The organism is Kitasatospora sp. NPDC093550, from assembly GCF_044764985.1.
Lineage (GTDB): Bacteria > Actinomycetota > Actinomycetes > Streptomycetales > Streptomycetaceae > Kitasatospora.
Map to the genome: position 1 here is coordinate 1 of NZ_JBIWJF010000034.1, position 56,637 is coordinate 56,637.

The 56,637-nt window shown below is 73.1% G+C and carries 48 protein-coding genes, 5 tRNA genes and 1 pseudogene (1 of these 54 only partly in view); 41 read left to right on the top strand and 13 right to left on the bottom strand.

Annotated features, from left to right (window positions below):
• The 4 genes and pseudogenes from ACIRD3_RS34775 to ACIRD3_RS34790 form a co-directional block, all read right to left on the bottom strand.
• Positions 1-155: pseudogene (locus tag ACIRD3_RS34775) on the bottom strand (ATP-binding protein); the annotation flags it as partial.
• Positions 136-561 (bottom strand): DUF742 domain-containing protein, encoded by a 426-nt coding sequence (locus ACIRD3_RS34780; RefSeq protein ID WP_045706034.1) that lies wholly within the window; start codon positions 559-561, stop codon positions 136-138. The pseudogene ACIRD3_RS34775 and the gene ACIRD3_RS34780, both read right to left, overlap by 20 nt.
• Positions 562-725: 164 nt before the next feature.
• Positions 726-1,139 (bottom strand): roadblock/LC7 domain-containing protein, encoded by a 414-nt coding sequence (locus tag ACIRD3_RS34785; RefSeq protein WP_030291361.1) that lies wholly within the window; start codon positions 1,137-1,139, stop codon positions 726-728.
• Between the two features lie 10 nt (positions 1,140-1,149).
• Positions 1,150-4,887, bottom strand: coding sequence for a nitrate- and nitrite sensing domain-containing protein (locus tag ACIRD3_RS34790; RefSeq protein ID WP_402224614.1), 3,738 nt, complete (start codon positions 4,885-4,887; stop codon positions 1,150-1,152).
• Between the two features lie 639 nt (positions 4,888-5,526).
• On the opposite strand from ACIRD3_RS34790, the gene ACIRD3_RS34795 reads away from it, so the two are divergent.
• The 8 genes from ACIRD3_RS34795 to ACIRD3_RS34830 all read left to right on the top strand — a co-directional run bounded on the left by ACIRD3_RS34795 (position 5,527) and on the right by ACIRD3_RS34830 (position 8,997).
• On the top strand, positions 5,527-5,745 hold the full coding sequence (locus ACIRD3_RS34795; RefSeq protein WP_402224616.1) for a hypothetical protein: 219 nt from the start codon (positions 5,527-5,529) through the stop codon (positions 5,743-5,745).
• Positions 5,746-5,961: 216 nt separating this feature from the next.
• Positions 5,962-6,762, top strand: coding sequence for a fumarylacetoacetate hydrolase family protein (locus tag ACIRD3_RS34800; protein ID WP_402224620.1), 801 nt, complete (start codon positions 5,962-5,964; stop codon positions 6,760-6,762).
• Positions 6,755-8,254 (top strand): glutamate--tRNA ligase, encoded by a 1,500-nt coding sequence (gene gltX / locus ACIRD3_RS34805; RefSeq protein WP_402224623.1) that lies wholly within the window; start codon positions 6,755-6,757, stop codon positions 8,252-8,254. The genes ACIRD3_RS34800 and gltX overlap by 8 nt, the downstream gene beginning before the upstream one ends.
• A 239-nt stretch (positions 8,255-8,493) precedes the next feature.
• Positions 8,494-8,565: transfer RNA gene (locus tag ACIRD3_RS34810), tRNA-Gln, on the top strand.
• 36 nt (positions 8,566-8,601) lie between these two features.
• Positions 8,602-8,674 (top strand) — tRNA-Glu (locus ACIRD3_RS34815).
• 27 nt (positions 8,675-8,701) lie between these two features.
• A tRNA-Glu gene (locus tag ACIRD3_RS34820) sits at positions 8,702-8,774 on the top strand.
• A gap of 26 nt (positions 8,775-8,800) precedes the next feature.
• Positions 8,801-8,873 (top strand) — tRNA-Glu (locus tag ACIRD3_RS34825).
• A gap of 49 nt (positions 8,874-8,922) precedes the next feature.
• Positions 8,923-8,997: transfer RNA gene (locus ACIRD3_RS34830), tRNA-Gln, on the top strand.
• Positions 8,998-9,153: 156 nt separating this feature from the next.
• On the opposite strand, the gene ACIRD3_RS34835 is transcribed toward ACIRD3_RS34830, so the two are convergent.
• Positions 9,154-9,867, bottom strand: a complete 714-nt coding sequence (locus ACIRD3_RS34835; protein WP_030246527.1) for an IclR family transcriptional regulator — start codon at positions 9,865-9,867, stop codon at positions 9,154-9,156.
• A gap of 236 nt (positions 9,868-10,103) precedes the next feature.
• On the opposite strand from ACIRD3_RS34835, the gene leuC reads away from it, so the two are divergent.
• From leuC to ACIRD3_RS34855, 4 genes are all read left to right on the top strand, one after another.
• A complete protein-coding gene (gene leuC / locus ACIRD3_RS34840) occupies positions 10,104-11,543 on the top strand; it encodes a 3-isopropylmalate dehydratase large subunit (protein WP_402224626.1) in 1,440 nt (479 codons plus the stop codon).
• 3 nt (positions 11,544-11,546) lie between these two features.
• On the top strand, positions 11,547-12,143 hold the full coding sequence (gene leuD, locus ACIRD3_RS34845; RefSeq protein ID WP_402224629.1) for a 3-isopropylmalate dehydratase small subunit: 597 nt from the start codon (positions 11,547-11,549) through the stop codon (positions 12,141-12,143).
• 182 nt (positions 12,144-12,325) lie between these two features.
• Positions 12,326-12,673, top strand: coding sequence for a hypothetical protein (locus tag ACIRD3_RS34850; protein WP_263455706.1), 348 nt, complete (start codon positions 12,326-12,328; stop codon positions 12,671-12,673).
• Between the two features lie 133 nt (positions 12,674-12,806).
• Positions 12,807-13,541 (top strand): HU family DNA-binding protein, encoded by a 735-nt coding sequence (locus tag ACIRD3_RS34855; protein ID WP_402224633.1) that lies wholly within the window; start codon positions 12,807-12,809, stop codon positions 13,539-13,541.
• 386 nt (positions 13,542-13,927) lie between these two features.
• Here the strand turns inward: ACIRD3_RS34855 and ACIRD3_RS34860 are convergent, their stop codons facing one another.
• Both ACIRD3_RS34860 and cofC read right to left on the bottom strand, forming a co-directional pair.
• Positions 13,928-14,149, bottom strand: coding sequence for a hypothetical protein (locus ACIRD3_RS34860; protein ID WP_030257846.1), 222 nt, complete (start codon positions 14,147-14,149; stop codon positions 13,928-13,930).
• A 110-nt stretch (positions 14,150-14,259) separates the two neighbouring features.
• Complete coding sequence (gene cofC / locus ACIRD3_RS34865) at positions 14,260-14,943, bottom strand: 2-phospho-L-lactate guanylyltransferase (protein ID WP_402224635.1); 684 nt, start codon at positions 14,941-14,943, stop codon at positions 14,260-14,262.
• 231 nt (positions 14,944-15,174) lie between these two features.
• Here cofC and ACIRD3_RS34870 point away from each other — a divergent pair, with 231 nt between their 5' ends.
• The 3 genes from ACIRD3_RS34870 to ACIRD3_RS34880 all read left to right on the top strand — a co-directional run bounded on the left by ACIRD3_RS34870 (position 15,175) and on the right by ACIRD3_RS34880 (position 18,242).
• Entirely contained in the window at positions 15,175-16,008 is an 834-nt protein-coding gene (locus ACIRD3_RS34870; RefSeq protein WP_402224638.1) for a lysophospholipid acyltransferase family protein, read from the top strand.
• Positions 16,005-17,009 carry an NAD(P)H-dependent glycerol-3-phosphate dehydrogenase gene (locus ACIRD3_RS34875; RefSeq protein ID WP_402224640.1) on the top strand — a complete coding sequence of 335 codons (1,005 nt, stop codon included), beginning with the start codon at positions 16,005-16,007 and terminating at the stop codon, positions 17,007-17,009. Before ACIRD3_RS34870 ends, ACIRD3_RS34875 begins: the two co-directional genes overlap by 4 nt.
• A gap of 87 nt (positions 17,010-17,096) precedes the next feature.
• Entirely contained in the window at positions 17,097-18,242 is a 1,146-nt protein-coding gene (locus ACIRD3_RS34880) for a D-alanine--D-alanine ligase family protein (RefSeq protein ID WP_402224642.1), read from the top strand.
• A 99-nt stretch (positions 18,243-18,341) separates the two neighbouring features.
• On the opposite strand, the gene ACIRD3_RS34885 is transcribed toward ACIRD3_RS34880, so the two are convergent.
• Together ACIRD3_RS34885 and ACIRD3_RS34890 are read right to left on the bottom strand one after the other, a co-directional pair.
• The gene (locus tag ACIRD3_RS34885; protein ID WP_402224645.1) at positions 18,342-18,860 is read right to left on the bottom strand and encodes a DUF3515 domain-containing protein; all 519 of its coding nucleotides are present in this window, start codon (positions 18,858-18,860) and stop codon (positions 18,342-18,344) included.
• 78 nt (positions 18,861-18,938) lie between these two features.
• Entirely contained in the window at positions 18,939-19,172 is a 234-nt protein-coding gene (locus ACIRD3_RS34890; RefSeq protein WP_402224647.1) for an Lrp/AsnC family transcriptional regulator, read from the bottom strand.
• A 224-nt stretch (positions 19,173-19,396) separates the two neighbouring features.
• Here ACIRD3_RS34890 and ACIRD3_RS34895 point away from each other — a divergent pair, with 224 nt between their 5' ends.
• From ACIRD3_RS34895 to thiD, 3 genes are all read left to right on the top strand, one after another.
• Positions 19,397-20,362: a thiamine-phosphate kinase gene (locus ACIRD3_RS34895; protein ID WP_350634183.1), complete on the top strand. Its 966-nt coding sequence runs from the start codon at positions 19,397-19,399 to the stop codon at positions 20,360-20,362.
• Between the two features lie 242 nt (positions 20,363-20,604).
• Positions 20,605-21,630: an ATP-dependent 6-phosphofructokinase gene (locus ACIRD3_RS34900; RefSeq protein ID WP_402224650.1), complete on the top strand. Its 1,026-nt coding sequence runs from the start codon at positions 20,605-20,607 to the stop codon at positions 21,628-21,630.
• Between the two features lie 24 nt (positions 21,631-21,654).
• A complete protein-coding gene (thiD, locus tag ACIRD3_RS34905; protein WP_402224653.1) occupies positions 21,655-22,467 on the top strand; it encodes a bifunctional hydroxymethylpyrimidine kinase/phosphomethylpyrimidine kinase in 813 nt (270 codons plus the stop codon).
• A 172-nt stretch (positions 22,468-22,639) separates the two neighbouring features.
• Here the strand turns inward: thiD and rpmB are convergent, their stop codons facing one another.
• Positions 22,640-22,825 (bottom strand): 50S ribosomal protein L28, encoded by a 186-nt coding sequence (gene rpmB, locus ACIRD3_RS34910; RefSeq protein ID WP_014138233.1) that lies wholly within the window; start codon positions 22,823-22,825, stop codon positions 22,640-22,642.
• A gap of 299 nt (positions 22,826-23,124) precedes the next feature.
• Here rpmB and ACIRD3_RS34915 point away from each other — a divergent pair, with 299 nt between their 5' ends.
• The 10 genes from ACIRD3_RS34915 to mutM all read left to right on the top strand — a co-directional run bounded on the left by ACIRD3_RS34915 (position 23,125) and on the right by mutM (position 33,394).
• Positions 23,125-24,756 (top strand): DAK2 domain-containing protein, encoded by a 1,632-nt coding sequence (locus ACIRD3_RS34915; RefSeq protein ID WP_402224656.1) that lies wholly within the window; start codon positions 23,125-23,127, stop codon positions 24,754-24,756.
• 118 nt (positions 24,757-24,874) lie between these two features.
• Positions 24,875-27,100 (top strand): ATP-dependent DNA helicase RecG, encoded by a 2,226-nt coding sequence (gene recG, locus ACIRD3_RS34920; protein WP_402224659.1) that lies wholly within the window; start codon positions 24,875-24,877, stop codon positions 27,098-27,100.
• 105 nt (positions 27,101-27,205) lie between these two features.
• Positions 27,206-27,739, top strand: coding sequence for a hypothetical protein (locus ACIRD3_RS34925; protein ID WP_355674667.1), 534 nt, complete (start codon positions 27,206-27,208; stop codon positions 27,737-27,739).
• 399 nt (positions 27,740-28,138) lie between these two features.
• Positions 28,139-28,723, top strand: coding sequence for a 16S rRNA (guanine(966)-N(2))-methyltransferase RsmD (gene rsmD / locus ACIRD3_RS34930; protein WP_402224661.1), 585 nt, complete (start codon positions 28,139-28,141; stop codon positions 28,721-28,723).
• Between the two features lie 49 nt (positions 28,724-28,772).
• Positions 28,773-29,264: a pantetheine-phosphate adenylyltransferase gene (coaD, locus tag ACIRD3_RS34935; protein WP_350524607.1), complete on the top strand. Its 492-nt coding sequence runs from the start codon at positions 28,773-28,775 to the stop codon at positions 29,262-29,264.
• 208 nt (positions 29,265-29,472) lie between these two features.
• Complete coding sequence (locus ACIRD3_RS34940; RefSeq protein WP_402224665.1) at positions 29,473-30,666, top strand: ATP synthase F0 subunit B; 1,194 nt, start codon at positions 29,473-29,475, stop codon at positions 30,664-30,666.
• A gap of 162 nt (positions 30,667-30,828) precedes the next feature.
• Positions 30,829-31,473, top strand: a complete 645-nt coding sequence (locus ACIRD3_RS34945) for a YceD family protein (protein WP_402224667.1) — start codon at positions 30,829-30,831, stop codon at positions 31,471-31,473.
• Positions 31,474-31,475: 2 nt separating this feature from the next.
• Positions 31,476-31,649 carry a 50S ribosomal protein L32 gene (gene rpmF / locus ACIRD3_RS34950; RefSeq protein WP_030056747.1) on the top strand — a complete coding sequence of 58 codons (174 nt, stop codon included), beginning with the start codon at positions 31,476-31,478 and terminating at the stop codon, positions 31,647-31,649.
• Positions 31,650-31,669: 20 nt separating this feature from the next.
• The gene (rnc, locus tag ACIRD3_RS34955) at positions 31,670-32,461 is read left to right on the top strand and encodes a ribonuclease III (protein WP_402224670.1); all 792 of its coding nucleotides are present in this window, start codon (positions 31,670-31,672) and stop codon (positions 32,459-32,461) included.
• Positions 32,462-32,515: 54 nt separating this feature from the next.
• Positions 32,516-33,394: a bifunctional DNA-formamidopyrimidine glycosylase/DNA-(apurinic or apyrimidinic site) lyase gene (gene mutM, locus ACIRD3_RS34960; RefSeq protein ID WP_402224673.1), complete on the top strand. Its 879-nt coding sequence runs from the start codon at positions 32,516-32,518 to the stop codon at positions 33,392-33,394.
• A 9-nt stretch (positions 33,395-33,403) separates the two neighbouring features.
• Here the strand turns inward: mutM and ACIRD3_RS34965 are convergent, their stop codons facing one another.
• On the bottom strand, positions 33,404-34,327 hold the full coding sequence (locus tag ACIRD3_RS34965; RefSeq protein ID WP_402224676.1) for a hypothetical protein: 924 nt from the start codon (positions 34,325-34,327) through the stop codon (positions 33,404-33,406).
• Positions 34,328-34,646: 319 nt separating this feature from the next.
• On the opposite strand from ACIRD3_RS34965, the gene ACIRD3_RS34970 reads away from it, so the two are divergent.
• From ACIRD3_RS34970 to ftsY, 5 genes are all read left to right on the top strand, one after another.
• A complete protein-coding gene (locus ACIRD3_RS34970; protein WP_402224678.1) occupies positions 34,647-35,999 on the top strand; it encodes a hypothetical protein in 1,353 nt (450 codons plus the stop codon).
• A gap of 116 nt (positions 36,000-36,115) precedes the next feature.
• The gene (locus ACIRD3_RS34975; RefSeq protein WP_402224681.1) at positions 36,116-36,415 is read left to right on the top strand and encodes an acylphosphatase; all 300 of its coding nucleotides are present in this window, start codon (positions 36,116-36,118) and stop codon (positions 36,413-36,415) included.
• 414 nt (positions 36,416-36,829) lie between these two features.
• Positions 36,830-37,033, top strand: a complete 204-nt coding sequence (locus ACIRD3_RS34980) for a hypothetical protein (RefSeq protein WP_045702518.1) — start codon at positions 36,830-36,832, stop codon at positions 37,031-37,033.
• Between the two features lie 160 nt (positions 37,034-37,193).
• Positions 37,194-40,829, top strand: a complete 3,636-nt coding sequence (gene smc, locus ACIRD3_RS34985) for a chromosome segregation protein SMC (RefSeq protein WP_402224684.1) — start codon at positions 37,194-37,196, stop codon at positions 40,827-40,829.
• Between the two features lie 47 nt (positions 40,830-40,876).
• Entirely contained in the window at positions 40,877-42,094 is a 1,218-nt protein-coding gene (gene ftsY, locus ACIRD3_RS34990) for a signal recognition particle-docking protein FtsY (RefSeq protein WP_402224686.1), read from the top strand.
• 232 nt (positions 42,095-42,326) lie between these two features.
• On the opposite strand, the gene ACIRD3_RS34995 is transcribed toward ftsY, so the two are convergent.
• Positions 42,327-43,019, bottom strand: coding sequence for a bifunctional DNA primase/polymerase (locus tag ACIRD3_RS34995; protein WP_402224688.1), 693 nt, complete (start codon positions 43,017-43,019; stop codon positions 42,327-42,329).
• A gap of 616 nt (positions 43,020-43,635) precedes the next feature.
• Between ACIRD3_RS34995 and ACIRD3_RS35000 the strand changes: the two genes are divergently transcribed.
• The 7 genes from ACIRD3_RS35000 (at position 43,636) to ftsH (ending at position 54,235) form a co-directional block, all read left to right on the top strand.
• Positions 43,636-45,090 carry a hypothetical protein gene (locus ACIRD3_RS35000; RefSeq protein WP_402224691.1) on the top strand — a complete coding sequence of 485 codons (1,455 nt, stop codon included), beginning with the start codon at positions 43,636-43,638 and terminating at the stop codon, positions 45,088-45,090.
• A 288-nt stretch (positions 45,091-45,378) separates the two neighbouring features.
• The gene (locus ACIRD3_RS35005) at positions 45,379-46,800 is read left to right on the top strand and encodes an ammonium transporter (RefSeq protein ID WP_402224693.1); all 1,422 of its coding nucleotides are present in this window, start codon (positions 45,379-45,381) and stop codon (positions 46,798-46,800) included.
• A complete protein-coding gene (locus ACIRD3_RS35010) occupies positions 46,800-47,138 on the top strand; it encodes a P-II family nitrogen regulator (protein WP_350524594.1) in 339 nt (112 codons plus the stop codon). Before ACIRD3_RS35005 ends, ACIRD3_RS35010 begins: the two co-directional genes overlap by 1 nt.
• Before the next feature lie 140 nt (positions 47,139-47,278).
• The gene (locus tag ACIRD3_RS35015) at positions 47,279-49,735 is read left to right on the top strand and encodes a [protein-PII] uridylyltransferase (protein ID WP_402224694.1); all 2,457 of its coding nucleotides are present in this window, start codon (positions 47,279-47,281) and stop codon (positions 49,733-49,735) included.
• Between the two features lie 124 nt (positions 49,736-49,859).
• Positions 49,860-51,425, top strand: a complete 1,566-nt coding sequence (gene ffh / locus ACIRD3_RS35020) for a signal recognition particle protein (RefSeq protein ID WP_402224758.1) — start codon at positions 49,860-49,862, stop codon at positions 51,423-51,425.
• A gap of 172 nt (positions 51,426-51,597) precedes the next feature.
• Positions 51,598-52,122 (top strand): GNAT family N-acetyltransferase, encoded by a 525-nt coding sequence (locus tag ACIRD3_RS35025; protein WP_402224696.1) that lies wholly within the window; start codon positions 51,598-51,600, stop codon positions 52,120-52,122.
• Between the two features lie 94 nt (positions 52,123-52,216).
• Complete coding sequence (gene ftsH / locus ACIRD3_RS35030) at positions 52,217-54,235, top strand: ATP-dependent zinc metalloprotease FtsH (RefSeq protein WP_402224699.1); 2,019 nt, start codon at positions 52,217-52,219, stop codon at positions 54,233-54,235.
• A 52-nt stretch (positions 54,236-54,287) separates the two neighbouring features.
• Here the strand turns inward: ftsH and ACIRD3_RS35035 are convergent, their stop codons facing one another.
• Positions 54,288-55,112: a class I SAM-dependent methyltransferase gene (locus ACIRD3_RS35035; protein WP_402224702.1), complete on the bottom strand. Its 825-nt coding sequence runs from the start codon at positions 55,110-55,112 to the stop codon at positions 54,288-54,290.
• Positions 55,113-55,421: 309 nt separating this feature from the next.
• Here ACIRD3_RS35035 and proS point away from each other — a divergent pair, with 309 nt between their 5' ends.
• On the top strand, positions 55,422-56,637 hold the 5' portion of the coding sequence (gene proS / locus ACIRD3_RS35040) for a proline--tRNA ligase (protein ID WP_402224705.1). 197 nt of this gene lie beyond the right edge of the window; only the first 1,216 of its 1,413 coding nucleotides appear in the window; the start codon lies at positions 55,422-55,424; its stop codon lies beyond the right edge, outside the window.

Consider the following 56,637-nt stretch of genomic DNA (forward strand, 5'->3'; position numbering starts at 1 on the left):
GCGGAGGCCGAGGTCATGACGGCTTCGGTGCGCAGGGGGTTGATCTCGGAGACGGCGCCGACGAGCGTGGTCTTGCCGACACCGAAGCCGCCCGCCACGACGATCTTGGCCGACGTCGTGGCACGGGCGGGTCCGTTAGAGCTTGCGAAGTCCACTGAGGACCCTTTCGAGCAGCGTGACATCGGGCGTTCCGCCCGACTCGCCCGCGGCGGCGGGCTGGTGGATGGCGACGAGACCGGCTTCGGCGAGGTCGGCGACGAGGATGCGGGCGACCCCGAGCGGCACACCGGCCAGCGCGGAGATCTCCGCGATGGACTTGACCTCACGGCAGAGGTTGACGATCCGGGCGTGCTCGGGCAGCAGCCCGCCGGTGCGCTCGGCGGAGCCGGTGGTGGAGATCAGGGCCTCGATGGCGAGCTGGTAGCGGGGACGGGTCCGGCCACCGGTCATCGCGTACGGGCGGACCAGCGGCTGCTGCTCGTAGCCGTCGGACTGCTGCCCGCCGTAGCCGCTGCCGTACCCGTTGCCGTACGGGCCGGCGGGTGTCGAGGGCGGGGTCATGGGTCCTCCTTGTGCTGCAGCCTTGAGCAGCCGGTTCCAGCTGGGGCGGTGCCAGCTGAGGCGGGATCAGCTGCCTGAGGGTAGCTGAGGGTGAGACGCCGGGACCGGTCGGGTCGGACCCGGCGGGGAGGTGGGACGGGTGGGTGGATCCGTGCGGACCCAGGTCAGTGCAGGAGACTGCCCTGGAGTTCCGCGCGAAGTGCGGGGGTGAGGACGGCGCCGGCGCGGTCGACGAGCAGGGCCATCTCGTAGCCGACCAGGCCGATGTCGGAGTCGGGGGCGGCCAGGACGGCGAGGGCGGAGCCGTCGCTGATGGCCATGAGGAACAGGAAGCCCCGCTCCATCTCGACGACGGTCTGGTTGACCTCGCCGCCCTCGAAGATCCGGCTGGCGCCGGAGGTGAGGGAGGTGAGGCCGGAGGCGACGGCGGCGAGCTGGTCGGCGCGGTCGCGCGGGAAGCCCTCGGACATGCACAGGAGGAGGCCGTCCGCGGAGACCACCACGGTGTGGGACACCCCGGGGGTGTTGTCCACGAAGTTGGTGATCAGCCAGTTCAGGTTCTGTGCGGCCTGGCTCATCTGGTTCAACTCAACGCTCCTGGTGTTCTGCGCCGTTGCCGTCGCTCCGGCCACCGAAACTATCGAATCCGGGCTGCTGGGCACCATGCTGGAAGCCCGGCTGGTTGGTGGCCTGCTCGGCCCCGGCCCGGCGGCCCTGCTGGATGCCGCGGCGCAGGTTGGTCAGCCGGCCGCGGACCTCCTCGGGAGCCCGGGAGACCTGGGGACCGGTCAGCGGGGAGGCCTCGGCGGTGCCGGAGACCAGGTTCGCCTGCGGGGTCCGCCGGGGCAGGCCCGACATGGTGACACCGCTGGTCGAGGGCTCGCGCACCTGCTCGGCGCGGCGCCAGCGCTCGTCGTTCGCGGAGGGGCGCCAGGGCGCCTCGCCGCCCGGCTGCGGCTGCTGCTGGTACTGCTGCGGGGCCTGCGGCTGCTGCTGGTGCTGCTGCGGGGCCTGCTGGTGCGGGGCCTGCGGGGCCTGGCCCTGCTGGAACTCCGGCGCGGAGGTGCCCGGTCGGCGCGGCTGGTACGACTGCGGCTGCGCCTGCTGCCGCCCGTCGGCCTGCGGGTGCCAGGCCTGCTGGTCGGCGGCCGCGGACGGGCCGATCGGCAGCGCCATCGGCTCCTGGTGCGGCAGCGGCTGCGGCTGCTGCGGGGCCTGCTCCTGGCGCACCGGCTCCGGACGCGCCGGGTTCGGCACGTTCGGCAGCACCGGCTCGACCAGGCCGAGGCCCAGCGGGTCGCGCGGGTCGATCTGGCTGGCCTCGAAGCGCGGGCGGGCGAACTGCTGGGTGCTCTCCACCGGCGCCGGCTCGGCCGACGGCAGCGGCTGCGGCTGGGGCTGGGGCTGGGCGTGCTGCTGGGCCTGCTGCGGCGGCAGCTGCGGCTGGCGGTCGCGCTGCGGCGCGTCCGGGCCGGGACGCTGCGGACGGCGCTGGCCCTGGCCGGCCGGGCGGCCGGGAGCACCCGGGCCACCCGGGGCGCCGGGGCCCTGGCGGCCGGGGGCGCGCTGCGGCAGGCCGTCCTGCGGACGGTTGCCCGGACGGGCACCCTGCTGCGGGGCGCCCGGACCACCGGGACGGCCGTGCTGGGGCTGCTCGCCGGTCCGGGGGCCCGGACCGCCGTCGAACTCGCCACCGGGGCGCGGCCGCTCCTGGCCGGGCTGACCGGGCTGCTGCTGACCGGGCCGGGGCTGGCCGGGCTGCTGCTGCGGGCCCTGCTGGCGGCCGCGGCGGGGCAGGCCGTTCGGGCCGCCCTGCGGCGGTCCGGCCTGCGGCGGGCCCTGGCGGCCGGGCGTGCGCTGCGGCAGGCCGCCCTGCGGGGCCTGCTGCGGAGCCTGCTGCTGGGGGGTCTGCTGCTGCGGAGCCTGCGGCTGGCGCTGCTGGGCCTGCTGCGGCTGAGCGGGCTGCCGGCCCTGGCCCTGGCCCTGCGGGGCCGGGTTCTCCTGGAGCGACCTGCCGACCTGGCGGGTCGGCAGACCGCCGGCGCGGCCGCCGGGAGCCCCCGGACCGGCCTGCGCGCCCGGGCCGCCCTGGCCCAGCTGCGGGCGGCCGCCCTGCGGGGCGCCGCCGGCCGGGCCCTGGCCGAGCGCGGCCGGACCGGCCTGGCGGCCGGGCGCCACCTGGCGCTGCTGACGCGGCGTCGGGGCGGCCCCGCGCTGCTGCTTGGCCTGGGCCGGGCCGGGGCGGCCGGCGCCGCGGCGGTCGCCGGAGTTGGTGACGTCCACCGGGAGCATGACCAGCGCGGTGGTGCCGCCGGAGTCGCTGGGGCGCAGCTGGATGCGGATGCCGTGGCGCAGCGACAGACGACCGACCACGAAGAGGCCCATGCGGCGGGAGACCGAGACGTCCACCGTCGGCGGGTTCGCGAGGCGCTCGTTGATCTCGGAAAGGTCGTCGGGGCTCAGGCCGATGCCGGTGTCGTGGATCTCGACCAGCACGCGGCCGTCCGGCAGCGCGTGGCCGGTGACCCGGACGCGGGTCTGCGGGCTGGAGAACGAGGTCGCGTTCTCCAGCAGCTCGGCGAGCAGGTGGACGAGGTCGTTGACGACGCGGCCGGCGACCTCGGCCGACGGCACGGCGGCGAGCTCGATGCGCTCGTACTGCTCCACCTCGGAGGCGGCGGCGCGGAGCACGTCGACCAGCGGGACGGGCCTGGTCCAGCGGCGGCCCGGGTCCTCACCGGCGAGGACGAGGAGGTTTTCGCCGTTGCGGCGCATGCGGGTCGCGAGGTGGTCCAGCTTGAAGAGGTTGGCCAGCTGGTCCGGGTCCGCCTCGCGGCTCTCCAGCTCGGAGATGAGCGACAGCTGGCGCTGGATGAGGCCCTGGCTGCGGCGCGAGAGGTTGGTGAACATCGCGTTGATGTTGCCTCGCAGGAGGGCCTGCTCGGCGGCGAGGCGGACGGCCTCGCTGTGCACCATGTCGAAGGCGTGCGCCACGTGGCCGATCTCGTCGGCGGAGTCGACGGCGACCGGCTCGACCGTGGTGTCGACGTCGTGCGGGTCGCTCTCGGAGAGGGTCTTGACCAGCTCGGGCAGACGGCGCTCGGCGACGTCCTCGGCCGCGGCCTGCAGACGGGTCAGCGAGCGCACCATCGAGCGGGCGATCAGACCGGCGCCACCGAGGGCGACGAGCAGCACCAGGGCGACCGCGACACCGATGATCAGGGCGTCCGTGTCGGCCTGGGACTGCAGGTCCTGGGCCTTGCCGTCGAGGTTCTCGATCAGCTTGGACTCGATGCGCTTCTCGGCGCTGATCTTGGCGCTGGCCTTCTCGTACCAGTCCTTGTAGCTGACCGGCTCGGTCTGGTGGATGCCGCCCTGGGTGAGGATCGTCTGCGCGTAGCGGTCGGCGTCGGCGACCACGCCGTTGTAGCTCAGCTGGCTGCGCAGGTTGTCCAGGTCGTGCGCGGTGTAGATGTTGTTGAAGCTGGCGATCGCGTTGTCGTACGACAGGCGCAGGCGGATACCGAAGGACTCGTCGCTCAGGCTGAGGTCGGGGGCCTTGGGGTTGGCGAGCGCGGCGCTGATCAGGGCCCGCTGCTGCGAGGTCGCGTTCTTGGCGAGCGAGAACTGCTGCAGCGCGCGGGTGGAGACGACCAGGTCCTTGTTGTTCGAGGCGAGCGCGATGTCCTGGGTGATGGACAGCAGGTCGCGGATGATCACGTCGTAGGCGGTGATCGTCGACTGGATGTTCTGGTTGTTCTGGTACGGCGCGCCGCGGGTGTCCGCGACCGAGTTCAGGTCGCGGCGGATCTGCAGCAGCAGCGCCTTCCCGCCGGACAGTTCGAGGTTCTCGAACTTGTCGGAGGACGCGGTGAAGGTGCGGCTGAGGTCGTCCGTGGCCTTGCGGGCGGCGACGATGTCGTCGTCCAGCTGGGCGTTCGGCTCGTGGGTGATCGGGCCGGCGCTGATGTCGCGCTCGGTCTGCAGCGCGTCGGCGAGGTTGGTCGCCTTCTTGGCCAGGTCGGACAGGTTGGCCATCTGCGCGAGTTGCTGCGAGTTCTCCATCGAGGTCTGGATGCGCAGGCCACCGAGGACCAGCGAGACCAGGACGGGGAGGGCGAGCAGGGCGATCAGACGGGTGCGGATGCGCCAGTTGCGCATCGCGAGCCGGTTCAGACCGGTGGCCCGGCGCCGGGTCAGGGAGGTCCGGAGCTTGTCCCGGGCGGACTTCCGCTCCTGGCCGTCCTCCTCCGGTCGGCCGACGGCCTCGGGCGTCACCGGCTCGGCCGGGCCGCCGGGCGTCGCCGCCTGCTGGGGGGCTGCCACAGGCTCGCGCGACTCCGGGTTACCCGCGGCGCCGCTACCCCTTTTGAAACGTCCCTGCACTGGCGTCGCAACCTCTGGACCGGGCGTCCCGCCGCGTCGCCACGGCCTGGACGGTGTCGAGTTTCCATCCGCTCCCCGGCCGGTCCGGGAGAGCGGGTCACCGGGGTGGACCACTCCCTACCCACGGTCCGTCGCATTCCAGCACAGCGGGGGAATCCCAACAAGGGCCGCAGGATGCGGGCGCCCGGCGCTACCGACCGCTTGCGGGATATCACTGACTGTGCGGTAACCGGACCGGAATACCGCCTTTTTCGGACACTCGCCGGATACATGCCAACCGGACCGTAGATCGAAAAGAGTCACAGACCTTCCGGAATGCCCGATACCGGCTGAATGTCGGAAAATTCCGATGCGGCGATATGTCGGATATCTGAGTTTTGCTCCGGATTTTGTGAGCAAACTCACAGACTAATGTGTAGCTTTGGTCACGGTCTCTGTGGAAAGAGATCTCGTAATCTGGCTGTCTCCGGAGCACGGCCGCGATCAGCCTGCCCAGAACCCCTCCGAATCAATCGGAACCACTCAGGCCGGTGCCGATCCGCCGCGGATCCGCCCGGCCACGACCACGAGGTGCTCTCGATGTCCCAGGCGAAGAAGGCCGACAAGTCCACGCTGTCCTGCCGCCCGACGGCGAACCCGCGCCGGACGACGCTGGCCTCGGTCGAGGACTTCAGCAAGATCCCCGGCGCCCGCAAGCCCGAGGACGTCGTGACCTACGGCACCGAGCTGCCGGCCGTCACGGCCAACCCGCGCCGCACCCAGCTGATGGTCGCCCCGGTCGTCGTGGTGCAGGACTGACCCCAGCGCGTTCCCGTCGAGGGCGCCGTCGTCACCCGGTGGCGGCGGCGCCCTCGCGTTTCCGTCCCGACCGCGCTGAACAGGGGCAAAGCGGTCAGCCGGGGCCCCACGCGATAGCCTGGAGGCCGATTGACGGGGCCGCGCCCACCGGTGGCGGGGGCCCACCAGCGCCCGGGCGCGCCCCGGGCGGCCGACGAAGCGAGGGGTAGCCCAGCCGTGCGCATTGCCAGGTTTTCCGTCCGGGAAGGGAGCCCTGCCGCCGGCAGCGTCTCCTTCGGCGTGGTGGAGGGCGACCCTTCCCAGCCCGACTCGCTGGTCGTCCACGCGCTGGCCGGCCACCCGTTCGGCCAGCCCCAGCCCACCGGCGAGAGCTACCGGTTCCAGGACGTCCGGCTGCTCAGCCCGATGCTCCCGAACAAGATCGTGGCGGTCGGCCGCAACTACGCGGCGCACGCGCAGGAGCTGGGCAACGAGGTCCCGGACGTCCCGCTGACCTTCTTCAAGCCGTCCACCGCGGTGATCGGCCCGACCGAGAACATCGCGTACCCCCCGTTCTCCTCGGACGTCCAGCACGAGGCCGAACTGGCCGTGGTGATCGGCCGGATGTGCCGCGAGGTGCCGCTGGACCGGGTGCCCGAGGTGATCCTCGGCTACACCTGCGCCAACGACGTCACCGCGCGGGACGTCCAGCAGCGCGAGGGCCAGTGGGCCCGGGCCAAGGGTTTCGACACCTCCTGCCCGATCGGCCCGTGGATCGAGACCGACCTCGACCCGAGCGACCTCGCCGTCACCTGCACGGTCAACGGCGAGCTCCGCCAGACCGGCCGCACCTCCCTGATGGTCCGCTCGGTCGCCGAGCTGATCGTCCACATCTCCGAGGCCATGACGCTGCTGCCCGGCGACGTCATCCTCACCGGCACGCCCGCAGGGGTGGGCCCCCTCAACGTCGGCGACGAGGTCGCCGTCTCCATCGAAGGCATCGGCACTCTCACCAACAAGGTGATCAAGCGTGGCTAACACTGACCCGGCCGTCCGGGTTCGCTTCTGTCCGTCCCCGACCGGCAACCCCCACGTGGGCCTGGTCCGCACCGCCCTCTTCAACTGGGCCTTCGCCCGCCACAACGGCGGCACGCTGGTCTTCCGGATCGAGGACACCGACTCCGCCCGCGACTCCGAGGAGTCGTACGGCCAGCTGCTCGACGCCATGCGCTGGCTCGGCTTCGACTGGGACGAGGGCCCGGAGGTCGGCGGCCCGCACGCGCCGTACCGCCAGTCGCAGCGGATGGACATCTACGCCGACGTCGCCCGCCGCCTGCACGAGGCCGGCCACGCCTACCACTGCTACTGCAGCACCGAGGAGCTGGACGCCCGCCGCGAGGCCGCCCGCGCGGCCGGCAAGCCCTCCGGCTACGACGGCCACTGCCGCGAGCTGACCGAGGACCAGGTCGCCGTCTACAAGCTGGAGAGGCGCGAGCCGATCCTGCGCTTCCGGATGCCCGACAAGACGATCTCCTTCGACGACCTGGTGCGCGGCACGCTCACCTTCGAGCCGGAGAACGTGCCGGACTACGGCATCGTCCGGGCCAACGGCGCCCCGCTGTACACCCTGGTCAACCCGGTGGACGACGCCCTGATGGGCATCACCCACGTGCTGCGCGGCGAGGACCTGCTGTCCTCCACCCCGCGGCAGATCGCGCTGTACGCCGCGCTCGCCGAGATCGGCGTCGGCGACGGCACCACCCCGCGCTTCGGCCACCTGCCGTACGTGATGGGCGAGGGCAACAAGAAGCTCTCCAAGCGCGACCCGCAGTCCTCGCTCAACCTGTACCGCGAGCGCGGCTTCATCCCCGAGGGCCTGCTCAACTACCTGTCCCTGCTGGGCTGGTCGCTGGCCGAGGACCGCGACATCTTCGGCATCGACGAGATGGTCGCCGCCTTCGACATCGCCAAGGTGAACGCCAACCCGGCCCGCTTCGACCTGAAGAAGTGCGAGGCGATCAACGCCGAGCACGTCCGCAAGCTGGCCCCGGAGGACTTCGCCCGCCGCCTGGTGCCGTTCCTGCAGGCCGCCGAGCTGCTGCCGGCCGAGCCGACCGCCGAGCAGCTGGACGTGCTCGCCAAGGTCGCGCCGCTCACCCAGGAGCGGATGGTCGTGCTGAGCGAGATCGTCAACATGGCCGGCTTCCTGTTCGTGGCGCCGGAGAAGTTCGCCGTCGACCCGGACGACGCCGCCAAGGTGCTGACCGCAGACGCCCGTCCGGTGCTGGAGGCCAGCATCAAGGCGCTGGAGGAGCTCGCGGACTTCACCCCGGAGCCGATCCAGGCCGCGCTGCGCGAGGCGCTGGTGGACGGTCTGGGCATCAAGCCCAAGTTCGCCTTCACGCCGCTGCGGGTGGCCGTCACCGGCCGCCGGGTCTCGCCGCCGCTGTTCGAGTCCATGGAGCTGCTGGGCCGCCCGGAGACGCTGCGTCGCCTGCGGGCCGCCCTGGACGCGCTGCCGGCCGCCTGAGCGGGTCGTCGAGCAGGCCGCGGGCCCGGCTCCGTGCCGGGCCCGCGGCGTACCCGGAGGTCATCCGCCGGCCCCCCGGGCGCTGCCTGGGGTTATCGATTTTGGAGCCGGGGCCGACGTCGGGTAATGTTCTTTCTGCGCCGCCCGGGAGGGAACGGACGAGGGAGCGAAAGCCCCCCGAACCGGGACCGACCGAGAGGCGCAACGCCTGAGAAGGCCCCGCAGGGGTTCAACTCTGGTGGGGTATGGTGTAATTGGCAGCACGACTGATTCTGGTTCAGTTAGTCTAGGTTCGAGTCCTGGTACCCCAGCGCAGTACGCGAGTACGGCACACAAAAGAAGATCAAGCCCCCGTTGTGTAGCGGCCTAGCACGCTGCCCTCTCACGGCAGTAGCGCCGGTTCGAATCCGGTCGGGGGTACTGATCCCGCAAGGGATCACCTGGAAAGCCCCCGTTGTGTAGCGGCCTAGCACGCTGCCCTCTCACGGCAGTAGCGCCGGTTCGAATCCGGTCGGGGGTACTGATCCCGCAAGGGATTGCCAGGAAGCCCCCGTTGTGTAGCGGCCTAGCACGCTGCCCTCTCACGGCAGTAGCGCCGGTTCGAATCCGGTCGGGGGTACTTCAGAGCAGGAAGCCGATGGGCTCGCCCATCGGCCCTTGCTTTGTGTTGGGGTATGGTGTAATTGGCAGCACGAGTGATTCTGGTTCATTTAGTCTAGGTTCGAGTCCTGGTACCCCAGCCAGAAAAGGAAGGCCCCGGTTCCCGGGGTCTTTTTCGTTTTCCCGGCCGGTATCCGCTCACCGGAACCCCGAAGGGCCCCGCTCGATTCCGAGCGGGGCCCTTCCGGTTCGTCGGTGGGGGAGGGGTGGGTGGGGGATTTCGCCGGGGCGGTGGGGGTTCAGCTCCGGCGGAGGGCCTCGGTGAGCCGGTTCGCGGCCTCGATGATGGCCTGGGCGTGCAGGCGGCCGGGGTGGCGGGTCAGGCGCTCGATCGGGCCGGACACCGACACGGCGGCCACCACGCGGTTGGAGGGGCCGCGGACGGGCGCGGAGACGGACGCGACGCCCGGCTCGCGCTCGCCGATCGACTGGGCCCAGCCGCGCCGCCGGACGCCGCTCAGCGCGGTGGCGGTGAAGCGGGCGCCCTGCAGGCCGCGGTGGAGCCGCTCGGGCTCCTCCCAGGCCAGCAGGACCTGGGCGGCCGAGCCGGCCTTCATCGGCAGGGTGCTGCCGACCGGGACGGTGTCCCGCAGGCCGGAGAGCCGCTCGGCGGCGGCTACGCAGATCCGCATCTCGCCCTGGCGGCGGTAGAGCTGTGCGCTCTCGCCGGTGACGTCGCGCAGGTGGGTCAGGACCGGGCCCGCGGTGGCGAGCAGCCGGTCCTCGCCCGCCGCGGCGGAGAGTTCGGACAGGCGGGGGCCGAGGATGAAGCGTCCCTGCATGTCTCTGGTGACCAGACGGTGGTGTTCGAGTGCGACGGCGAGTCTGTGGGCCGTGGGGCGCGCCAGACCGGTGGCGGCGACCAGCCCCGCCAACGTGGCGGGGCCCGACTCCAGTGCGCTGAGCACCAGAGCGGCCTTGTCGAGAACGCCGACGCCGCTAGTGTTGTCCATGCCCTAAGACTGCAGTCTCATTCCGCGAGACGCAAGTTCAATCTTCCGGGAAAAGCGCCACTCTGGATGCAGCAGCCCGGGAGACATCCAGGATGTGACCTCGTCCGAGTGTCCGCATCGTGGACAGCGATCCGGTGTGCAGGTCGCGCGGACGCGCCCCGCCCGCAGGGGCGGCGCACGTTTTTGACCTCGACGACACGAGAAGGCCGGCAACGCGGCCGGCTGGAGGGAATCCGATGGGACGGACACTCGCAGAGAAGGTCTGGGACGACCACGTCGTGCGGCGCGCGGAGGGCGAGCCCGACCTCCTGTTCATCGACCTGCACCTGCTCCACGAGGTCACCAGCCCGCAGGCCTTCGACGGGCTGCGACTGGCCGGCCGCCCGGTCCGCCGCACCGATCTGACGATCGCCACCGAGGACCACAACACCCCCACCCTGGACATCGACAAGCCGATCGCCGACCCGGTCTCCAAGGTGCAGCTGGAGACCCTGCGCAAGAACGCCGCCGAGTTCGGCGTCCGGATCCACTCGCTCGGTGACGTCGAGCAGGGCGTCGTGCACGTCGTCGGCCCGCAGCTCGGGCTGACCCAGCCCGGCATGACCGTGGTCTGCGGCGACTCCCACACCTCCACCCACGGCGCCTTCGGCGCGCTGGCGTTCGGCATCGGCACCAGCCAGGTCGAGCACGTGCTGGCCACCCAGACCCTGCCGCTGGCCCCGTTCCGGACCATGGCGGTCACCGTCGAGGGCGAACTGCCCGAGGGCGTCACCGCCAAGGACCTGATCCTGGCCGTCATCGCCAGGATCGGCACCGGCGGCGGCCAGGGCTACGTCCTGGAGTACCGCGGTTCGGCGATCCGGAGCCTGTCCATGGAGGCCCGGATGACCATCTGCAACATGTCGATCGAGGCCGGTGCCCGGGCCGGCATGATCGCCCCGGACGAGACCACCTTCGAGTACCTCAAGGGCCGCCCGCACGCCCCGCAGGGCGAGGACTGGGACGCCGCCGTCGCGTACTGGAGCACCCTGGGCACCGACGAGGACGCGGTCTTCGACCACGAGATCTTCATCGACGCGAGCGAGCTGAGCCCGTTCGTCACCTGGGGCACCAACCCCGGCCAGGGCGCCCCGCTGGGCTCGAACGTGCCGGACCCGGCCTCCTTCGCCGACCCGCAGGAGCGCCTGGCCGCCGAGAACGCCCTGGCGTACATGGGCCTGGAGGCCGGCACCCCGCTGCGCGAGGTGAAGGTCGACGCCGTCTTCGTCGGCTCCTGCACCAACGGCCGGATCGAGGACCTGCGGGCCGCCGCCGCCCTGCTGGAGGGCCGCCGGATCGCCGACGGCGTACGGATGCTGGTGGTGCCCGGCTCCGTCCGGGTCGCCCTGCAGGCCGTCGAGGAGGGCCTGGACAAGGTGTTCACCGCGGCCGGCGCCGAGTGGCGCCACGCGGGCTGCTCGATGTGCCTGGGCATGAACCCCGACCAGCTGGCCCCCGGCGAGCGCTGCGCCTCCACCTCGAACCGCAACTTCGAGGGGCGGCAGGGCAAGGGCGGCCGCACCCACCTGGTCTCGCCGCAGGTGGCCGCCGCGACCGCCGTGCTGGGCCGCCTCGCCGCCCCGGCCGACCTGAACCCCGCCGACCTGGCGGACACCGACGTTGCCGTGGAGGCCTGAGCCATGGAGAAGTTCACCACCCACACCGGCCGGGCCGTCCCGCTGCGCCGCAGCAACGTGGACACCGACCAGATCATCCCGGCCCACTGGCTCAAGAAGGTCACCCGATCCGGTTTCGAGGACGGTCTGTTCGAGGCCTGGCGCAAGGACGAGTCGTTCATCCTCAACCGGCCCGAGCGGCAGGGCGCCACCGTCCTGGTGGCCGGCCCCGAGTTCGGCACCGGCTCCTCCCGTGAGCACGCCGTCTGGGCGCTGCAGAACTACGGCTTCCACGCGGTCATCTCGTCCCGCTTCGCCGACATCTTCCGGGGCAACTCGCTGAAGAACGGACTGCTGACGGTCGTCCTGCCGCAGGAGACCGTGGAGCGGCTCTGGGCGCTCACCGAGAGTGACCCCACGGCCGAGATCACCGTTGACCTGGAGGCGCGCGAAGTGCGGGCCGAAGGGGTCACGGCGGCCTTCGAACTGGACGACAACGTGCGGTGGCGCCTGCTCAACGGCCTGGACGACATCAGCATCACGCTGCAGAACGAGGCGGACATCGCCGCCTTCGAGGCGACCCGCCCGGCGTTCAAGCCCCGCACTCTGCCGGTCGCCTGAGTTCCCCTCAGAACAAGCATTCTGACGATCCGCCGGATGGCCCGCGCCCCCCTCGGGGGGGCCGGGCCATCCGTCGTTCCGGAGCACGAGTTAGCGCCGCGGCCCGCCCCGGATTGCCCATTTGGCTTTGCGGAAGAGGGCCCCGCGCAAGTACAACTGCGGGTAGATGGCACAATCAGTACATGCACCGGCACCATGAACCTCCGTACGCGGGCGGCGAACCCGCGGCTGAGGACTCCGTGGGCCGGCCATCCGAACGCCGAATTGACGATCGGCCGGACGTCACCTCCGCGCCAGCTGAGGGGCCGGACGACCAGGAAGTCGCAGCGCTCTACGCGCTCGTGGCCGAGCGGTTGAAGCAAGCTCACGCCCGCGTGCATGCGCTGAACGTGTCTGCCGATGCAAAGACCGCTCTCACCCGTCAACTCCTCATCGTCACCGAGACCGCCAAGCGCGATCTTCCGGAGGCGGCAAGGCGGTTGAGTCGCTTTGTACATGACCTCGACGAGGGGCCCCCGCCGCTCGACTGAGGTCGCCGACGCGCAAATCCATTGCGACACTAGGGTGATTCGCGCGTTTGGTAATTGAAAGTCCGCAGATACATACCTAACGTGCGAAAAGAACGGATGGAATCATCCGGCGCCCGTTTCCGAAGGGGAAGACGTGAACAAGGCTCAGCTTGTCGAAGCGGTGGCCGAGCAGCTGGGCGGTCGCAAGGCTGCCGCAGAGGCCGTCGACGCAGTGCTCGACACCATGGTCCGTGCCGTCGTGGCCGGTGACCGGGTTTCGGTCACCGGTTTCGGCACCTTCGAGAAGGTGGAGCGCTCCGCGCGCTTCGCCCGCAACCCGCAGACCGGCGAGCGGGTCAAGGTCAAGAAGACCTCGGTGCCCCGCTTCCGCCCGGGCCAGGGCTTCAAGGACCTGGTCAGCGGCAGCAAGAAGCTGCCGAAGGAAGGCCCCTCGGTGAAGAAGGCCCCCAAGGGCTCCCTCACCCCGGGCAAGAGCGGCGTGGCCGCCACCCCGGCCGCCAAGCGCGCCGCCACCAAGCGTGCCGCCACCGCCGCTGCCGCCGCCGCTCCGGCCACCAAGAAGGCCGCCGCCAAGAAGACGGCCACCACGGCTGCCGCCAAGAAGACCACGGCCACCCCCGCCAAGAAGGCCACGGCCACCGCGAAGAAGTCCGCGGCGAAGACCACCGCCGCGAAGACCACCGCCGCCAAGAAGACCACGGCGGCCGCGACCAAGAAGACGGCCGCCGCGAAGAAGGCGACCACCACGGCTGCCGCCAAGAAGACCACGGCGACCGCCAAGAAGGCGACCGCCACGGCCAAGAAGACGGCGCCGGCGAAGAAGACCGCCACCCGCAAGACCACCGCGCGCAAGACCACTGCCAAGTAGGTCCCGCGCGACCGTCCCCGGACGGCCTTCGGCGAAGAGCCGCGGCACCCCTCCCGCGAATTGCGGAGACCGGTCGCCGCGGCTCTTCCGATTTCCGGGCGCTTAGTCAGGATTCGGAGGCAGTAACTCGCCCGCTCGCCTCCGGGGCGCTCTGGCCCGGTGCCGACGGTCGGCGCTCCAAGGCCCCTCGTACCTCAGGGCCTCCTCGCTTCTCCCTTTCGGCACCGGCGCGCCCCTTCGGCTCGGGGCGGGGTCGCCCGCTCGGCGATCCGAGACTGCTCGGGGCGGGGTCGCCCGCTCGCCGATCCGAGACTGTTCGGGGCGGGTCGCCCGCTCGGCTGGGGGCGGTGGGGCGGTCGGTCCGTGGGCGGAGGAGCTCTGCGGGGTCAGCCCTCGGCGGGGTCGGGGAAGGTCTGCAGCGTCACGAAGACCACCCGGCGGGCCTCGCCGGTGCCCTCGGTGCGGATCCGTACCCGCTGGCCGGGCCGCAGCAGCCGCAGGCCGCCGGCGTCGAAGGCGGCCGCGTCGAACGGCACCGGGGTCCCGTCGTCGAGCAGCACGGAGCCGGCCCGGGTGGCGGGGTCGAAGGTGAACGCGGTGGCCTGCATGTCAGCAGCATAGCGAGCGGGCCGGTGCGGGCCCGGGCCGCGGTCGGCCCGTGGACCGGTCCGCCACCGGACCGCCACCCGGCCGCGGCCGGACCGCCGTCAGGACGGGCTCAGGACGGGCTCAGGCGGGCGAACAGCGTGCTGGTGTGCGGGCCGAGGCCGAGCGCCGCGGCCGCGCCGAGGTCCGTACCGGTGTCGACGTCCCGGCGCACCGACTCGACGTCCGCGAGGCGCAGTTCGAGCGCCCCGCCGGCGGCGTGCCGGGCCCGGGAGCCGTCCCCGAAGGCGGGGGAGAGCGGACGGCCGGGGGTGCAGGCGAGCAGGGTGGTGCCGAGGCCGGGGGAGTCCGGCAGGAAGGCCCGGCCGTTCGGCGGCACCGCGCCCAGCACCCGGGCGAGTTCGGCCGGACGCAGGGCGGGGAGGTCCGCCGAGAGGACGGCCAGGGGAGCCCGCGGGGCCAGCGTCCGGGCGGTCGAGGCGCCGTGCGCCAACGCCGGGTTGAGGCCGCCGCCGGGTTCGTCGGCGACCACCAGCGCGCCCAGCGCCGCCAGTCGGGCACCGGCCTCGGCGTCCCGGGTGACCACCAGGACGCGGGCGACGCCCGGGGTGGCCAGCGCGGCGGTGACGGTGTCGAGGGCGAAGGCCAGTGCCAGGCCGGCCCGGTGCGGCCCGGCGTAGGGGGCGAGTCTGCTCTTGGCCAGCGCGAGCGGCTTGAGCGGGAGCACCAGCGACCAGCCGGCGGTGGGTGCGGCGGGCGCGACGGGCCCGCTGGGGCGTACGGTGTCCTGGGTCATCGGCGTCATTGTGTCGCCGGTCCCGGAGCCCTCGCCAGGCCGTCCGAGCTGTGCGGACGTGCGTTTGATCACGCCCGCCCGGCGGGTTGGCGCGGCCGCTCGACAGCCGGTGAGCGGGCGGGCGACACTGTTCCGCGCCCCGTGGCCCGGGCACCGGTGGCACCGGTGCCCGGCACCGGGAGGCCATGACCGCGGCACTCCGAGTGCCGCATCGGATGAGAAGGAGCTGGGGTGGCCCGCCGCTCGTACGCCAAGTTCGGCAACGCCGACTACGGCATCTGGTACCGCTTCGCGGCCGTCCTGGTGAAGCCGGTGACGACCGCCCTGGTGAAGCCCGACTGGCGGGGCTGGGAGCACATTCCCAAGGAAGGCGGCTTCATCGCCGCGGTGAACCACAATTCGATCATCGACCCGGTGATCTACGCGCACTGGCAGTACAACAGCGGCCGCCCGCCGCGCATTCTCGGCAAGTCCTCGCTGTTCTCGATTCCCTTCATCGGATTCATGCTGCGCAAGACCGGGCAGATTCCGGTGTTCCGCGAGTCGACCGACGCGGCGCAGGCGTTCCGGGCCGCGATCGACGCCGTCAACAGCGGCCAGTGCGTGCAGTTCTACCCGGAGGGCACGCTCACCCGGGACCCGGACCTGTGGCCGATGACCGGCAAGAGCGGCGTCGCCCGGGTCGCGCTGATGACCGGCGCGCCGGTCATCCCGGTCGCCCACTGGGGCGCCCACGAGATCATCCCGCCGTACGGCCGGTCCGGTTACGGGAAGGGCAAGTTCAACCTCTTCCCCCGGCACCGGGTGACCGTCGCGGCCGGCCCCGCGGTGGACCTGAGCAAGTACCAGGGCCAGGAGCTCACCGCGCAGGTGCTCGCCGACGCGACCGAGGACATCATGGCGGCGATCACCGCCGTGCTGGCCGAGGTCCGCGGCGAGGAGCCGCCGGCCGAGCGCTACGACATGCGCAAGGCGGCCCGGGAGCGCGCCGCGGCGGCGCTGGCCGAGCGTCGGCGCGCCAAGGGCGAGCAGCGGGGCACCAGCGCCGGGGAGGCGGGCAAGTGACGCGCTGCGCCGTGATGGGGACCGGTTCCTGGGGCACCGCGTTCGCGATGGTGCTCGCCGACGCGGGCTGCGAGGTCGTGCTGTGGGCCCGCCGCCAGGAGCTGGTGGACGCCGTCAACTCCACGCACGAGAACCCGGACTACCTGCCGGGCGTGCGGCTGCCCGACACCGTGCGGGCCACCACCGACGCCGCCGAGGCGCTGGCCGGCGCCGACTTCGCGGTCCTGGTGGTGCCCTCGCAGACGCTGCGCGACAACCTGGCCGCCTGGACGCCGCTGATCGAGCCGCAGACCGTGCTGGTGAGCCTGATGAAGGGCATCGAACTCGGCACCGCCAAGCGGATGAGCGAGGTGATCGACGAGGTCACCAAGGTCGGTCCGGAGCGCGTCGCGGTGGTCAGCGGACCCAACCTGGCCAAGGAGATCGCCAACCGGCAGCCCGCGGCCAGCGTGGTGGCCTGCACCGACGAGACGGTCGCCAAGCGGCTCCAGGCGGCCTGCCACACGCCGTACTTCCGGCCGTACACCAACACCGACGTGGTGGGCTGCGAACTCGGCGGCGCGGTCAAGAACGTGATCGGCCTGGCGGTCGGCATGGCGGCCGGCATGGGGCTCGGCGACAACACCAAGGCCACGCTGATCACCCGCGGGCTGGCCGAGACCACCCGGCTCGGCGAGGTGCTGGGCGCCGACCCGCACACCTTCGCGGGGCTCGCCGGGATGGGCGACCTGGTCGCCACCTGCTCCTCGCCGCTGTCCCGCAACAACACCTTCGGGATGAACCTGGGCCGGGGCATGTCGCTCGCGGAGACCATCGCGGCCACCCGGCAGACCGCGGAGGGCGTCAAGTCCTGCGAGTCGGTGCTGGACCTGGCCCGGCGCAACGGGGTCGACATGCCGATCGTCGAGGCCGTGGTGGACGTCGTGCACAACGGGCGGCCGACCCAGGAGGCCCTGCAGACGCTGATGTCGCGCTCGGCGAAGGCGGAGCGGCGGCGCTGAGCGGCGGTGCCGACGGCTCCGGGAGGGCGCGGCCGCCGGGGCGGTTGACGTCCCGGAAACACGTCGCACGGTAGTCTCAAACCCGATATGAGCATCGAACAGTCCTCCCCGAACCCGTCCGCCCCGAAGCCGCGCGTCGCGCTGGTCTTCGGCGGGCGCAGCTCCGAGCACGCCATCTCGGTCTCCACCGCGGGCAGTGTGCTCAGGGCGATCGACCGCGACAAGTACGACGTGCTGCCGATCGGCATCACGCACGAGGGCCGCTGGGCGCTGACCAGCGACGAGCCGGCCCGGATGGCCATCACCGACGGCAAGCTGCCGGACGTGGCGCAGGTCGCCGAGTCCGTGGACGCGCAGGTCTCGCTGCCCGTCGCCCCGGGCAGCCGTGAGGTGCTGCTGAGCGAGCCGGGGAGCACCCCCAAGGCCCTCGGCGAGGTCGACGTGGTGTTCCCGCTGCTGCACGGCCCCTGGGGCGAGGACGGCACCCTGCAGGGCCTGCTGGAGCTCTCCGGCGTCCCGTACGTCGGCAACGGCGTGCTGGCCAGCGCGGCCGGCATGGACAAGGAGTTCGCCAAGCGGATCCTGGCCTCGCACGGCCTGGGCGTCGGCCGCTACACCATCGTGCGGCCGCGCGACTGGGAGACCGAGGCGGGCCGCGCCGCGGTGCGCGAGCGGGCCGCCGAGCTCGGCCTGCCGCTGTTCGTGAAGCCCTGCCGGGCCGGCTCCAGCATCGGCATCACCAAGGTGAAGGACCTGGCCGACCTCGACGCCGCGATCGAGGAGGCCCGTCGGCACGACCCCAAGCTGATCATCGAGGCGGGCGTGACCGGCCGCGAGATCGAGTGCGGCGTGCTGGAGTTCGAGGACGGCCCGCGGGCCAGCGTGGCCGGTGAGGTGCTGGTCGGCGAGGGTTACGACTTCTACGACTTCGAGGCCAAGTACATCGACTCCTCGGACGTGCAGATCCCGGCGCGGCTCACCCCCGAGGAGCTCGCCGAGATCCAGCGCCAGGCGATCGAGGCCTTCGAGGCGCTCGGCTGCGAGGGCCTGGCCCGGGTGGACTTCTTCCTGCTGGAGGACGGCACCTGGATGATCAACGAGATCAACACCATGCCCGGTTTCACCCCCATCTCGGCCTACCCGAAGATGTGGGAGGCCAGCGGGGTCCCGTACCCGGAGCTGATCGACCGGCTGCTGCAGGCGGCGCTGCGGCGCTCGACCGGGCTGCGCTAGCGGTTCGTACGGCGAGGGCGGGCCGGGACGCTCCCGGCCCGCCCTCGGTGCGTCGGTGCGTCGGTGCGTCGGTGCCGGCCGGTTCCGCCGGGGACGTCGTCAGCCGGGGATGTGGGCCTTGACCAGCGGGGTCAGTGCGGCGGCCGGGTCCAGCGGGCTGCCGTAGACGCCGGGCGGGGAGATCACCTCGACGTAGGCCGCGCGCATCGTCGCGACCAGGCGGTAGCTGCCGTCGTCCCGCTTCGTCGACCACCAGGTGAGGTCGTCGACGGTCGGGGACACGTCCTTGGCGTGCGGCCCGTCCAGCTCCTCGGGCCGGTCGATGCCGCACCGCATGACCGTCCTGGGCGAGCTGCCCCAGACGGCCACGTACGGCGAGGCGGGCGACGGGTCCTTGCGGGGGTGGCCCAGCAGCTCCTGCGGCAGCGCGGCGGCCAGGGCCCGGCAGTACTCGGCCGCCTTGCCGCTCGGCTGCGGGACCTCGATGTCCTGGTCGCCCGGCCCCCAGCTGCCGACCAGCACGACGACCGTGCACGTCAGCGCGACGGGCAGGGCCAACCAGCGGATCGGCGCCGGCAGGGCGGACAGCGCCTTGGGGACACGGAGTTCTCGGACCACCCGGCGATGGTAGCCGGGCCTTACGGCGAAGGCCGCGCCGACGGCGGGGCCGGGGCCCGGCCCACCGCGGACCGGGCCTCAGAGGTGGACCACCGGACAGGTCAGGGTGCGGGTGATGCCCTCGACCTTCTGGACCTGCGCGACCACCATGCGGCCCAGCTCGTCCACCGTCCCGGCCTCGGCCTTGACGATCACGTCGTAGGGGCCGGTGACGTCCTCGGCGGTGAGCACGCCGGGGATCTTGGAGATCAGCTCGGCCACCGCGGTGGCCTTTCCTACCTCGGTCTGGATCAGGATGTATGCCTGTACCACAAGGACCTCCCGGCGGCCGGTTACGGGGATCGCCGCCGTGATCGCCCGGAGAAGGCGTCGGGTGGAAACGGGGTCACCGGCAGGCTGATCACCACGCTACCGCGCAGCGGGCCGGGGAGGGGAGACCTCGGCACCCCCGAAGGGCGTACGCTGCGCGCGGGGGAGCGCGACGGGGACCGGATCGGATGGCAGCGCCATCCGGCAGGAAAGGCGAGAGGACGCAGATGCAGGGGACCGTGGGCGAGCTCGGCGAGTTCGGCCTCATCAGGGAGCTGACCGCCCGGGTACCGCTCACCGATGCGGTCGACCTCGGCCCGGGTGACGACGCCGCGGTGGTGCGGGCACCGGACGGCCGGGTGGTCGCGACCACCGACGTCCTGATCGAGAACCGGCACTTCCGCCGGGACTGGTCCACCGCCTACGACGTGGGCCGCAAGGCCGCGGCCCAGAACCTGGCCGACGTGGCCGCGATGGGGGCGGTGCCGACCGCGATACTGCTCGGCCTGGTCGCCCCCGCCGACCTGCCGACCACCTGGGCGACCGAGCTGATGGACGGGCTGCGCGACGAGTGCCAGGTCGCCGGGGCGACGGTGGTCGGCGGCGACGTGGTGCGCGGCGACACCGTCACGCTGGCCATCACGGCGCTCGGGGACCTGCAGGGGCGCGCCGCGGTGACGCGCTCCGGCGCGCAGGTCGGCGACGTCGTCGCGGTGACCGGCTGGCTGGGCTGGTCGGCCGCCGGGCTGACCGTGCTGCAGCGCGGCTTCCGCTCCCCGCGCGCCTTCGTCGAGGCGCACCGCAGGCCCGAGCCGCCGTACCACGCGGGCCCGGCGGCGGCCGAGTTGGGCGCGACCTCGATGATCGACGTGAGCGATGGACTGGTCGCCGACCTCGGCCACGTGGCCCGGGCCAGCGAGGTGGACATCGACCTGAAGGCCGCCGACTTCGACGTCCCGGCGCAGATGGCGGACATCGGCCAGGCGGTCGGGGTGGACCCGCTGGTCTGGGTGCTCTCCGGCGGCGAGGACCACGCGATCGTGGCGACCTTCCCGCGCGGGGTCCAACTCCCGGCCCGCTGGCGGGTGGTGGGCGAGGTGACCGGCCGCCCGACGGGCAGCCGCAGCGGCCGGGTGACGGTCGACGGCGCGCCCTGGGACCGGGTCGGCGGCTGGGACCACTTCGCCGAGTAGCCGCCACTCGCGCGCTCGCCTGGTCGCGCGCTCGGTTGTCCGCGCGCTCGGTTGTCCGCGCGCTCGCCTGTTCGCGCCCTCGACGCGGGGGCGCCTGCCTTGCGGGGTGCGGGACATGACGCCCCGGGCGTGCGGCGGACGGGCTTCGCGGGTGCGTTTTGCGTACGCTTGCGGCATCCGAGCCCGCCCGCCCGTCCGCGGCGCGGGCGGCCCGAACCACTGCGAGCGGGAGCACACCTGACATGCGCATCGGTGTACTGACCAGCGGCGGCGACTGCCCCGGTCTCAACGCGGTGATCCGCTCGGTGGTGCACCGGGGCACGGACGTCCACGGCGACGAGATCGTCGGCATCCTGGACGGCTTCCTCGGCCTGATCGAGGGCCGCACCAGGACGGTCTCGCACGACGACGTCACCGGCCTGCTCACCCTCGGCGGCACCATCCTGGGCTCGGCCCGGGTCCGGCGCGACCGGATCGAGTGGGCGGTGGAGAACGCCAAGGTGCTGGCCCGGGACATCGGCATCGACGCGCTGATCGCCATCGGCGGCGAGGGCACGCTGACCGCCGCCAAGCTGTTCAGCGACGCCGGACTGCCGGTGGTCGGGGTGCCGAAGACCATCGACAACGACATCCACGCCACCGACGTCACCTTCGGCTTCGACACCGCGGTGCACGTCGCGACCGAGGCGATCGACCGGCTGAAGACCACCGCCGAGTCCCACCAGCGGGTCATGGTGGTCGAGTTGATGGGTCGTCACACCGGCTGGATCACCCTCACCGCGGGCATGGCCGGCGGCGCGCACGGCATCCTGATCCCGGAGAAGCCCTTCGACATCGAGGCGGTCGCCCGGATAATCGAGGACCGCTTCGCGCGCGGCAAGAAGTTCGCCATCATCGCCGTCGCCGAGGGTGCCACCCCGGTGCCCGGCACCATGCGCTTCGACCACGGCGAGGTCGACCAGTTCGGCCACCGGACCTTCGGCGGGATCGGCAACCGGCTCGCCCACGAGCTGGAGGACCTGCTCGGCAAGGAGGCCCGTCCGGTCATCCTCGGTCACACCCAGCGCGGCGGCACCCCGACCGCCCGGGACCGGGTGCTCGCCACCCGCTTCGGCTGGCACGCCGTGGAGGCGGTCCACCAGGGCGCGTTCGGGCACTTCACCGCGCTGCGCCGGACCGGGATCGAACTGCTGCCGATCGGCGACGCGGTGACCCGGCTGAAGACGGTGCCGGAGGACCGGTGGGTGGAATCCGAGGCCGTGCTGTGAATCGGCGCAGGTAGGTTGGGGCCCATGGTTTCGACTGCTTCTCCCCGGCCGGCCCCGCCCCGCGTGCTCACGATCGCCGGCTCCGACTCCGGCGGCGGCGCCGGCATCCAGGCCGACCTCAAGGCGATGCTCGCCCTCGGTGTCCACGGCATGAGCGTGATCACCGCCGTCACCGCGCAGAACTCGCTCGGCGTCCAGGGCTACTGGGAACTGCCCGCCGAAGCCGTCCGGGCGCAGTTCCGCAGCGTGGTCGACGACATCGGGGTGCAGGCCGTGAAGACCGGCATGCTCGCCTCGGTGGAACTGGTCGAGACCGTCTCGGACCTGCTGGCCGGGGTGGCCGCCCCGGTGGTCGTCGACCCGGTCGGCGTCTCCAAGCACGGGGACGCGCTGCTGGCCGCCGAGGCCGTCGGCACCGTCCGCGCGAAGCTGCTGCCGGTCGCCACCCTGGCCACCCCCAACCTGCACGAGGTGACGCAGCTCACCGGCCGGACCGTCGAGGACGAGGGGCAGATGCTGGACGCCGCCAAGGCGCTGCTCGACCTCGGTCCGCGCTGGGTGCTGGTCAAGGGCGGCCACTTGGAGGGCGAGGCCGCCGACCTGCTGTACGGCGGGCCGGGGGAGGAGCACTGGTACCGGGCGCCGCGCTACGACAACCGGCACACCCACGGCACCGGCTGCACCCTGGCCAGCTCGATCGCGGCCGGCCTGGCCAAGGGGGAGTCGCTGCCGGAGGCGGTCGGCTCGGCCAAGGAGTACATCACCGGTGCGATCGCCGGAGGCTTCGCACTGGGCGCCGGGATCGGGCCGGTCGACCACGCCTGGCGCTGGCGCTGATCGGACCGTACGGCGCGGCGGCCCGGACAAGACACTGGTGGGCGGGTTCCCGAAGGAGCCCGCCCACCAGTGGTGAGTCCGGAAAAGCGGCGTCGCCGGCCGTGGAAACAGCGAAGCCGGCCCATCCGAGGATGAACCGGCTCACTGGAGGACCGGCATGCCGGTCTGCGCGTCAGCGCGAGACCTTACCGGCCTTGATGCACGAGGTGCAGACGTTGAGCCGCTTCGGCGTCCGCCCAATCACAGCGCGCACCGTCTGGATGTTGGGGTTCCAACGACGGGGGGTACGGCGGTGAGAGTGGGAGATGCTGTTGCCGAAGCCCGGCCCCTTGCCGCAGACGTCGCAGTTGGCAGCCACAGGAGTCACTCCAAGACTTCAGATCAGATACTTTCGAAAACCCCGCTCACCCACCGGAGCACTCACGTGAACCAGACCGGACAAGGGGGTGAGCCTGGACGGTTCCAGGCAACCGGAAGAGCATACAACGCTTGCTTCCGTCCCACGAAACTACCATGACCGGCTGAGTGATCGCTCCGGTCGCCGGTCCGGACGGGCCGGCCCGTCCCCGATAACCTGCCGGTACCACCCCTCGCCGCAGCCATGCAGGCATTGCTGCTCCCACAGGCCATCGCGACGTCCCATCCGGAGGAGACCTGGTGCTGCACACGCTCGACGCCCCGGCCGTGCGCACCTGGTGCCAGCTCGCCCTGCGCGCGCTCGGCCAGGCCCGCGAGGAGATCGACGCGCTCAACGTCTACCCGGTCCCGGACGGCGACACCGGCACCAACCTCTACCTGACCGTCGAGTCCGCCGCCGCCGCGGTGGAGAGCCGCTTCGCCGACCCCGCCGCCGACCCGGCCCCCGGGCTGGCCGAAGCCGTCCGGGCGATGGCCCGCGGCGCGCTGGTCGGCGCCCGCGGCAACTCCGGGGTGATCCTCGCCCAGTGGCTGCGCGGCACCGCCGAGACGCTCGCCGAGGGCGGCGGCGCCGAACAGCTGCGGGCCGCCCTGCAGCGGGCCGCCGACTCCGCCTACCAGGCCGTTGCGGAGCCCGTCGAGGGCACCCTGCTGACCGTCGCCCGGGTCGCCGCCCGGGAAGCCGTCGAGGCCGGGGACGGGCTCGCGCAGGTCGCCGACACCGCCTACCGGGCCGCCCGGGACGCGCTGCGGCACACCCCCGAGCAGCTCGCCGTGCTGGCCGAGAACGGGGTGGTGGACGCGGGCGGGCGCGGTCTGGTGGCCGTCCTCGGTGCGCTCGCCGACGCCGTCGCCGGGCAGCAGCCGATGGGACCGGTCGCGCTGCGCGGGGACGTCCGGGTCGGGGAGAGCTGCGAGGCGCACGTCCGGCCGCCCGGCCCGGGGCACCCCGCCTTCGAGGTCATCTACCTGCTGGACGCGCCGGACGAGGCGCTGCCCGCCCTGCGCGAACGGCTCGGCGGGCTCGGCGACTCGCTGGTGATCGGCGGCGGCGACGGCCTGTGGAACGTGCACGTCCACGTGGACGACGCGGGCGCCGCGGTGGAGGCCGGGGTGGAGGCCGGGCGCCCGCACCAGATCCGGATCACGCACTTCGCCGAGGCCGCCGCCCGGGCCGACCGCGCCGCCGAGCGCGGCGAGCGCGAGGAGCGGGCCCGCGCGGTGCTCTCGGTGGTCTCCGGGGAGGGCCTGGCCGAGCTCTGCGAGCAGGCCGGCGCCCTCGTCCTGCACGCCGACCCGGACCGTCCTCCGGCCAGCGCCGAACTCGCCGCCGCGGTGCGCCGATCGGCCGCCCGGGAGGTCGTCCTGCTGCTCAACGACCCGGAGCTGCGCGCCGCCGCCGGGGCCGCCGCCGACCAGCTGCGCGAGGAGGGCGTCCGGATCGCCGTCCTGCCCACCCGCTCGCCGGTGCAGGGGCTGGCGGCGCTCGCGGTGCACGAGGGCGGCCGCCGCTTCGACGAGGACGTGGTCGCCATGACCTCCGCCGCCGGGGCCACCCGGTACGCCGAACTGGCCGTCGCCGAGGGTGAGTCCTGGACGATGGCCGGGGTCTGCCAGGCCGGGGACGTGCTCGGGCTGATCGACGGCGACGTCGCGGTGATCGGCGCGGGCCTGGCCGAGGTCGGCGAGAGCGTGCTGGACCGGATGCTCGGCGGGGGCGGCGAACTCGTCACCCTGATCCTCGGCGAGGGCGCCGACGAGGCGCTCGCCGAACGGCTGGTCGCGCACGTGCGCCACCGGCGGCCCGAGGTGGACGCGGTGGTCTTCCACGGCGGGCAGGAACCGGCACCGCTGCTCATCGGGGTCGAGTAGCGGGCGCCCCGGCGCGGGCGGGCGTCCCCGCCCCGAGCCGAAGGGCCAGGAGTGCCCCGGAGGCGAGCGGGCGAGTGGCAGTCCGGTTTGTCGGCCCGGTGGTGTAAACAAGGCGCTGATGGGCGCTCTCGATGAACCACTGACCAAGCTCGTCGGCGACCGCACCGCGAAGGTGCTCGCCGACAGCCTCAAGCTGCGCACGGTCGGGGACCTGCTGCACCACTATCCGCGCCGTTACGTCGAGCGCGGCCAGCTCACCAGCCTGGACGAGCTGGAGATCGACGAGCACGTCACCGTGCTGGCCCGGATCGAGAAGGTCACCCTGATCCCGTTCCGCGGCCGCAAGGGCGACCGCCTGGAGGTCGTCGTCACCGACGGCCGCAGCCGGCTCTCGCTGGTCTTCTTCAACCAGGGCTGGCGGCAGAAGGAGCTCAGGGCCGGCGCCCAGGGCCTGTTCGCCGGCAAGGTCGGCGTCTTCAACCGCACCCGCCAGCTGGTCTCGCCCGACTACCAGCTGCTCGACGAGGACGCCGGGTCGGACGCCGCGAAGCAGTTCGCCGGCCGGCTCATCCCGGTGTACGGCGCCAGCGCGCAGATGCCCAGCTGGAAGCTGTCGATCTGCGTCGAGACCGCGCTCACCAAGCACCTCGGGGACGTCGGCGAGCCGCTGCCCGCCGAACTGCGCGAGCGGCACGACCTGATCCCGCTGCCCGAGGCCCTGGAGCTGATCCACCGCCCGCGCAGCCAGGCCGACCGCGAGCGCGCCCAGAGCCGGCTGCGCTGGGACGAGGCCTTCGTGCTCCAGGTCGCCCTGGCCCGCCGGCGGGCCGCCGACTCGGCGCTGCCCGCCAAGCCGCGGGTGGCCCGCGCGGGCGGCCTGCTGGACGCCTTCGACGCCCGGCTGCCGTTCACCCTCACCGAGGGCCAGGAGAAGGTGTCCGCCGAGATCGCCGCCGACCTGGCGACCGAGCACCCGATGCACCGGCTGCTCCAGGGCGAGGTCGGCTCCGGCAAGACCCTGGTGGCGCTGCGGGCCATGCTCGCCGTGGTGGACGCGGGCGGCCAGGCCGTCCTGCTGGCGCCCACCGAGGTGCTCGCCCAGCAGCACCACCGCTCGATCGTCGAGATGATGGGGGACCTCGCCGAGGGCGGCATGCTCGGCGGCTCGGACCTCGGCACCCGGGTGGTGCTTTTGACCGGGTCGATGGGCGTCCCCGCCCGCCGCCAGGCGCTGCTCGACATGGCCTGCGGGGACGCCGGGATCGCCATCGGCACCCACGCGCTGATCGAGGACAAGGTCCAGTTCCAGGACCTCGGCCTGGTCGTGGTCGACGAGCAGCACCGCTTCGGCGTCGAGCAGCGGGACGCGCTGCGCGCCAAGGGCGAGCAGCCGCCGCACCTGCTGGTGATGACCGCCACCCCGATCCCGCGCACCGTCGCGATGACCGTCTTCGGGGACCTGGAGACCTCCGTCCTGGACCAGCTGCCGGCCGGCCGTTCGCCGATCTCCACCCACGTCGTCCCGGCGCTGGAGAAGCCCAACTTCCTCACCCGGGCCTGGGAGCGGGTCCGCGAGGAGGTCGGCAAGGGCCACCAGGCGTACGTGGTCTGCCCCCGGATCGGGGACGAGGAGCCCGCGGCCGACCCGAAGAACGCGAAGAAGAAGCGGAAGCCGGCCGAGGAGGACTTCGAGGACGTCGCCGACCTCGGCGCCGCGAGCGACGACCGGCGGCCCCCGCTCTCGGTGGTGGAGACGGCCGAGATGCTGGTGAAGGGCCCGCTCGCCGGGCTGCGGGTGGAGATCCTGCACGGTCGGCTCGCGCCGGAGGCCAAGGACGACGTGATGCGCCGTTTCGCGGCCGGCGAGGTGGACGTCCTGGTCGCCACCACGGTCATCGAGGTCGGCGTCAACGTCCCCAACTCCACCGCGATGGTCATCATGGACGCCGACCGCTTCGGCGTCTCCCAGCTCCACCAGCTGCGCGGCCGGGTCGGCCGCGGCAGCGCGGCGGGCCTGTGCCTGCTGGTCAGCGACATGCCCGCGGGCAGCGCAGCCCGGGCCCGGCTGGACGCGGTGGCGGGCACCCTGGACGGCTTCGAGCTGTCCCGGATCGACCTCGAACAGCGCCGCGAGGGCGACGTGCTGGGCCAGGCGCAGTCCGGGGTGAAGTCCTCGCTCAAGGTGCTCTCGGTGCTGGAGGACGAGGACGTCATCCTCACCGCCCGGACCGAGGCCACCCGCCTGGTCGCCGAGGACCCGGAGCTGGCCGACCACCCGGAGCTGCGCACCGCGCTGGAGAGCCTGCTCGACGAGGACCGCGCGGCCTACATGGAGAAGGGCTGAGCGGGGCCGCCGGCCCCGGGAATTGTCAGACCCCCGCGAGAGAATGAAGTTGTTCAGGGCGCACCCCCAAGGTGCGTTCCTGGCGCGACACTTGGGGGTCCTGCCATGGCATTCCGTCATCTCAACGAGCTCCCGCTGGGCGACAAGGTCTTCCGGATCGAACTCGCCAGCGACGACGACCGCGAGGTCACCCTCACCCTGACCGGCTGGCGCGAGGGGGCGGCCGCCGCGCCGCTCGCCTCGGGCAAGCTCCGTCTGCCGGTCGAGGACGTCGCCTCGCTGCGGATCGCGCTCAACCGCGCGCTGCGGGCGCTGGCGATCGTCGCCGACGTCTCCGAGCCCATCCCCGACCGCGACGTGCTGCGCGAGCTCTACCCCGGCCACGGCGCCCCCTGGGTGCCGCAGCACGAGGAGGAGCTGGTCCGGCGCTTCCACGACGGCGAGACCGTCGCCCGGATCGCCGCCCGCTTCGGCCGCACGCCCGACTCCGTCCGGACCAAGCTGCGCGAGCTCGGGCACGACCCGCGCCGCCCCGAGTTCTGCCCGCCCGACGGCTGCCTGTCCTGGTCCCGCTACGCCTCGCCGGCCCTGCTCGGCGCGGCCGTCCCGGCCCAGTCCGCGGGGTCCGAGGCCAGTTGAGCACCTGAGCGCGTGAACACCTGCGGCCCGCCGGGCCGCAGGTGTTCGGCGTGAGCGCGCCGGGCGGGCCGTCGGCACCGGCGCGCCCCTTCGGCTCGGGGCTGTGACTCGCCCGCTCGCCTCCGGGGCGCTCTTTGCCCGGTGCCGACGGTCGGCGCTCCGAGGCCCTCGTCCCTCGGGCCTCCTCGCTTCTCCCTTTCGGCACCGGCGCGCCCCTTCGGCTCGGGGCTGTGACTCGCCCGCTCGCCTCCGGGGCGCTCTTTGCCCGGTGCCGACGGTCGGCGCTCCGAGGCCCTCGTCCCTCGGGCCTCCTCGCTTCTCCCTTTCGGCACCGGCGCGCCCCTTCGGCTCGGGGCGGGATAGCGTGGTCGGGCAGCGACGAAAGGACCTCCCACCACCATGACCCGCGTGATCGCCGGGGCGGCCGGCGGCCGCCGACTGGCCGTACCGCCCGGCCGGGGCACCCGACCGACCTCCGACAAGGCCCGCGAGGCGATGTTCTCCACCCTGGAGGCGCTGCGCGGCACCCTGCACGGGGCCCGGATGCTGGACCTGTTCGGCGGATCGGGTGCGGTCGGGCTGGAGGCGCTGTCGCGCGGTGCCGAGCACGTCCTGCTGGTCGAGGCGGACGCCCAGGCGGCCCGGGTGATCCGGGAGAACGTCCGCTCGATCGGCCTGCCGGGTGCCGAGGTCCGCGCCGCGAAGGCGGAGAAGGTGGTCGTCGGCCCGCCGCCGCAGAGCCCGTACGACCTGGTGTTCCTGGACCCGCCGTACGTGGTCACGGACGCGGAACTGCGCGAGATGCTGATCACACTCCTGGCCGGGGGCTGGCTCGCGGAGGACACACTCGTCACCGTGGAGCGCAGCACCCGTGGCGGCGGTTTCGACTGGCCCGAGGGCTTCGAGGGGCTGCGCTCCCGCCGCTACGGCGAGGGCACGCTCTGGTACGGTCGCGCCGCCGCCGCGGCCGACCAGCAGGAGTAGCGGGCCGAGGCCCGCACGAGCCGTCACCCCACGAGGGAGCACACACGCCATGCGCCGAGCCGTCTGTCCCGGGTCCTTCGACCCGATCACCAACGGTCACCTGGACATCATCGAGCGGGCCTCGAAGCTCTACGACGTGGTGCATGTCGCGGTCGCGATCAACCGGAACAAGCAGGGCATGTTCACCATCGAGGAGCGGATCGAGCTCATCGAGGAGACCACGGCCAAGTACGGCAACATCGTGGTCGAGTCGCACCTCGGCCTGCTGGTGGACTTCTGCCGGGAGCGCGGCATCCCGGCGATCGTCAAGGGCCTGCGCGCCGTCAGCGACTTCGACTACGAGCTGCAGATGGCCCAGATGAACCACGGGCTGACCGGCGTCGAGACGCTGTTCCTGCCGACCTCGCCGACCTACAGCTTCCTCTCCTCGACGCTGGTCAAGGAGGTCGCCTCGTACGGCGGCGACGTCTCGCACCTGCTGCCCGAGACGGTGCACCGCCGGCTGGTCGAGCGGATCGCGGAGCGCAAGGCCGAGCAGTAGGCGGCCGGCCGGGCGGCCTACCGATTGGGCTGTCCTTTTCTGCCGGTTCGTCACGACTTGTCCGGAGGCCGGGAGGCCGGTTCGGCTCGGGCGTTGTGACCCTGCCCCGGGGTGGCCGTACAGTCTGTATCCCTGCCCTGCGGTGAGGTCCACCGCGCCGGGCCTGCCTCCGCCGGAGCGTCGGCGGCACACGGAAAGACGAAGCCCCGTGGACGTGCAGAACAAGGTCGACGAGATCGTGGCGGCGATCGAGAACGCCCGCTCGATGCCGATGTCGGCCTCCTGCGTGGTGAACCGGGCCGAGCTGATCGGCCTGCTCACCGACCTCAAGGCGGCCCTGCCCGCCGAACTCGCCCAGGCCCAGTCGGTGATGGCCGACCACGAGCAGGTGGTGGCCGGCGCCCAGGCCGAGGCCGATCGGATCATCCAGGGCGCGCACGCCGAGCGCGGCTCGCTGATCTCGGACACCGAGGTGGTCCGCCAGGCCCAGGCGCAGGCCGACCGGATCCTCGCCGAGGCGCGGGCCGAGGTCGACACCAAGCGGGCCGAGGCCGACGACTACGTGGACAGCAAGCTCGCCAACTTCGAGGTCGTGCTGACCAAGACGCTCGGCGCCGTCGGCCGCGGACGCACCAAGCTGCGCGGCGACTCCAGCGTCTTCGAGACCGAGCACGAGGGCGAGGGCGACGGTGAGGAGTTCCGGCCGCAGCGGACCAGCCCGAGCCCCGAGGTCGACGAGTACGTCGATGTGAAGCTGGCCACGCTGGAGAACGTGCTGAGCGCCACCCTGGAGGCCGTCGGCAAGGGCCGCGACAAGCTGCTCGGCAAGCGCCCCATCGACGAGCTGGGCGCCTACCTGGCGGCCGCCGACGAGGCCCAGCAGGCCAAGGAGCGGGCCGAGGCGGTCGCGGCGGGCTTCGCCGCGGACGCCGACGGCGAGGACATCGCCTGGTACCGCGAGGACGTCCCGCAGCAGCAGACCTGGCCCGAGCAGACCCCGGCGGCGGCCGGCTGGCAGGACCAGGGGACCGACCAGTACGCGGCGGCGGCCCAGCAGCAGAACGGGCCGTACGTCGACGTGTACGGCGGCGGCTTCGACCCGGCCGGCCAGGGCGACCCCTACAACACCCAGTGGGGCCAGCAGGGCGGTTACCAGCAGCAGGGCTACCCGGCCCAGCAGCAGGACGGCTACGGGTACCAGCAGCAGCAACAACAGCAGCAGGGCTACGGCGCGCAGCCGTACGACGGCTACCACTACCCGCAGCCGCCCTCCGCCCCGCCGGCCGTGCCGCACCAGCAGCAGGGGCAGGGACAGGGGCAGGGCCAGGGCCTGGACGAGACCAGCTTCTTCGACACCAGCATGATCGACATGACCAGGCTGCGGGAGCTCGGCGGCCGCTGACCGGATCGTCGCGGAGTCTCCTGACGGGACCGAAGTTGGGCCTGGCGGGAGACTCCGGTAGTCTGACCACTCCGGCATCCCCATGTCCGGCCGTCGGCTTGCCCGCGCAACGCCGGCCGGCCCTGGGAGCCACCGATCACCTCCTCTGGAAGTCAGGACACCGTGAACCGCCTCGACCACCGCGACCCCCTCGTGTTCGACACGCACGAGCTCGGCCGTCGTCCCGGTGCGATGCGCAAGGTGAGCCGGACCCTGGAGGCCCCCGAGGGCTTCGGGATCATCGACGTGATCGGCGTTCCGGAGAAGAGCCCGATCGAGCTGGAGCTCCGTCTGGAGTCCGTGGTCGAGGGCGTGCTGGTCACCGGCACCGCCGACGCCCACGTCGAGGGCGAGTGCGTCCGGTGCCTGGAGCCCGTCGAGTTCGACGTCGACGTGGACTTCCAGGAGCTGTACTACTACCCGGAGTCCGACGAGCGCCACCGCGCCCGGACCACCGGGACCGAGGACCTCGACGAGGACTCGGAAGAAGAGACTTACCGCCTGGAGGGCGACTACTTCGACCTCCAGCCGGTGCTGCGTGACGCGGTGGTGCTCGCACTGCCGCTGCAGCCGGTGTGCCAGGAAGACTGCCTGGGCCTGTGCTCCGAGTGCGGAGCGCGCCTGAGCGACGACCCGGCGCACCACCACGACGCCGTCGACCCCCGGTGGGCGGCTCTGCAGGGACTCTCCGCCGCCCCCGGCGACGAGGGTGACGGGATCAAGACCAGCGACACCCGTGAGGGTCTCGCCGAGAACCAGGAGAAGTAGCCGTGGCTGTTCCGAAGCGGAAGATGTCGCGCAGCAACACGCGCCACCGTCGGTCCAACTGGAAGGCCGTCGTTCCGGCCCTCGTGGCGTGCGACCGCTGCCACGAGCCCAAGCTGGGCCACATCGCGTGCCCGAGCTGCGGCACGTACAACCGTCGCCAGGTCCTCTCGGTCTGATCGGCGGGGTGCACGGATCGATGTCGGACGGTAACTCCACCCGCAAGGCGTCCTCCGCCCCGAAGGGTTCTTCTTCGGGCGGTGGCAAGGCCGGCGGGCCGGCTTCGACCGAATACGACGTCCTGGAAGGGCGCCTCGGGTACACGCTCGAGCGCGCCCTTCTGGTACGCGCCCTGACCCACCGCTCGTACGCGTACGAGAACGGGGGTCTGCCCACCAACGAGCGCCTGGAGTTCCTCGGCGACTCGGTGCTGGGCCTGGTGGTGACCGACACCCTCTACCGCGTCCACCCGGACGTCCCGGAGGGCACGCTCGCCAAGCTGCGCGCCGCGGTGGTCAACTCCCGCGCGCTCGCGGACGTCGGTCGGGGCCTGGACCTCGGCGCGTTCATCCGGCTCGGCAAGGGCGAGGAGGGCACCGGCGGCCGCGACAAGTCGTCGATCCTCGCCGACACGGTCGAGGCCGTGATCGGGGCCGTCTACCTGGACCAGGGACTGGACGCCGCCACCGAGTTCGTCCACCGGCTGTTCGACCCGCTGATCGAGGAGTCCTCTCAGCTGGGCGCCGGCCTGGACTGGAAGACCAGCCTGCAGGAGCTCACTGCCTCGGTGGGCATCGGGGTGCCCGAGTACGTGGTCATGGAGTCCGGCCCGGACCACGAGAAGACCTTCACCGCGGCGGCCCGGGTGGCCGGCGAGGACTTCGGCAGCGGCGTCGGCCGCTCGAAGAAGGAAGCCGAGCAGAAGGCCGCCGAGAGCGCCTGGCGCGCGATCAAGGAGAAGTACGCCGACCGGCTGCCCGCCGGGGCGTGACCGCCGAGTAGCCTTTCTCCTGCCGATCCGTACCGACGCAGGAGGCCCCTTCCCGTGCCCGAACTCCCCGAGGTCGAGGTCGTCCGCCGCGGTCTGGCGAACTGGGTGGCCGGGCGGACCGTCGCCGACGTCCAGGTACTGCACCCGCGCGCGGTCCGCCGCCAGCCGGCCGGCGCGGCCGACTTCACGGCCCGGCTCGCCGGCACCACCCTCGGCACCGCGCAGCGGCGCGGCAAGTACCTGTGGGTGCCGCTGGCCGGCACCGGCGCGGGCTTCTCGCTGATCGGCCACCTCGGGATGAGCGGCCAACTCCTCGTCCAGGACCCGTCGGTACCGGACGAGACGCACCTGCGCGTCCGGCTGCGCTTCACCGACGGCGGACGGGAACTGCGCTTCGTCGACCAGCGGACCTTCGGCGGCCTGGCGGTCGAGGACGCCGAGGAGGGCGACCCGGAGGGCACGCCCGTCTCCATCGCGCACATCGCCCGCGACCCGCTCGACGTGCGCTTCGACGACGCGGCCTTCGTGGCCGCGCTGCGGGCCAGGCGCACCACCGTCAAGCGCGCGCTGCTCGACCAGACCCTGATCAGCGGTGTCGGCAACATCTACGCCGACGAGGCGCTGTGGCGCTCCAAGCTGCACTACGACCGCCCGACCGCGACGCTCACCCGCGCGCAGGCCGCCGTCCTGCTGGCCAACGCCCGGGACGTGATGACCGCGGCGCTCGCCGTCGGCGGCACCAGCTTCGACAGCCTCTACGTCAACGTGAACGGCGAGAGCGGCTACTTCTCCCGGGACCTGGACGCCTACGGCCGCGAGCACGAGCCGTGCCGCCGCTGCGGGACGGCGATCCGGCGGGCGGCCTGGATGAACCGCTCCAGCTACTTCTGCCCCCGCTGCCAGCGCGTGCCGCGGGCCCGCAGCGGGGGCTGAGCCGGGCGGCTACTTCCGGCCGGCGAGCTCGGGCCGCCCGGTGTCCGCGTCGCCGGGCGCGCCGTGGGTGTCCTGGCCGAAGTACGCGACCCCGACCGCGGACACCACCGCGAGCAGGAAGCCGACGACGCCGAGCCAGCCCAGGCCGGGCTTCGAGGAGTCGCCGAGCCAGAGCACGCCGACCGCGCCGGGCAGCACCGTCTCACCGACCACCAGGGCGGCCGTCGCGCCGTTCACCGAACCGATCTGCAGCGCCACGGTGTGGATGTACATGCCGCCGAGGCCGCCGACCAGGATCGCGTACAGCGCGGGGTCGGAGAGCAGCGTGCCGAGTTCGAACGGGTCGACGCCGTTCAGGATGCGCACGCCGACGCCCAGGCCGCCGAAGCCGAGGCCGGACAGCAGACCGGCGACGATCGCGCCGTTCGCACCCATCCGCCGGACCACCAGGCTGCCGCCGACCAGCAGCACGGTGGTGACGATCAGCAGCCACCAGTGGAAGGACATGTCCGCGTGGTGGCCGCCCTCCGGGCCGGCCGAGACGGCCAGCAGCACCAGCGCCGAGCAGAGCACGCCGATCGAGGCCCACTCCAGCTGCTTGAGCCTTATGCCCAGCAGCTTGATGCTGAGCAGCGCGGTGATCACCAGGTTGGCGCTGATGATGGTCTGCGAGAGGAACAGCGGCAGCAGCCGGGCGGCCAGCGCGCCGAGCCCGAAGCCGACCAGGTCGAGCACCGTGCCGAGGATGAACTCCCAGGTGACGGCGGCCTTCGCGGTCGAGGACAGGCTCGGTCCGCCGTGCTCGGTGGTCGCGGTGGTGGCGCCCTTGGCCGCCTCCTCCCGGGCCGAACGGCGGGATCCGACGGCCTGCAGGACCGAGCCGGTGCCGTAGCAGGCGGATGCCGCCACGGCGGTGACGAGGCCGATGATCACCAAGTGCTCCGATCGGGAGTCGGGTCAGGAACGGGCTGGGTCAAGAAAGGGCAATGGGACCGACGGTCCGGGACCACTATGCCCGCCGGCGCGGTACGGTCGGCACGCCCCCCGAGCGCCGAGGAACCGGGCCGGGCCTGCCGGGACGTACGTCCGGGCCGTTTCCGCGGTTCCCGCGCCCCGCCCGGGTCAGGGTCGGCTGGGGGAAACATCATCCCGGAGGACGGCAGCGGCCCCGGCGGACGGCGGGGAACCCTGCCCCCACCAGTATGCGAAGGGTATGGCGTGCTCCGACGCCGCTCGCGGTAGCGTCGGGGACATGAGAACCCTTGCACGACGTTCCCGGGGCGCCGGGCCACTTGCCCTGGTGGCGGCGCTGCTCGGGCTGCTGCTCCTGCTGGCTCCGGCGGCCTCGGCCGACGGCGGGCTGGGCGATGCCTCCGCGGCCCTGAAGAAGGGCCAGGTGTACGTCGATCCGGCGATGACCAGCCGCTTCAGTCAGGCCCAGGCCGACGCCCTGACCAAGAAGATCGAGAAGGCCGACAAGCCGATCTTCATCGCGGTGGTCCCGGACTCGCCGGCGTACGCCAAGGAGACGGTCATCCCGGACCTGCGGGCCCTGGTGGGCATCGACGGCGTGTACGCGGTCTGGCGGGGCGACGGCTTCCTCGCCAAGGCGGACAAGGGCGCGATGGCCGCCGGCGTCGCCCCGCGGATCTCCGGTGCCGTCGCGCGCGCCCACAACGGGGACATCGACGCCACCCTGAACGACTTCGTCGACCAGGCCGCCCCGCAGACCAAGGGCCAGGGCGTCAACCACAGCACCTCGATCGCCTGGGTGGTCGTCCCGGTCGTGCTGATCGCGCTGGCCGGCGCCGGCGTCTTCCTCCTGTTCCGCCGCGCCAAGAAGCGCAAGGAGGAGCAGGCCCGGGCCGAGCTGGAGCAGCTGCGCCGCGTGGTGGACGAGGACATCACCGCCTTCGGCGAGGAGCTGGACCGGCTCGACTTCAACCCGGCCGCGGCCGACGCCGACGACGCCCAGCGCACCGACTACACCCACGCCCTGGACTCGTACGAGAAGTCCAAGCGCCTGATGGAGGAGGCCAAGCGGCCGGACGACGTCAAGCAGGTCACCGAGGCGATCGAGGACGGCCGGTTCGCGCTGGCCACCCTGGCGGCCCGGCGCGACAAGCGCCCGCTGCCCGAGCGCCGTCCCCCGTGCTTCATGGACCCGCGCCACGGCCCGTCCGTCAAGGACGTCGACTGGGCCCCGGCCGGCGGCTCCGCCCGGAGCGTCCCGGTCTGCCAGGCCGACGCGGACCGGGTGGCGGCCGGCCTCGACCCGGCCGTCCGCACGGTGGAGACCGACCACGGCCCGCAGCCGTACTGGAACGCCGGCCCGGCGTACGCGCCCTACGCGGGCGGCTACTACAGCAGCTTCGGCGGCGGCCTGCTGCCCGGCCTGCTGGTCGGCACCATGCTCGGCTCGATGATGAGCACTCCGGCCTACGCGTCGCCGATGGCGGACGGCGGCCACGGCTACCAGGACCAGTACGAGGGCGGCGACTACACCGGGGCCGACTTCAACGCGGGCGACTTCAGTGGTGGCGACTTCACCAGTGGCGGTGACTTCGGCGGCGGTGGTGACTTCGGCGGCGGCGGGGACTGGTAGGCCCGACCCGAGCGCCCGACCCGCGCGGCCCCGCCGGTTCCTCCGGCGGGGCCGTCGGCGTTCCGGGAGCACGGGCCCGAGCGGTGACCGGGCGCGCGGGCGGCTAGGGTCGGGGCATGCACGGTCGCGACGCCCACAGTGAGGAACCGGTCCGGGTCACCGCCTGGGTCCGGGGGAAGGTCCAGCAGGTGGGGTTCCGCTGGTGGACCAGGGCACGGGCGCTGGAGATCGGCTTGACCGGCTACGCGAGCAACCTCGGCGACGGCCGGGTCCAGGTGGTCGCGGAGGGCCTCGCGCCGGACTGCGAGCAGCTGTTGCACCTGCTGCGCGGCCCCGGAACCCCGGGCAGCGTCAGTGGCGTGACCGAGATCTGGACGGCCGTCGGCCCTGGTTACGAGGGTTTCGAGATCCGCTGAGCCCCGGCCCGCGGCCGCCGTTCCGGGCCCACCGGGAAAAGATCCGGAACTGTCGGTGTCACGAGGTTGCCATCCGGGCAGACTCGTGGTTGACTCCGCATCGAACGATGATCCACGAGCACGTGGTGGACCCGTCCCGATGGACCCCCAGGCGTGACCACACCGCCGGGCAGGTGACAGGGGCGCGGTAGCGTGCGGTGATCGTGTTGACCCTTTCCGTCTTTGGTGAGACGCTGGAAGCCCGCGCACACGAACGCGTTTTCCCGGCAGGCGCATGCCCTCGTGAGCCCAGCTCACGGTGGTTGTGCCGTAGTGCCCAGCCAGCACTTCCGGGAGCGCGCCGCGCGTGCGTCCCCCTTCCCCCTAGACCTGTACCGTTCCGGTTCGGTCACTCAGCGTGGAGGACCATTCATCATGGCAAAGGCGCTTCTCGGGTACGTCGGCGGCCCCGACCCGCGAATGCTCTCCGAGATGCGACGGCTTCAGCAGCGCGTCCAGGACCTTGAAGCCGAGCTCCTTCGGATGCAGGCTGAGAACGACGCTCTCACCGCTGTCGCTGACGAGCACTCGCTGCTCAACAGCATCGATCTGGATCAGCGGGAGCCGGCTCTCACCTGAGTCCCGCCCGGTCCTCGCAGATCGACGCCGCTGTGCACTGAGCCGCCCCGAAAGGGACGCAGCTTGCAAGGGACGCCCTGATGTGGCGTCCCTTCGTCGTGTCGGACTCCGGATACAGTCGCACGCTGGGGCCCTGGCGAGCGACGAGGAGACCGGCCGCGTGCACCTGAAGAGTCTGACGCTGCGCGGGTTCAAGTCCTTCGCCTCCAGCACCACCCTGCGCTTCGAGCCCGGCATCACCTGCGTCGTCGGCCCGAACGGCTCCGGCAAGTCGAACGTGGTCGACGCGCTGTCCTGGGTGATGGGCGAGCAGGGCGCCAAGTCGCTGCGCGGCGGCAAGATGGAGGACGTCATCTTCGCCGGGACCAGCGGGCGCGCCCCGCTCGGCCGCGCCGAGGTCAGCCTCACCATCGACAACGCCGACGGCGCCCTGCCGATCGACTACGCCGAGGTGACCATCACCCGGACGATGTTCCGCAACGGCGGCAGCGAGTACGCCCTCAACGGCGAGACCTGCCGCCTGCTGGACATCCAGGAGCTGCTCTACGACTCCGGCATCGGCCGCGAGATGCACGTCATCGTCGGACAGGGGCAGCTCGACTCCGTCCTGCACGCCGACCCGATGGGCCGGCGCGCCTTCATCGAGGAGGCGGCCGGCGTCCTGAAGCACCGCAAGCGCAAGGAGAAGGCGCTGCGGAAGCTGGACGCGATGCAGGCCAACCTCAACCGGCTCCAGGACCTGGTGGCCGAGCTGCGCCGCCAGCTCGGCCCGCTCGGCCGGCAGGCCAGGATCGCCCGCCGGGCCGCAGGCATCCAGGCCGAGCTGCGCGACGCCCGGCTGCGGCTGCTCGCCGACGACCTGTGCACGCTCCGCCGGGCCGTCGAGGCCGAGGTCGCCGACGAGCTGGCGCTGCGGTTGCGCCGGACCACCGTCGAGCAGGAACTGGCCCGCGCGGTGCAGCGCGAACGCGTCCTGGAGGCGCAGGTCCAGCAGCTCGGGCCGAGCCTGGAAGCCGCCCGGCAGACCTGGTACCGGCTCTCCGCGCTCGCCGAACGCACCCGCGGCACGATCGGACTCGCCGAGGCCCGTGCCCGGCACGCCGCCGCCGGGGAGCGGGTGGAGGAACGGCGCGGACGCGACCCGGAGGACCTGGAGCGCGAGGCCGAGCGGATCCGCGAGGAGGAGGCCGCGCTGGCCGAAGCGCTGGAGGAGGCGCAGTACGCGCTGGCCGAGGCGGTCGAGCGCAAGACCGACCTGGAACGCGAGCTGGCCGCCGAGGAGCGCCGGCTGCGCGACGCCGCGCGGGCCATCGCCGACCGCAGGGAGGGGCTGGCCAGACTGCAGGGACAGGCCGCCGCCGCCCGCTCCAAGGCCGCCGCCGCCCAGGCCGAGACCGGCCGGCTCGCCGAGGCCAGGGACGAGGCGCTGCTGCGGGCCGAGGCCGCGCAGGCCGAACTGGAGGAGCTCCGGCAGCAGGTCGACGGCCGGGCAGGGGACGACGAGCGGGCCGAAGCCGGGCGCCGGGAGGCGCGCGAGCGACTGGCCACCGTCGAACGGGAACTCGCCGACGCCCGCGAGGCGGTCGGCGCGGCCGAGCGCGAGCGGGCCGGGCTCATCGCGCGGCACGAGGCGCTCTCGCTCGGGCTGCGCCGCAAGGACGGCACCGGCGCGCTGCTGGCGGCGGAGGACCGGCTGGACGGACTGCTCGGCCCGGCGGCCGCGCTGCTGCGGATCGAGGCCGGGTACGAGGTGCCGGTGGCGGCGGCGCTCGGGGCCGCGGCCGACGCGGTGGCCGTCGCCTCGCCGGCCGCCGCCGCCCGGGCGCTGCGGCTGCTGCGGGCGGACGACGCCGGGCGGGCCGCGCTGCTGATCGCGGAGGCGACGGCAGGGCCCGGTCCGGCCGAAGTGACGGATATGACGGATGTGACGGGGGAGTTGCCCGAAGGCGCCCGGTGGGTCGCCGAACTGGTCGACGGCCCGGCCGAGTTGCTCGCCGCCGTACGCCAACTCCTGGACGGGGTCGCGGTGGTGGCGGACCTGGACGCGGCGCTGCGGCTGGTCACGGAGCGCCCCGCGCTGTCCGCCGTCACCACTGACGGGGACCGGCTCGGCACCGGATTCGCGCACGGCGGCTCCGGCGGGGCGCCGAGCCTGCTGGAGACCCGGGCGGCGGTGGACGAGGCGGCCCGGGCGATCGAGGAACTCGCCGTCCGCTGCGCCGAGTCGGCCGGGCGGCTGGCCGAACTCACCGAGCGGCGAAGGGAGTCGGCCGTCGAGCTGGAGCGGCTCGACGAGCTGCGCCGGCAGGCGGAGAAGGAGCGGGCCGAGGTCGCGGGCGCGCTCGGCCGCCTCGGCGGACAGGCGCGCGCCGCCGCGGGGGAGGCCGAGCGGCTCTCCGCCGCCGCCGCGCGGGCGGACCAGGGCCTCGCCGACGTGCTGGCCGCGGCCGAGGAGTCCGCGCGTCGCCTGGCCGCGGCCGAGGAGTCGGCGGACGCGGGGGAGGACGAGCCCGACCCGGCCGAGCAGCAGCGGCTGGCGGAGGCCGCGAGCACCGCCCGGCAGGCCGAGCTGGAGGCCCGGCTCGCGGTGCGCACCCACGAGGAGCGGGTCCGCGCGCTGGCCGGGCGGGCGGACCAGCTGGACCGGGCCGCCCGAGCCGAGCGCGAGGCACGGGCCCGGGCCGCCGAGCGCCGTCGGCGGGCCGAGCGCGACGCCGGGGTGGCGAACGCCGTCGCGGCGGGCGCCCGACAGCTGCTGGCCTGCCTGGAGGTGTCGCTGGCCCGCGCGGACGCCCGGCGGGCGGCCGTCGAGCTCGCGCGCGCCGAGCGGGAGGAGGAGCTGCGGGAGCACCGCGAGCACGGCCGCGGCCTCAAGGAGGAGCTGGACAAGCTGGTCGACGCCGGGCACCGGGACGAGGTGCTGCGGGCGGAGAAGCGGCTGCGGATCGAGCAGCTGGAGTCCCGTGCGCTGGAGGAGTTCGGCATCGACGGCGGCGAGCTGCTCGCCGGGTACGGACCGGACCAGCCCGTCCCGCCCGCCACGCCGGAGGAGGACCAGGAGCCGGGGGAGCCCTACCCGTACGTCCGGGCCGAGCAGGAGAAGCGGCTGAAGGCCGCCGAGAGGGCGTACCAGCAGCTCGGCAAGGTCAACCCGCTGGCCCTGGAGGAGTTCGCCGCACTGGAGGAACGGCACAAGTTCCTCGGCGAGCAGCTGGACGACCTCAAGCGCAGCCGGCGCGACCTGCTGGACATCGTCCGGGACGTGGACCAGCGGGTCGAGCAGCTGTTCACCTCGGCGTACCACGACACCGCCGCCCAGTTCGAGGGCGTCTTCGGCCGGCTCTTCCCGGGCGGGGAGGGCCGGCTGGTGCTGACCGATCCGGACAACATGCTCACCACCGGGGTCGAGGTGGAGGCCCGCCCGCCGGGCAAGAAGGTCAAGCGGCTGTCGTTGCTGTCCGGCGGCGAGCGCTCGCTGACCGCGGTGGCGCTGCTGGTGGCGATCTTCAAGGCCCGGCCCAGCCCGTTCTACGTGATGGACGAGGTGGAGGCGGCCCTGGACGAGACCAACCTGCGCCGGCTGATCGGGATCATGGAGGAGCTGCGGGAGAGCTCCCAGCTGATCGTGATCACCCACCAGAAGCTGACCATGGAGTCCGCCGACGCGCTGTACGGCGTGACGATGAAGGGCGACGGCATCTCGCAGGTGATCAGCCAGCGGCTGCGGGAGACCCGGCGGGAGCGCCCCGGGCCGGCCGGGACGAGCCGGGCGGCCATCGGTACCGCAACGGTCTAGGGCGGCTGCGGTCCATCCGGGCTCCGGTCGCGGATACTGGAGCGGATATGGAATACGTGATCCTTGCCGTAGTCATCGCCGTGGTCGCCGTCGGTGCGATCGCGGGCCTCGTCGTTTCCGGCAGACGACGCCAGCAGCTGCCCCCGAAGTCGCAGGCGCCGGTCATCACGGCGCCGAAGCCCACCCCGGCGGAACCCCAGATCGGCGACGAGGCCGCGCCGCCGCGCGAGGAGCCCCGCCGCACCGTCGAGGAGGTGGAACTCCCGGCCGAGCCCGAGGCACCCGAGGCCGTCGAGATCGAGCCGGCCGAGGCCGAGGCGGCTCCCGCCGTCGAGGTGCCCGAGCCCACGGCCGGCCGGCTGGTCCGGTTGCGCTCCCGGCTCTCCCGCTCGCAGAACTCGATCGGCAAGGGCCTGCTCTCGCTGCTCTCCCGCGAGCACCTGGACGAGGACACCTGGGAGGAGATCGAGGACACCCTGCTCACCGCGGACGTGGGCGTCGCCCCCACCCAGGAGCTGGTCGAGCGGCTGCGCACCCGGGTGAAGGTGCTCGGCACCCGGACGCCCGAGGAGCTGCGCGCGCTGCTGCGCGAGGAGCTGATCGAGCTGATCGGCAAGGACGCCGACCGCACCGTGCGCTCCACCAAGCACGAGGAGGGCCCGGCCGTGGTCCTGGTCGTCGGCGTCAACGGCGTCGGCAAGACCACCACCACCGGCAAGCTGGCCCGCGTCCTGGTCGCCGACGGCCGTACGGTGGTGCTCGGCGCCGCCGACACCTTCCGCGCCGCCGCCGCGGACCAGCTGCAGACCTGGGGCGAGCGGGTCGGTGCGCGCACCGTGCGCGGCCCGGAGGGCGGGGACCCGGCCTCGATCGCGTTCGACGCGGTCAAGGAGGGCATCGCCGAGGGCGTCGACACCGTGCTGATCGACACCGCCGGCCGACTGCACACCAAGACCGGCCTGATGGACGAGCTGGGCAAGGTCAAGCGGGTCGTCGAGAAGCACGGCCCGGTGGACGAGGTGCTGCTGGTGCTGGACGCCACCACCGGCCAGAACGGCCTGATCCAGGCCCGGGTCTTCGCCGAGGTGGTCGACATCACCGGCATCGTGCTGACCAAGCTGGACGGCACCGCCAAGGGCGGCATCGTGGTCGCGGTCCAGCGCGAGCTGGGCGTGCCGGTCAAGCTGATCGGTCTGGGCGAGGGCGCGGACGACCTGGCGCCGTTCGAGCCGGGTGCGTTCGTGGACGCGCTGATCGGGGACTGAGGCTCCCCCCCCGGCGGCTTCCCGCCGGTCCGCCGTCGAAGGGTCCGCTCCGCTCGGGGCGGGCCCTTTCGCGTGCCCGGAAAGGGTCCGGCTGCCGCCTTGTCCCGCCCCGAGCCGAAGGGGCGCGCCGGTGCCGGATGGGAGGAGCGAGGAGGCCCCGAGGTACGAGGGGCATGGGAGCGACGACCGTCGGCACCGGGTCGGGTGCGCCCCGGAGGCGAGCGGGCGGGTGTTACGAGGCGATCCAGGCCGGTTCGGCGGTGCGCTCGCGGCCGCGGTGGCAGGCGTAGGCGAGGGTGCCGAGCAGCAGCCGGGCCTCGGGCGGGCAGCCGGCGTTGTCGCGGGTGGGGCGGCGCAGCCAGCGGACCGGGCCGAGGCCGTCGAGGACGGTGGGCGGGGCGGCGACGTAGCTGCCCTCGCCGTGGCAGGTGAGGTCGAGCGCGGCGTCGTCCCAGCCCATCCGGTACAGCAGGTCGGGCAGGCGGCGGGCGGTGCCGGCGGCGACCAGGAACTGCAGTCGGCCGGTGGGGGCGGCGAGCACCGGGCCGACCTGCGTGCCCATCCGCTCCAGCCGGACCAGTGCCTGCAGGCCGGCCTGCTCGGGGACGTCCAGGACGTCGAAGGCGCGGCCGGTGGGGAACAGCACCGAGCCCTCGGCGCGGGTGGCGCGGGCCCGGACCTCGGTGCCCGGCACGGGGTGCAGGCCGGGCGCGCCGCAGCGGGCGGCGCCGCAGGGACAGCGGGTCGGGGCGGTGGCGCCGGTGACCGGGGTGCCGGTGGCCGGGTCGCCGGTGGCGACCGCCCAGCCCCAGCGGCCGGTGTACTCCGCGGCGGCCTGGGACGCGGTGACCTTGGTGCGGCGGCGCGCGCCCAGCGGTGCCAGCCGCAGGTGCCCCAGTCGAAGTTCGCCGAACAGGTTGTCCATGCCTCCCCCAACAGGTTCTCGTTGCCGATGGTTACGGGACGGTGACTGTGTGTCGATTGTCAGGTGTGTGGTGCGTAGTGCGGTGGCGGCGCGCAGCGCGTGGTGTGCGCCTGTTCCGGTGGTGCGCCTCGGGCGCCGCCTTGTGGGGGCGGCGCGGATGCCGGATCGTCGTGTGCGCGAGACTGTTGCCGCCCCGAGTGGGTGGTGAACTCGCTTGTGGCTGAGGTGGATTGCGGGTTCTACCGGGTCTTCCGGGATGAGCCCGGGGACTTGGCGGCCCGCATATGCCGGACCGTCGGGACTACCTAGTGAAGCGTGTGCCCCCTGTCTTCGGTTCACTCCTGGGGGTGGCGAAAGGTGGCGTTTCGCCAGGGTCGCTCCCGCGGGCACCTCGCGGGGCATTACGTTCAGCACGCGGATGTCGTCGGTGATCCCGCTCCGGGCCGTCGGAGAAAGGGAGTTGGGGATCTGACGGCTGGTCCGTGACGATGGCACACCAGTGCGAGGGCGCGGTACGGCACGACCTCAGGCACGGCACGTCTGGCAAGAGCCCGCAACCGTCGGGCGGTCACGATCGGGGGCCCCGCGAGGGGCCGGGCGGGATGGGACGTTCCCCATGGCAGAGAAGCAACCCAACGAGAAGCTGACCACGTGGTTCGCCCGTAGTGGCTGGTCCAAGGGCGAGTTGGCCCGCCAGGTCAACCGGAGGGCCCGGCAGATCGGCGCCCACCACGTGTCCACCGACACCTCCCGGGTGCGTCGCTGGCTCGACGGCGAGCAGCCCCGCGAGCCGATCCCCAAGATCATGTCGGAGCTCTTCTCGGAGCGCTTCGGCTCGGTGGTCTCGATCGAGGACCTCGGCCTGCGCGCCGCGATCCCGGTCTCCACCGTGGGCGGCGGCGTCGACCTGCCGTGGAGCGGCCCGCAGACCGTCCAGCTGATCAGTGACTACTCCCGCAGCGACCTGATGCTCAACCGCCGGGGCTTCCTCGGCACCTCGCTGGCGCTGACCGCCGGCGCCGCCCTGATCGAGCCCATGCAGCGCTGGCTGACCCCCGGCCCGACCGGTGTGCCCACCCCGATCCTCACCGCGGCCAACGGCGGCGAGGCGTTCACCGGACGGCTCTCCGAGCCCGAGCTGGAACTGCTGGAGCAGACCACGGTCATGTTCCGCCAGTGGGACGCGCAGAACGGCGGCGGGCTGCGCCGCAAGGCGGTCGTCGGCCAGCTGCACGAGGTCACCGACCTGCTCCAGGAGACGTACAGCGAGGACACCACCCGGCGGCTGTTCCGGCTCACCGCCGAACTCGCCCACCTGGCCGGGTGGATGTCGTACGACGTCGGGATGCACCCGAGCGCGCAGAAGTACTACGTCCTGGCCCTGCACGCGGCCAAGGAGGCCGGCGACCGCCCGTTCGGCGCGCTGATCCTCACCGACATGAGCCGCCAGATGATCCACCTCAACCGGGGCGAGGACGCCCTGGAGCTGATCCACCTGGCGCAGTACGGCAGCCGCGACACCGCCTCCCCGCGCCAGCAGTCCCTGCTGTACGCGATGGAGGCGCGGGCCTACGCCACCATCGGGGAGATCAACCGCTGCGCCCGGGCGATCCGGCTGGCGGAGGACACCTTCACCGACATCCGCGAGGGGGACGACGAGCCGGACTGGCTGAAGTTCTTCTCGCCGGCCGAGCTGAACGCCGAGAACGCGCACTCCTTCCGCGACCTCGCGTACCACTCCGACAACGCCCAGCTGTACGCCTCGCTGTCGGCGCCGGTGATGGAGCGCGCCGTCGACCTGTTCCGCCAGGACGGCGACCACGTGCGCTCGTACGCCTTCAACCTGATCGGCATGGCCAGCGTGCACCTGCTGCAGAAGGAGGCCGAGCAGGCGGTGGTGATGGCCGAGCAGGCGGTGGACATCGCGACCAAGGTGCGCTCGGAGCGGCTGAACTCCCGGGTGCGCAAGACCACGGAGGCCGCGGCGGCCCGGTTCAAGGGCGTGGACGCGGTGAGCCGGCTGAAGGAGCGCGTGGTTCAGGACATCCCGGAGTACGTCTCGGTGGTCTGAGCGCCGCTCCTCCCCGACTCCACCGACCGTGGCGGCCGCCGCCGTCACGGTCGGTGGCTCCCATGTGTGCGGAGCCGGACCGCGCGGCGGAACGGTAACCCGTCCGGGCGGGCGCGGGGCGGCGGTTCACGCAGCCGTAACCCGCGCGTCGCACGCGTCACGGCCGTGAAACAACGGGCCGCACTGGCCGAAACCAGCCTTCGGCACGCTCCTCTTCATCGCCGACACCCCGGGGGCACGGGACAGGTACCCGGGGGCCGATCGGCCTAGGACGCAGAGGAGACGCCGATGCCGGACGGCTTCAGCGCGGGCGACACCGCCTTCGTGCTCATCAGTGCGGCCCTGGTCATGCTGATGACCCCGGGCCTGGCCTTCTTCTACGGGGGCATGGTCAGGGCCAAGAGCACACTGAACATGCTGGCGATGAGTTTTCTCTCGCTGGGCATCGTCACCGTGCTCTGGGTCCTCTACGGGTACTCACTCAGCTTCGGGCCCGACGCCTTCGCCGGTCTGATCGGCAACCTGGACTTCCTCGGGATGCGCGGCATCGGCCTGAACGAGCTGACCGGGACCATTCCGGTCACCGCCTTCGCGATCTTCCAGCTGATGTTCGCGATCATCACCCCGGCGCTGATCAGCGGCGCCATCGCGGACCGGGCCAAGTTCGCCGCCTGGGGCCTGTTCATCGCGCTCTGGGTGACGATCGTCTACTTCCCGGTCGCGCACTGGGTCTTCTTCTTCGACGGCGGCAACGGCGGCTGGCTGGGCGACCGGAACGGCGTGATCGACTTCGCCGGCGGCACGGCCGTGCACATCAACGCGGGTGTCGCGGGCCTCGCGCTCTGCCTGGTGCTGGGCAAGCGGGTCGGCTTCAAGAAGGACCCGATGCGCCCGCACAGCCTGCCGCTGGTGATGCTCGGCTCCGGGCTGCTGTGGTTCGGCTGGTTCGGCTTCAACGCCGGCTCGGCGCTGGCCGCCAACGGCGTCGCCGCGATGGCCATGGTCAACACCCAGGTCGCCACCGGTGCGGCGCTGGTCGGCTGGCTGGTCTACGAGAAGCTCAAGCACGGCGCCTTCACCACGCTGGGCGCCGCCTCCGGCGCGGTGGCCGGCCTGGTCGCGATCACCCCGGCCTGCGGTTCGGTCAGCCCGCTCGGCGCGGTGGCGATCGGCCTGATCGCGGGCGCGGTCTGCGCCACCGCCGTCTCGCTGAAGTACCGCTGGGGCTTCGACGACTCGCTCGACGTGGTCGGCGTGCACGCGGTGGGCGGGGCGATCGGCTCGCTGCTGATCGGCCTGTTCGCCACCGGCGGGGTCGGCCAGACCGCCAAGGGCCTGTTCTACGGCGGCGGGCTGGGGCAGCTCGGCAAGCAGGCGATGGGCGTGGCCGTGGTCGCGGCGTACTCCTTCGTCCTCTCCTGGCTGCTGGCCAAGGCGGTCGACAAGCTGGTCGGCTTCCGGGTCGCCGAGGAGGTCGAGGTGGCCGGCATCGACCAGGCCGAACACGCGGAGTCCGCTTACGATTTCAGCGCTGTCGGGGCGGGCCTGGCCCGGGCCCTGCCGGGTCTGGCCGCGGCCGCCCCGTCGGCCGGTCCGTCCGTCGGCTCGTCCGCCGGTCCGTCCGCCGCGAAGCCCGCGGACCAGTCCGCCGGGAAGCCCACCGAGCAGGCCGCCGGAAAGGCCGCCGAGAAGACCGAGGTCGACGCCTGATGAAGCTCATCACCGCCGTGATCAAGCCGTACCGCCTGGACGAGGTGAAGGCCGCCCTGCAGGCCTTCGGGGTCCACGGCCTGACCGTCACCGAGGCCAGCGGCTACGGCCGCCAGCGCGGCCACACCGAGGTGTACCGGGGCGCCGAGTACACCGTGGACCTGGTGCCGAAGGTCCGGATCGAGGTCCTGGTCGAGGACGAGGACGCCGACGACCTGATCGACGTCCTGGTGAAGGCCGCCCGGACCGGGAAGATCGGCGACGGCAAGGTCTGGAGCATCCCGGTCGACACCGCCGTACGGGTCCGCACCGGAGAGCGCGGCCCGGACGCCCTGTAGCCCCCACCGCCGGCGGGCCCGTGACCCCCAGGGGACCGCGGGCCCGCCGACGGCGTACCCCCGCTCGGCCGAACCGCGGCGCACCGCAACCCCGGCGCACCGCGGGACGGCCCGGCCGCACGACGGACGGGACCCAGCGCATGACCACCGAGACCAGGCCTTCCGACCCCGCCGACCCCGCCGCCGCCCGGGCCGCGCTGCTCGCCGACCCCGGCCCGGTCGGCCGCCCCCGCCGCGAGGCGCTCGCGCGGCTCACCGACGACTGGCTGGCCGGCCTGCTCGCGGCCGCAGGCGCCCCCGCCGGCGTCGCCCTGGTCGCCGTCGGCGGCTACGGACGCGGCGAGCTGTCCCCGCGCAGCGACCTGGACGTCCTGCTGCTGCACGAGGGCCCGATCGACCGTGAGCTGCCCGAGAAGATCTGGTACCCGGTCTGGGACGCGGGTGCCAAACTCGACCACTCGGTGCGCACCGTCGCCGAGGCCCGGGCGGTCGCCGCCGCCGACCTCAAGGCCCAGCTCGGCCTGCTGGACGCCCGCCACCTCGCCGGGGACCCGACGCTCACCGCCGAGCTGCGCTCCGCGGTGTTCACCGACTGGCGCGCGAGCGCCCCCGCGCGCCTGCCCGAGCTGCGCGAGCTGGGCCGCGAGCGGGCCGAGCGGCACGGCGAGCTGTCCTTCCTGCTGGAGCCGGATCTCAAGGAGGCCCGCGGCGGCCTGCGCGACGTGGTCGCGCTCAACGCCGTCGCCGCCACCTGGCTGGCCGACGCGCCCCGGGACGGCCTGGACGCCGCCGCGCTGCGGCTCGCCGACGTCCGCGAGGCGCTGCACCTGGTCACCGGCCGGGCCACCGAGCGGCTCAGCCTGCAGGACCAGGACCAGGTCGCCGAGCGGCTTGGCGTGCTGGACGCCGACAGCCTGCTGCGCCAGGTGTACGAGGCGGCCCGCACCATCGCGTACGCGAGCGACGTCACCTGGCGCGCGGTGGACCGGGTGCTCGCCGCCAAGGCCGGCCGGGGCCGACGGGCGGTGCGGCGCGCGTTCCCGTTCACCGGGCCCTTCACCGCCCCGTTCACCGGGGCCGGGCGCGGCGCGGGCGCGGTGGCCCGGGGCGACGTCGAGCGCCGTCCGCTGGCCGAGGGCGTGGTCGAGCAGGACGGCGAGGCGGTACTGGCGCAGGGCGCCCGCCCGGCGACCGATCCGGTGCTGCCGCTGCGCGCCGCGGCCGCCGCCGCGCAGAACGGGCTGACCGTCTCCTACGCGACGGTGCGGCGGCTGGCCGCCGAGTGCCGTCCGCTGCCGGTGCCCTGGCCGGACGAGGCGCGCGAGCAGCTGGTCACCCTGCTGGGTGCGGGGGAGGCGGCCGTCCCGGTGTGGGAGGCGCTGGAGGCGGAGGGGCTGGTCACCCGGCTGCTGCCGGACTGGGAGCGGGTGCGCTGCCGTCCGCAGCGCAACGCCGTGCACCGCTGGACGGTGGACCGGCACCTGGTGGAGACCGCCGTGCGGGCCGCCGCGATGACCCGCCGGGTGGCCCGGCCGGACCTGCTGCTGGTGGCCGCGCTGCTGCACGACATCGGCAAGGGCTGGCCCGGGGACCACAGCGAGGCCGGCGAGGTGATCGTCCGCGACCTCGCGCCCCGGATGGGCTTCGGCCCCGAGGACACCGAGACCCTGGCGGTGCTGGTCCGCCACCACCTGACCCTGGTCGACACCGCGACCCGGCGCGACCCGGACGACCCGGCCACCGTCGAGGCGATCACCAAGGCGGTCACCACCCTGCCGGAGCTGGAGCTGCTGCACGCGCTCACCGAGGCGGACGCGCTGGCCACCGGTCCGGCCGCGTGGAGCGCCTGGCGGGCGTCGCTGGTGGCCGGACTGGTGGCCCGGGCGGCCGACCGGCTGGCCGGGGCGGGCACGGCGCCGGTGGAGGCGGCGCCGACCGCGGAGCAGGAGCGGCTCGCGGTCGAGGCCGCCCGGACCGGCGAGCCCGCGCTGTCGCTGCGGGCGCAGGCCGAGGGCGCCGACCCGGGCACCGAGCCGATGGGCGTCGAGCTGACGCTGGCCGTCCCGGACCGTCCCGGGCTGCTCGGCACCGCCGCCGGGGTGCTCGCGCTGCACCGGCTGACCGTCCGCTCGGCCGGGCTGCGCGAGCTGGACCCGATCGGTGCCGGGCCGGTGCTGCTGCTCTCCTGGCGGGTGGCCGCCGAGTTCGGCGAGCTGCCCGAGGCGGCCCGGCTGCGGGCCGACCTGCGCCGGGCGCTGGACGGCTCGCTGGACGTCGCGCGCCGACTCGCCGAGCGGGACGCCGCCGCCCCGCGCCGCCGGGGCATCCCCACCCCGCCGCCCGTGGTGGCGGTGGCTCCGGCGGTGGCCTCGGCGACCGCGACCGTGCTGGAGGTCCGGGCGCACGACGCCCCCGGGCTGCTGCACCGGATCGGCCGGGCGCTGGACGGCGCGGGCGTACGGGTGCGCACCGCGCACGTCTCCACGCTGGGCGCGGAGGCCGTCGACTCCTTCTACCTGACCGACGAGGCGGGCCGTCCGCTGGCCGCCGGACGGGCCGGGGAGGTGGCGGCGGCGGTCCGGGCGGCACTGGGCTGAGGGGCGCCCCCGAGCAGCGGCCGAGGTCTCCGGGAACAGGGGTGGAGACCGTACCCGGGGCGGCCGGATACCCTGGGGGACGACGACCGTACCGATACCGATGCCGCAGAGGACCCGCGACGACGTGTTCGACACCCTTTCCGATCGCCTCGCAGCGACGTTCAAGAACCTCCGGGGCAAGGGCCGCCTGAGCGAGGCGGACATCGACGCCACCGCCCGCGAGATCCGCATCGCGCTGCTGGAGGCGGACGTCGCGCTGCCGGTCGTCCGGGCCTTCATCAAGCGGGTCAAGGACCGGGCGCTCGGTGCCGAGGTCTCCGGCGCGCTGAACCCGGCGCAGCAGATCATCAAGATCGTCAACGAGGAGCTCATCGCGATCCTCGGTGGCGAGACCCGACGGGTGCGGTTCGCCAAGAACGGCCCGACGGTCATCATGCTCGCCGGTCTGCAGGGTGCCGGTAAGACCACCCTCGCGGGCAAGCTCGGCCACTGGCTGAAGCAGCAGAAGCACACCCCGCTGCTGGTCGCCTGCGACCTCCAGCGCCCCAACGCGGTCAACCAGCTCCAGGTCGTCGCCGAGCGCGCCGGCGTGGCCTTCTACGGCCCGCAGCCGGGCAACGGCGTCGGCGACCCGGTGCAGGTGGCGAAGGACTCGATCGAGTACGCCAAGCAGAAGCAGTACGACGTCGTCGTCGTCGACACCGCCGGCCGCCTGGGCATCGACGCCGAGCTGATGCAGCAGGCCGCCGACATCCGCGCCGCGGTGAACCCGGACGAGGTCCTGTTCGTCGTCGACGCGATGATCGGCCAGGACGCGGTGACCACCGCGCAGGCCTTCCTCGACGGCGTGGACTTCACCGGTGTCGTGCTCTCCAAGCTCGACGGCGACGCCCGCGGCGGTGCCGCCCTGTCGGTCGCGCACGTCACCGGCCGCCAGATCATGTTCGCCTCCAACGGCGAGAAGGTCGACGACTTCGACGCCTTCCACCCGGACCGGATGGCCTCGCGCATCCTCGGCATGGGTGACGTCCTCTCGCTGATCGAGAAGGCCGAGCAGACCTTCTCGCAGGCCGAGGCGGAGAAGATCGCCGCCAAGCTGCGCGGCGGCCCGAAGCAGTTCACGCTGGACGACTTCCTGTCGCAGCTGGAGCAGGTCCAGAAGATGGGCTCGATCTCCAAGCTGCTCGGCATGCTGCCCGGCATGGGCCAGATCCGGGACCAGATCAACAACATCGACGACAAGGACGTCAACCGGGTCGGCGCGATCATCAAGTCGATGACCCCGGCCGAGCGCGCCGAGCCGGAGCTGATCAACGGCTCCCGCCGGGCCCGCATCGCCAAGGGTTCGGGCGTCCAGGTCGGCGAGGTGAAGAACCTGGTCGAGCGGTTCTTCGAGGCCCGCAAGATGATGTCCGCGATGGCCTCCGGCAAGGGCGTGCCCGGCATGCCGGGGATCCCGGGCATGGGCGGCGGCGCCAAGAAGTCCGGCAAGAAGGCCCCGCAGGCCAAGGGCAAGCGCAAGAGCGGCAACCCGCTGAAGCGGGCCCAGGAGGAGGCCGCGGCCGCCCAGCGCCGCGCGCTCGGCCCGGGCGCCGGCCAGGCCCCGGCGGACGGCGGGGCGTTCGGCCTCGGCGCGGGCAAGGGCCCGGCCGACTTCGAGCTGCCCAAGGAGTTCAAGGACATGCTGTAGTCCTTGGACCCGCCGCGGTCCTTGGGCCCGCCGCGCTCGGGCCCGCCGTGGTTCTCGATCGTTCACGCTTGATCGATCGAGAACCTCATGGGGTCGGCCTTGATCGATTCCGATCGGCCCGTCGTCCGGTGTTTCCGGGCGGCGGGCCGATCGCGTGTCCGATGATGGGGGCATGCGAGTGATGATCAGGGCCCCGAGGCCCGAGGACGCGGTTGCGTACGCCGAGGCCGTCCGGCGGTCCGCCGAGCACATCGGGCGGTGGAACCCGGTCGAGCCGGACGGGCTGCCCGAGCTGCTGGAGCGCCAGGGGGCGGGGCTGTGCACCTTCCTGATCCTCGACGGGAGGACCGGCGGGCTGGTCGGCAAGGTGAACGTCGCCAACATCGTGATGGGCCGGTTCTGCAACGCGGCACTGGGCTACGACTCGTACCTGCCGTTCGCCGGCACCGGACGGATGACCGAGGGCATGCGGCTGGTCGTGGACCGCTGCTTCGCCCCGCAGTCGGCCGGCGGCCTGGGGCTGCACCGGCTGGAGATCAACGTGCAGCCGGACAACGAGCGGTCGGTCGCGATGGCCAAGCGGCTGGGCTTCCGGCACGAGGGCTTCTCGCCGCGGATGCTGTTCCTGCAGGGCGACTGGCGCGACCACGAGCGCTTCGCGCTGACCGCCGAGGAGTGGCCGGGCGCCTCGGCATAGCCGCTGGTGGGAGGGCATCGGCGCGGCCGCCCGGGCCGTCCGGGCGCGGCGTTGCGGTTGGCCCGCCCGAGCACCTGTCCGTATCGTCCGATGGGTGACCGAACCCGTGCCGCCGCGTCAGACCCCCGACCAGCCCTGGCGCTCCGAGGGCGCTCCGCCCCCGCCGCCGCCCCGCCGGCGGATGCCCGGCGGCTGGACCGGCCTCGTCCTCACCGCCCTCGTGGTGTTCCTGATCTCCGACGTGCTGCTGTCCTTCTTCGGGAACGAGGGCGCCACCACGATCTCGTACACCGAGTTCAACAACCAGCTGAACAAGGGCAACATCACCAAGATCTACTCCAAGGGCGACGCGATCGAGGGCACCCTCAAGAGCGCGCAGCCCAAGCCGGACGGCGGCAAGGGCGACTACACCGAGTTCGACACCCAGCGCCCCTCCTTCGCGGGCGACAACCTGTGGGGCACGCTGCAGCAGCAGGGCGTCGAGGTCACCGCCACCTCGCCGGTCCAGCAGCGCAGCTTCCTCACCAACCTGCTGCTCTCGCTCGCCCCGATGCTGCTGCTGATCTTCGTCTGGGTGCTGCTCGCCCGCCGGATGGCCGGGGGTCTGGGCGCCGGACCGCTGGGGCGCAAGACGCCGCCCAAGCCGGTCACCGCCGAGCAGGGCAAGCGCACCACCTTCGCCGACGTGGCCGGCATCGACGAGGTCGAGGCCGAACTCACCGAGGTGGTCGACTACTTGAAGAACCCCGACCGGTACCGCAGGCTCGGCGCCAAGATGCCGCGCGGCGTGCTGCTGAGCGGCCCGCCGGGGACGGGCAAGACCCTGCTGGCCCGGGCCGTGGCCGGGGAGGCGGACGTGCCGTTCTTCTCCGCCTCGGCGTCCGAGTTCATCGAGATGATCGTGGGCGTCGGCGCCAGCCGGGTCCGCGAGCTCTTCGCCGAAGCCCGCAAGGTCGCCCCGGCGATCATCTTCATCGACGAGATCGACACCATCGGACGCCAGCGCGGCGCGGGCGGCGGCATGGGCGGGCACGACGAGCGCGAGCAGACGCTCAACCAGATCCTCACCGAGATGGACGGCTTCACCGGCTCCGAGGGCGTCATCGTGATCGCCGCGACCAACCGGGCGGACGTGCTCGACCCCGCGCTGCTGCGCCCCGGCCGCTTCGACCGTCGGATCACCGTCAGCCCGCCCGACCGGGACGGTCGCGCCGCGATCCTGCGCATCCACACCCGCACCGTCCCGCTGGCGGGCGACGCCGACCTCCGCCAGCTGGCCAAGGTCACCCCCGGGATGACCGGCGCCGAACTCGCCAACCTGGTCAACGAGGCGGCCCTGCTGGCCGTCAAGCGCGACCGGGACGCGGTCAACGAGCGGGACCTCTCGGACGCCCTGGAGAAGGTCCAACTGGGCGCCGTGCGGCCGCTGGTGATGCCGCAGGAGGAGCGCGAGCGGACGGCCTACCACGAGAGCGGGCACGCCCTGCTGGGCATGCTCCAGCCCGGCGCGGACCCGGTCCGCAAGATCACCATCGTGCCGCGCGGACGGGCGCTCGGCGTCACCCTCTCCACCCCGGAGAACGACCGCTACTCGTACACCGAGCCCTACCTGCGCGGCCGGATCATCGGTGCGCTCGGCGGCATGGCGGCCGAGCAGGTGGTCTACGGGGTGATCACCACCGGTGCGGAGAGCGACCTGGAGCAGGTCACCAACATCGCCCGCGGCATGGCCGGGCGCTGGGGGATGAGCGAGCGGGTCGGCCGGCTCACCGCCGTGCCCTCCGACCCGCAGGGCGCGTACGGGCTCTCCGCCGCGCCGACCACGCTGGACGCGGTGGACGAGGAGGCCCGGCGGATCGTCTCCGAGTGCTACGACGACGCGGTGCGGCTGCTGACCGAGCAGCGGCACCGGCTGGACGCGCTGGCGGCGGCGCTGCTGGAGGCGGAGACGCTGGACGAGGAGCAGGCGTACCGGGCGGCGGGGGTGCCGCGGGAGGGGGCTTCCGAGGGCTCGGGCGGTTCGGGCGGTGCGGATGGCTCGGATGGCTCCGGCGGTTCGGGCGGCTCGGACGGCTCCGGCGGTTCGGGCGGGAAGTCGCTCGACCAGGCGTGAGACCGGGGCCGGGGGCGCTCGCCGTGGTGGCGGGCGCCCCCGGTTCGCGTCGCTAGCGCGGCCGCTCGGCGATCAGGTAACGGAACACGTTCTCCATCCGGACCGAGCCGTCCGCGCGCAGGTACGGCTGCAGCGCCTCCTCCAGCTCCTTGGCCACCAGCGAAGCCCCGGAGAACTCCTCGGCGGCCTCGAACAGGCCGGTGGAGAGCAGGCCGCGCACCGCGCTGTCGAGGTCCGCGTAGGCGAACGGGCAGCTCACCCGGCCGCTGCCGGCCGGGCGCAGGCCGGCCGGGGCGAGCAGGTCCTCCAGCGCTCCGGGCGCGCTCAGTGCGAACGGGTCGCGGGCGGTGGTGCGGCCCGCCATCCGCCGGGCAACGTCCAGCACCGGGGCGCTCTCGCAGCGCTCCGGCGGGCCCCAGGCGGCGAGCACCACGTGCCCGCCGGGGAGGGTGAGCCGGGCGGCCTCGGCCACGACCGAGCCCGGGTCGGCTGCGCCGGGCAGCTGCTCGAAAACGGTGACCAGCGAATGGGCCGAGCGGGGGACTCCGGCGGTCGGCCGGGCCCCGGCGCACACCCGTAGTCGGCGTCCGTGCGCCAGCTCGCGCAGCTCGTCCCGCGGCTCCTGCCCGGAGACCTGGGCGCCCCGCCCGGCGGCGAGCAGCAGGGCCAGTCCGGACCGGCAGCCCAGGCCCAGCACGCTGCTCGCCGGCCCGACCTCCAGCCGGTCGTGGACCGCCTCGTAGAGCGGCACCAGCATGCGTTCCTGGATCTCCGCCCAGTCGCGCGCCCGCGCGGGCCCGGTGGCCCCGGGCCGTTGGTGGTGCGCGCGTGCGCCGGTCGGTCGTACGGTCGTGCCGGTCGTCCGAGCTGAAGCCATCGCGGCCTCCCATCCGGTCCTTCGGTGTGCTGCTACGGCTCCCCCAAAGTCCCGCCCCACTCCAGCGAACAGCGGGTCGGGCCCGGCGTCCAGAGGGGTGCAGGGTGGTGCGCGCGTGTCGCGGTGGTGCGCCCCCCGCTCCGTCCCCCTTCCGCGGCCCGTGCGGCCCCGCTGCCGTCCCGGTCCGGCCCCGGTGCGGCCCTGCTGCCGTCCCGGTGCCCGTCACCGTTCTGCGGGCCGGGGGTGGCACCGTCCGCGGGTGTGATACCGATTCGAAGTCAGGGGGTCGCTCCCCGTACCATTCGCCCCATGGCTAAGGCACCCGTTCTCACCCCTCAGGCGGAAGACTTCCCGCGCTGGTACCAGGACCTCATCAACAAGGCCGAGCTGGCCGACAACGGTCCGGTGCGCGGCACCATGGTCATCCGACCGTACGGCTACGGCCTGTGGGAGCGGATGCAGCAGGAGATGGACGCCCGGATCAAGAAGGCCGGCGCGCAGAACGCCTACTTCCCGATGTTCATCCCGCAGTCCTACCTGACCAAGGAAGCCGAGCACGTCGAGGGCTTCGCGCCCGAGCTCGCGGTGGTCACCCACGGCGGCGGCAAGCAGCTGGAGGAGCCGGTCGTCGTCCGGCCCACCTCCGAGACGATCATCAACGAGTACTTCTCGAAGTGGGTGCAGAGCCACCGCGACCTGCCCCTGCTGATCAACCAGTGGGCCAACGTGGTCCGTTGGGAGCTCCGCCCGCGCGTCTTCCTGCGCACCACCGAGTTCCTCTGGCAGGAGGGCCACACCGCCCACGCCACGTACGAGGACGCCCGTGCGTACGCGTCGATGATCCACACCCAGGTCTACGGCGACTTCATGACCAACGTGCTCGGCATCGACGTCGTGCTCGGCCGCAAGACCGCCAAGGAGCGCTTCGCCGGCGCCATCAACACCCTCACCCTCGAAGGCATGATGGGTGACGGCAAGGCGCTGCAGATGGGCACCAGCCACGAGCTGGGTCAGAACTTCGCCAAGGCGTTCAACACCACCTACCAGCTGCAGGGCGCCGAGCGCGAGCACGTCTGGCAGACCTCCTGGGGCGTCTCGACCCGCATGGTCGGCGGCCTGATCATGTCCCACGGCGACGACAACGGCCTGCGGGTTCCCCCGCGCCTGGCCGCGGTCCAGGCCGTCGTGCTGGCGATCAAGGGCGACGACGCGGTCATCGCCAAGGTCCGCGAGATCGGCGCCCAGCTGGAGGCCGCCGGCATCCGGGTCGTGGTCGACGACCGCACCGACACCCCGTTCGGCCGCCGCGCCGTCGACTGGGAGCTCAAGGGCGTCCCGCTGCGCATCGAGGTCGGCCCGCGCGACCTGGAGAACGGCACCGCGATGCTGGCCCGCCGCATCCCGGGCGGCAAGGAGCCGGTCTCCATCGACGCCCTGGCCTCGCTGGTCCCCGGCGTGCTGGAGGAGGACCAGGCGCTGCTGCTGCGCCAGTCCCGCGAGCGCCGCGAGTCCCGCACGGTCGACG

Coding starts and splice junctions, on each gene's coding strand:
- ACIRD3_RS34995 (WP_402224688.1), bottom strand. CDS start 43,019: ATGGACAACCTGTTCGGCGAACTTCGACTGGGGCACCTGCGGCTGGCA.
- ACIRD3_RS35015 (WP_402224694.1), top strand. CDS start 47,279: ATGACCACCGAGACCAGGCCTTCCGACCCCGCCGACCCCGCCGCCGCC.
- ACIRD3_RS34970 (WP_402224678.1), top strand. CDS start 34,647: ATGAGAACCCTTGCACGACGTTCCCGGGGCGCCGGGCCACTTGCCCTG.
- recG (WP_402224659.1), top strand. CDS start 24,875: ATGGGCGCTCTCGATGAACCACTGACCAAGCTCGTCGGCGACCGCACC.
- ACIRD3_RS35005 (WP_402224693.1), top strand. CDS start 45,379: ATGCCGGACGGCTTCAGCGCGGGCGACACCGCCTTCGTGCTCATCAGT.
- ACIRD3_RS35025 (WP_402224696.1), top strand. CDS start 51,598: ATGCGAGTGATGATCAGGGCCCCGAGGCCCGAGGACGCGGTTGCGTAC.
- ACIRD3_RS35035 (WP_402224702.1), bottom strand. CDS start 55,112: ATGGCTTCAGCTCGGACGACCGGCACGACCGTACGACCGACCGGCGCA.
- ACIRD3_RS34900 (WP_402224650.1), top strand. CDS start 20,605: ATGCGCATCGGTGTACTGACCAGCGGCGGCGACTGCCCCGGTCTCAAC.
- ACIRD3_RS34925 (WP_355674667.1), top strand. CDS start 27,206: ATGGCATTCCGTCATCTCAACGAGCTCCCGCTGGGCGACAAGGTCTTC.
- rsmD (WP_402224661.1), top strand. CDS start 28,139: ATGACCCGCGTGATCGCCGGGGCGGCCGGCGGCCGCCGACTGGCCGTA.
- ACIRD3_RS34780 (WP_045706034.1), bottom strand. CDS start 561: ATGACCCCGCCCTCGACACCCGCCGGCCCGTACGGCAACGGGTACGGC.
- ACIRD3_RS34835 (WP_030246527.1), bottom strand. CDS start 9,867: ATGGACAACACTAGCGGCGTCGGCGTTCTCGACAAGGCCGCTCTGGTG.
- leuC (WP_402224626.1), top strand. CDS start 10,104: ATGGGACGGACACTCGCAGAGAAGGTCTGGGACGACCACGTCGTGCGG.
- ACIRD3_RS34850 (WP_263455706.1), top strand. CDS start 12,326: ATGCACCGGCACCATGAACCTCCGTACGCGGGCGGCGAACCCGCGGCT.
- leuD (WP_402224629.1), top strand. CDS start 11,547: ATGGAGAAGTTCACCACCCACACCGGCCGGGCCGTCCCGCTGCGCCGC.
- cofC (WP_402224635.1), bottom strand. CDS start 14,943: ATGACCCAGGACACCGTACGCCCCAGCGGGCCCGTCGCGCCCGCCGCA.
- thiD (WP_402224653.1), top strand. CDS start 21,655: ATGGTTTCGACTGCTTCTCCCCGGCCGGCCCCGCCCCGCGTGCTCACG.
- ACIRD3_RS34975 (WP_402224681.1), top strand. CDS start 36,116: ATGCACGGTCGCGACGCCCACAGTGAGGAACCGGTCCGGGTCACCGCC.
- ACIRD3_RS34860 (WP_030257846.1), bottom strand. CDS start 14,149: ATGCAGGCCACCGCGTTCACCTTCGACCCCGCCACCCGGGCCGGCTCC.
- coaD (WP_350524607.1), top strand. CDS start 28,773: ATGCGCCGAGCCGTCTGTCCCGGGTCCTTCGACCCGATCACCAACGGT.
- ACIRD3_RS34795 (WP_402224616.1), top strand. CDS start 5,527: ATGTCCCAGGCGAAGAAGGCCGACAAGTCCACGCTGTCCTGCCGCCCG.
- ACIRD3_RS35000 (WP_402224691.1), top strand. CDS start 43,636: ATGGCAGAGAAGCAACCCAACGAGAAGCTGACCACGTGGTTCGCCCGT.
- ACIRD3_RS34880 (WP_402224642.1), top strand. CDS start 17,097: ATGAGCATCGAACAGTCCTCCCCGAACCCGTCCGCCCCGAAGCCGCGC.
- rnc (WP_402224670.1), top strand. CDS start 31,670: ATGTCGGACGGTAACTCCACCCGCAAGGCGTCCTCCGCCCCGAAGGGT.
- ACIRD3_RS35010 (WP_350524594.1), top strand. CDS start 46,800: ATGAAGCTCATCACCGCCGTGATCAAGCCGTACCGCCTGGACGAGGTG.
- ftsY (WP_402224686.1), top strand. CDS start 40,877: ATGGAATACGTGATCCTTGCCGTAGTCATCGCCGTGGTCGCCGTCGGT.
- ACIRD3_RS34895 (WP_350634183.1), top strand. CDS start 19,397: ATGCAGGGGACCGTGGGCGAGCTCGGCGAGTTCGGCCTCATCAGGGAG.
- ACIRD3_RS34785 (WP_030291361.1), bottom strand. CDS start 1,139: ATGAGCCAGGCCGCACAGAACCTGAACTGGCTGATCACCAACTTCGTG.
- ACIRD3_RS34980 (WP_045702518.1), top strand. CDS start 36,830: ATGGCAAAGGCGCTTCTCGGGTACGTCGGCGGCCCCGACCCGCGAATG.